Source organism: Pseudomonas sp. Pseusp21, from assembly GCF_059492145.1.
This window is the reverse complement of sequence record NZ_CP168520.1, coordinates 1,423,942-1,480,639: the sequence shown is the minus strand read 5'-3', so window position 1 is coordinate 1,480,639 and position 56,698 is coordinate 1,423,942. Positions and strand designations below refer to the sequence as shown.

The window sequence follows — 56,698 nt, the reverse complement described above, 5'->3', positions numbered from 1 at the left end:
CGGCAAAAGCAACATCCTGCTGATCGGCCCGACAGGCTCCGGTAAAACCCTGCTGGCCGAAACTCTGGCCCGCTTGCTGAACGTTCCGTTCACCATCGCCGACGCAACCACCCTCACCGAGGCGGGTTACGTGGGTGAAGACGTCGAGAACATCATTCAGAAGCTGCTGCAGAAGTGCGATTACGACGTAGAGAAAGCCCAGATGGGTATTGTCTACATCGACGAAATCGACAAGATTTCGCGCAAGTCCGACAACCCGTCGATCACCCGGGACGTTTCCGGTGAAGGCGTGCAGCAGGCCTTGCTCAAACTGATCGAAGGCACGGTCGCTTCCGTTCCGCCGCAAGGTGGCCGCAAGCATCCGCAGCAGGAATTTCTTCAGGTTGATACCCGTAACATTCTGTTCATCTGCGGTGGTGCGTTCTCCGGTCTGGAGAAGGTCATTCAGAACCGTTCCACCAAGGGTGGTATCGGATTCAACGCAGAAGTGCGCAGCAAGGAAGAAGGCAAGAAAGTCGGTGAATCCCTGCGTGAAGTCGAGCCTGACGATCTGGTCAAGTTCGGTCTGATCCCGGAATTCGTCGGTCGTCTGCCGGTTCTTGCGACGCTGGACGAGCTGGATGAGGCTGCTTTGATGCAGATTCTCACCGAGCCGAAAAATGCCCTGACCAAACAGTATGCCAAGCTGTTCGAGATGGAAGGCGTGGATCTGGAATTCCGTTCCGACGCGCTGAAATCGGTCGCCAAGCGTGCCCTGGAGCGTAAAACCGGTGCCCGTGGCCTGCGTTCGATTCTCGAAGGTGTACTGCTCGACACGATGTATGAAATCCCCTCGCAGTCCGAGGTGAGCAAAGTCGTGATCGATGAAAGCGTGATCGAAGGCAAGTCCAAGCCACTGTATATCTACGAAAACAGTGAGCCGGCTGCCAAGGCGGCGCCGGACGCGTAAGCGCCCAGCCTGCCGGAACAAGGAAGGGGCCTTCGGGCCTCTTTTTTTTATGTCGTTTTTTACATCCGCTTTGCGCTTGTTTTTTTTCAAGGCAACCCCCATCTTGGTTTCAAGCTTAATTCCATCTGATTACGGCCATATGGCCGCCGTAGAGGCGAAATCATGAAGACCACCATCGAATTGCCTCTCCTGCCATTGCGTGATGTCGTTGTGTATCCGCACATGGTTATCCCGCTGTTCGTGGGGCGCGAGAAATCCATCGAAGCCCTCGAGGCCGCGATGACGGGTGACAAGCAGATCCTGCTGCTGGCCCAGAGAAACCCGGCTGACGACGATCCCGGTGAAGAAGCTCTCTATCGCGTAGGTACTATCGCCACCGTTCTGCAGCTGCTGAAGCTGCCGGACGGCACCGTCAAGGTTCTGGTCGAAGGCGAGCAGCGTGGCGCTGTCGAGCGCTTCAGCGAAGTCGATGGCCACTGCCGTGCCGAAGTGTCGCTGATCGACGAAGTCGACGCCGCCGAGCGCGAATCCGAAGTGTTTGTGCGCAGCCTGCTGTCGCAGTTCGAACAATATGTGCAGTTGGGCAAAAAAGTCCCGGCTGAAGTCCTGTCGTCTCTCAACAGCATCGACGAGCCTGGCCGCCTGGTAGACACCATGGCTGCGCACATGGCGCTGAAGATCGAGCAGAAGCAGGAGATCCTCGAAATCATCGATTTGTCGGCCCGGGTCGAGCACGTTCTGGCCTTGCTGGACGCCGAGATCGACCTGCTGCAAGTCGAAAAACGCATTCGTGGCCGCGTCAAAAAGCAAATGGAGCGCAGTCAGCGCGAGTACTACCTGAATGAGCAGATGAAGGCCATTCAGAAAGAACTCGGCGACAGCGACGAAGGCCACAACGAAATCGAAGACCTGAAGAAGCGCATCGACGCTGCCGGTCTGCCGAAAGACGCGCTGGCCAAGGCCACTGCCGAGCTGAACAAGCTCAAGCAAATGTCGCCGATGTCCGCTGAAGCCACCGTGGTGCGCTCGTACATCGACTGGCTGGTTCAAGTGCCGTGGAAGGCCCAGAGCAAGGTACGTCTGGACCTGGCCCGTGCCGAAGACATTCTCGACGCCGATCACTACGGCCTCGAAGAGGTCAAGGAACGCATCCTTGAATACCTCGCCGTGCAAAAGCGCGTGAAGAAAATCCGTGGCCCGGTGTTGTGCCTGGTCGGTCCTCCGGGCGTGGGTAAAACCTCGCTGGCCGAGTCGATCGCCCATGCCACCAACCGCAAATTCGTGCGCATGGCCCTCGGTGGCGTGCGTGACGAAGCGGAAATCCGTGGTCACCGTCGGACCTACATCGGTTCGATGCCAGGAAGATTGATTCAAAAGATGACAAAAGTGGGTGTCCGCAACCCGCTGTTCCTGCTCGATGAAATCGACAAAATGGGCAGCGACATGCGTGGCGACCCGGCGTCGGCATTGCTGGAAGTGCTTGATCCGGAGCAGAACCACAACTTCAACGATCACTATCTGGAAGTCGATTACGACCTCTCGGATGTGATGTTCCTGTGCACCTCGAACTCGATGAACATTCCACCGGCGCTGCTGGACCGGATGGAAGTCATCCGTCTGCCGGGCTACACCGAAGACGAGAAGATCAACATTGCGGTCAAGTACCTGTCGCCCAAACAGGTTGCAGCCAACGGCCTGAAGAAGGGCGAGCTGGAATTCGACGAAGAAGCGATCCGCGACATCATCCGTTACTACACCCGCGAAGCCGGTGTGCGTGGCCTCGAGCGGCAGATTGCCAAGGTCTGCCGCAAGGCGGTCAAAGAGCACGCGCTGGAAAAACGCTTCTCGGTAAAAGTGACAGCTGATCTGCTGGAACATTTTCTCGGCGTTCGCAAGTTCCGCTACGGTCTGGCCGAGCAGCAGGATCAGATCGGACAAGTCACCGGCCTGGCCTGGACTCAGGTGGGCGGCGAACTGCTGACCATCGAAGCCGCTGTGGTGCCGGGCAAAGGTCAACTGATCAAGACCGGTTCGCTGGGTGACGTAATGGTCGAATCGATCACTGCGGCCCTGACCGTTGTGCGCAGCCGTGCCAAGAGTCTGGGCATCCCCCTGGACTTCCACGAGAAGCGCGACACCCACATCCACATGCCGGAAGGCGCTACTCCGAAAGACGGCCCGAGCGCTGGTGTAGGCATGTGTACCGCACTGGTGTCGGCTTTGACGGGTATTCCTGTGCGCGCCGATGTCGCCATGACCGGCGAGATCACCCTGCGTGGTCAAGTTCTCGCCATTGGCGGTCTGAAGGAAAAACTGCTGGCCGCTCACCGTGGCGGAATCAAGACAGTGATTATTCCGGAAGAGAACGTGCGTGATCTGAAGGAGATTCCTGACAATATCAAGCAGGATCTGCAGATCAAACCGGTTAAATGGATTGACGAAGTCCTGCAAATTGCGCTGCAATACGCGCCGGAGCCCTTGCCGGATGTGGCTCCGGAGATAGTTGCCAAGGACGAAAAACGTGAGTCTGACTCTAAGGAAAGAATTAGCACGCATTAATACGCTTTTGCCTGGGGGGCTTCCTTGACAGCTTTTTAGAGCCCTTGTTATAAAGCGGCTCTTAAGTGTCTGTAGGCCATTCAGCACTCGTTTTTGCTTTCACCAAAAAACTTAGAATCATACTCAAATAGATATAAGGGGACTTAGAGTGAACAAGTCGGAACTGATTGATGCTATCGCTGCATCCGCTGATATCCCGAAAGCTGCTGCTGGCCGTGCGCTGGACGCTGTAATCGAATCCGTCACTGGCGCTCTCAAGGCTGGCGACTCCGTTGTTCTGGTTGGTTTCGGTACTTTCTCCGTGACTGATCGTCCAGCTCGCATCGGTCGTAACCCACAGACCGGCAAGACTCTGGAAATCGCGGCAGCCAAAAAACCAGGTTTCAAAGCCGGTAAAGCCCTGAAAGAAGCCGTCAACTAAGTTTGATTCAGGTTTTTACCCATCCGGGTCGGGGTTATGCCTGACTTGGCAGCGGAGCGGTAGAGCAGGCGGTTGGAATAGCTGCCTGTCACACCGGGATCGAGGGTTCGAGCCCTGTCCGCTCCGCCAGTTACGAGAAGGCGCATCCTCGGATGCGCCTTTCTTCTATCCGGATTCTACCCACGCTCCACGGTTGCCTAATTTTGAAGTTCAACCGTTTCTGGGGGACGCATGCTGCAGAATATCAGGGACAATTCACAAGGCTGGATTGCCAAGACCATTATCGGGGTCATCGTTGCACTGATGGCTCTGACCGGTTTCGACGCCATTTTCCAGGCCACGACTCACAAGAATGAGGCGGCCAAGGTCAACGGTGAAGAAATCAGCCAGAACGAGCTGAGCCAGGCGGTGGATATGCAACGCCGTCAGCTGATGCAACAACTGGGCAAGAACTTCGACGCTTCCTTGCTGGACGAAAAAATGCTGCGCGAATCGGCCCTCAAGGGTCTGATCGATCGCAAGCTGCTGCTGCAAGGCGCAGAACAATCGAAATTCGCTTTCTCCGAAGCGGCCCTGGACCAAGTGATCCTGCAGACGCCTGAATTCCAGGTCGACGGCAAGTTCAGCTCCGACCGTTTCGATCAGGTGATCCGTCAACTGGGCTACAGCCGCATGCAGTTCCGCCAGATGCTGGCTCAGGAAATGCTGATCGGCCAACTGCGCGCCGGTGTGGCGGGCAGCGGTTTCGTGACCGATGCTCAGGTGCTGGCCTTCGCCCGTCTGGAAAAACAGACCCGCGACTTCGCCACGCTGAACATCAAGGCTGACCCTTCGGCCGTGAAGCTGACCGATGACGAGGTCAAGGCTTACTACGACGAGCACGCCAAGGAGTTCATGACCCCGGATCAAGTGGTCATCGATTACCTGGAGTTGAAGAAGGCTTCGTTCTTCGATCAGGTCGCCGTCAAGGACGAAGACCTGCAGGCGGCGTATCAGAAAGAGATCGCCAACCTGTCGGAACAGCGTCGTGCGGCGCACATTTTGATCGAAGTCAACGACAAAACCACCGAAGCCCAGGCCAAGGCGAAGATCGAAGAAGTCCAGGCGCGTCTGGCCAAGGGCGAGAAATTCGAAGCGCTGGCCAAGGAGTTCTCGCAGGATCCGGGTTCGGCCAACAACGGCGGTGACCTCGGTTATGCCGGTCCTGGCGTTTACGATCCAGCCTTTGAGAAAGCCCTGTATTCGCTGAACAAGGATCAGGTTTCCGAGCCGGTTCGCACCGACTTCGGTTTCCATCTGATCAAGCTGCTGGGTGTCGAGGCGCCTGAAGTGCCGACTCTGGCCAGCCTGAAAGACAAGCTGACTCGCGAGCTGAAAACCCAGCAAGTCGAGCAGCGTTTCGTCGAGGCGACCAAGCAACTGGAAGACTCTTCGTTCGAAGCATCCGACCTGGCCCAGCCGGCGCAGGATCTGAAGCTGACCGTGCACACCTCCAAGCCGTTCGGCCGTGAAGGTGGCGAAGGCGTTGCAGCCAACCGTGCCGTGGTGACTGCCGCGTTCAGCACCGAGGTGCTGGAAGAGGGTGCCAACAGCACCGCCATCGAGCTGGATCCGGAAACCGTGATCGTGCTGCGCGCCAAGGAGCACCTCAAGCCGACTCAATTGCCGCTGGAAAGCGTGGCCGCTGCCATTCGCACCCAGTTGACCAAAGAGCACGCCAGCGCGGCTGCCAAAACCAAGGCGGAGCAACTGATCGCCAGTCTGCGTGATGGCAAGACCCCTCTGGACAAAGCGGTGGACGGTCAGAGCTGGAAAGTCACTGAAGCGGCGAACCGCGCTCAGGAAGGCGTTGATCCAGCGGTGCTGCAAGCGTTGTTCCGCATGCCGAAACCGGCCGCCAAGGACAAGCCGACCTTCACCAGCGTGACGCTGGCGGACGGTAGCCTGACCATCGTGCGCCTTAATGGCGTGAACGAAGCGGCGGCTCCGACCGATGAAGAGAAAGCGCAATATCGTCGCTTCCTCGCCTCGCGTGTGGGTCAGCAGGACTTCGCGGCGTATCGCAAGCAGCTGGAAGCCGAAGCCGACATCAAGCGTTTCTGATGCCTGGCTGAGCCGCAAGACCCGAGCCCCGGATGAAAATCCGGGGCTTTTTTGTGCGCGTTATCCGGCGTTCGGGAAACCATGGCTTCGGGCATTGACGGTCGCATAAAGGGTCAGCAGCAACAGACCCGCGACAATCCATGGGTAACTTCCGACGCCCAGGTTGTTCAGCAGCAGGCCTCCGACAAGTCCGCCACCGGCAATGCCGACATTCCACAGCGTCACCAGCATTGATTGCGCGGTGTCGGCAGCCTCCCTGGCGGTTTTCGCCAGGGCCGTCTGCAACAGCGAGGGCATCGCGCCGAATGCCAGCCCCCAGACGGCGGTGGCGGTGTAGACCACGCCCGGCCATTCGCGCCACAAGCCCAGTGCGATCGCCGACAGCAGAAACAACAAGCCGCTGACCAATACCAGCTGACGCAGCCAGCGATCAATCAGGCTGCCGACGATCCATAGGCTCAGTACCGACGCCAAGCCAAACACCAACAACACTCGGTCGATTTCTCCGCCAAGCCCCGAAGGCTGCAGAAAGGGTGCGATATAGGTATACAACAGGTTGTGCGCGACGACGTAGGACAGGGTCACGAACAGCACGGATCGCACGCCCGGCAAGGTAAACACCTGACGCAGTGGCAGGCGTTTACCGGCGCGCTCACCGGCAAAGTCCGGCACTTGCCAGCGCACCCAGATCACCAGCAGCACGGTCAGCCCGGTCATGATCGCGAAGCTCAGGCGCCAGCCGACTGCCGTACCCAGCAGCGTCCCGGCCGGAATGCCCAGCGACAGCGCAAGCGGCGCCCCGAGCATGGCCACCGTAATCGCCCGGCCTTGTAAGTGGGGTGCCACCATCCGACTCGCGTACCCCGCCAGCAAAGCCCACAGCAGCCCGGCGAACACGCCTGCGATCAAACGTGCAATCAGTGTCAGCCAGTACAGCTCCGACAGCGCGGTGATGCTGTTGGCGATGGCAAACCCACCAATGGCCGCCAGCAGCAGCGGGCGTCGACGCCACCCTCGGGTGGCAATGGTGAGCGGAATCGCCGCCAGCATCGAACCGATCGCGTACAGCGTGACCAGTTGCCCGATCAGTGCCTGAGAAACATCGAGCCCTGCGCTCATCTGCGGCAGCAGGCCGGCAGGCATCGCCTCGGTCAACACGGTGATGAACCCGGCGGTGGCCAGTGCGAGCAGTGCGCCCAGCGGTAATCGTTCTGCGGGTTCGACGGTGCCGGCGAGCGTGGAGGAAGTGAGTGGCGCATCGTTCATGGGCGGGTTTCCATTTTGCCAAAGGAGACGAAGGCCATAGGGTAGGGCGCTGCACATTCGGGAAAAACAGGTTAGGGTTCCGAACATCTCGGACAAGAATGTCGTGAATCAGGGAGGGATGAATGGACAGCCTGGGCAGTATTTCAGTGTTTGTGCAGGTGGCGGAAACCCGCAGCTTTACCGAGGCCGGCCGCCTGCAGGGCGTGTCTTCGTCGGCGGTCGGCAAAAGCATTGCCCGACTGGAGGCACGACTCAATGTGCGGTTGTTTCACCGCACCACTCGCAGCATCACGCTGACCAGTGAAGGCGCGCTGTTTCTTGAACGTTGCCGCAAGATCCTCGCCGAAGTGGAGGCGGCGGAATTTGAACTGTGCGATGCCGCAGCGGCGCCTCACGGCAAGTTGCGGGTCAGCCTGCCCCAGGTGCATGACCTGGTGATGCCGGTCATGAACGGGTTCATGGCGCTGTACCCGCAGATCGAACTGGATCTGGACCTGACCGATCGCATGGTCGATGTGGTTGAAGAGGGCTTCGATGCGGTGATCCGAACGGGTAAGCCTCGGGACTCGCGACTGATGGCACGACCGTTGGGCGAGTTTCATATGGTGTTGGTGGCCAGTCCTGCTTACCTGCGCGAACGCGGCGAACCGCACACCCCGGCCGATCTGGCGGAGCACGCTTGCCTGCGCCATACGTTTCACGCCACCGGCAAACTGGAGCCCTGGCCGCTCAAACGCGAGGAGGGCGCTCCCGAGCCGACCTTGCCGACACGCCTGGTGAGTACGTCGATCGAAGCCGTGCGGCATGCAGCGCTGGCGGGCATGGGCATCGCTTGTCTGCCGGACTTCATGATCCTTGAGGCGCAGCAGCAGGGTCGCCTGCAGCGCGTGCTGGATGAGCATCTGGAGCACGTCGGACAGTTCTGGGTGCTGTGGCCGTCGAGCCGGCATGCAACCGCCAAGTTGCGGGTGTTCATCGATCATTTATCGGCGCGACTTTTTCCTGCCACTGAAGGTCGATAGAGTTGTAACTGTTTTAAGACACTAATCCATACGCCGCGGGGCAGCGATCTGTTGCACAATACGCCCCGGACCGTTTTCCCTCAGGATGTTTAATGTTGAATTCTATTCCCGTGCGTTTCATCGGGTTGGCGTTGTTGCTGACCGCCGCTGCCGGCTGCTCCAAGGACAAGCCTATCTACGAGCATGAGAATTTCGACGACTCTGGCACCTTTTCGCGCAATTATCCGGTGACCGACACCGCCAGTTGCGAAGCGGCCCGCCGAGCGTTGCTCAGCCAGGGCTACATCATTACCAGCAATGACCCGAAACTGGTCAGTGGGCACAAGAGCTTCCAGCAGACCGGTGAAACCCACCTGGAGATCAGCTTCAACGTGGTATGCGCCGATGATGGTAGCGCCGGCCATCACGCCACCGTGTTCGCCAACGCCCTGCAGGACCGCTACGCGCTGAAGAAGACCAACAACTCGGCCAGCCTCGGGGTTGGCGTGTTGGGCTCGGTCTCGATGCCGATCGGCTCGTCTGACGATTCGATGGTCAAGGTGGCCAGCGAAACCGTGTCGTCGCAGAAGTTCTACGAGCGTTTCTTCACGCTGGTCGAGCTGTTCCTGCCGGCTGACGCGAAGAAGGCCGCGCACATCACCGAAAAACCGAAGACCGACCTGGGTGTGCCGGAGGCTAAAGCGGCACCGGCTCCGTTGGCTCCAGCCCCAGCGGCTGAACCGGCCCCAGCACCGGCCGCCGAGCCCGCTGCAGCACCGACGCCAGCGCCTGCAGAAGCGACCCCTGCCAGTTCCGAGCCGGTAGCGCCGCCAGCGGAAGCGGCGCCGATTACCCCGGCACCGGTTACCGAGCCTGCGCCCGCCACGGAAACCATCACGCCACCGGCCAATCCGACGGATATACCGCCGCCCTCCGAGCCGATCCCGGCCATGCCTGCCTCCGGGCAGTGAACTTCACGCCACGCCTCCGACCCCTGTCGGACGCGTGGCGTTTTGTTGTCTCCCTTGAGCTTCTTCCTGCAAGCCCCGTCGAAAAATTTCCCGCGATAAATTCCTGACCGCCTGCTACGTTTATTTCATGAAGGCCGTGTTTCATTTTTCCTTCACACGGGCACTTTATGCTCGAGGCACTGGTCATTTGTTCCAGGCCATTTCAAGCAAGTAGTAGGGGGATTACGCAATGGATGACTATCAAGAAGAACTGCTTGAATTCCAGGCCTTTGAGCTGGATTCACCAGAGCCTGCGGAAGACGCCACCGAGCTGTAAGGCGTCAGCCTGTCTTGCGGTGACTGCGGCGAAATTCGCCCGGTGTCTGGCCGTTCCAGCGCTTGAAGGCGCGCTGGAAAGCTTCGGCCGAGGCAAAGCCCAGCAGGTAGGCAATTTCACCGAATGCCAGTTCGGTGTCGCGGATGTAGGTCATTGCCAGATCACGGCGGGTGTCATTGAGGATCGCGCGAAACTGCGTGCCTTCCTCGGCCAGTTTGCGCCGTAACGTCCAGGTCGGCAGCTTCAGGCGTGCTGCCACTTCTTCCAGGTCGGGTTCCCGGCCACCATTGAGCAACGGCCCGAGCAATTGCGTGATGCGTTCGCGCAGGCTGCGGGTGCGGGTCAATTGCTCCAGTTCCCGTTCACACAAACCGAGCAAATGTTTCCAGGTGCTGGGGCAATGCTCCGGGTTGCGTTGGGCCAGGCTGGTGAGGCTCAGGCGCAGTTGATTGTGTTCAGCGCCGAACTGGATCGGGCATTCGCCGAGCACCGCATAGGCGTCGCGATAATCCGGGCTGTCGAATTCGATCTCGATCCGTTCGGCGCGCATGGGCTCGGGGCTGACGCTCGACAGCTGATGCAGCCAGCCGGCAATGATCGAATCCACCACAAAGCGGTTGTAGGCGTTGTACGGGCTGATCGAGTAGAAGCGCAGCCACGCACCGCTGGCGTCCTCGTGGAAACTCGACTGGCCACGATAGTTGGAGCCGTACAACGGTTCGAAGCGAGTCAGGCAGCGAGCGGCTTCGCGCACCGTCGGCGCCTGCGCGGCGGTCACACCGGCCAGCCCGGCCTGACTCAGGCGACTGAGCCGGCCCATGCGCAAACCCAATGCCGGATCGCCGGTCAGCTGAATCGCGCCATGCCCCAGGCGCATGTAGCGCGGGATCGACAGGCGGGCGCCGGCTTCGGCCAGCCGTGCGGCATCCAGGCCGTACTGTTCGAGCAATGGCAGCGGATCGACGTCATGGCTGCGCACAGCATCGGCCAGGCTGTGGACGAAGCCCACCGACAGATCCCCGAGGCGCATCGGCAGCGGTTTCACGGGTTACAACCAGAGGTTCAGCAGGCGCGCGCCGCGGGCTTCGCTGTCGGCGAATTGCTGGCCGTTGCTGCTGAGGAAACTTTGCCCGGAACTCGGCTTGTCCCAGAACTGCCCGCGCAGGAACACACTCATACCGGCCAGCGCCTTGCTGGCCGACGGTTGCGCGGTCAGGGTCAGTTGATGCCAGGCCTGGCCTTCACTGACGTCTCCCGGTTTAAGGCTGACCGAGTCCGGCACGCTCAAGCCCTTGTAACCCTTCCACGGTTGATCCCACACGCCATGACCGACGACGAACGCGGGCACCGCGATCAGCTGCGCGCCTTGCTCGTCGAGTTTGCGGTAGTTGTCCGGATACCAACTGTCGCTGCCGATCAACACGCCGAGGCGTCCGGCCGGGGTGTCGATCACATTGATCCGGGAAGCTGCGCGAGTGCCGGATGGTTCGTCCTGATCGAAGATCGGGCGCATCTGCCGCTGTGGCTGACCGAGCGGGGCGCCATCGCGACCGAAGACCACCGTGCTGTTGTACAGCGCGCCACTGCCGGCCTTGAGTCGGCCGTTGGTGATATTCGGTTCAGGCAGCACGATCGAGCCGGCCACCAGAGTGACGTGGAATTCCTTGGCCAGGCCACCGAACAGTGCCTGATAGTCCTTGGCCATGTCCCGGGACTTCATGCGCAGGTGCGCGTCATCCAGACGGCTGCTGCCCTTGGCGGTGAGCCAGGCGCGAGCAAACTGCACCGGGTTGCTCGCCGCCAGCCAGTTCATTGCTTCGGCGAGGGTGGCGGCCTGGTACAGCTCGTCTTTTTCGCCGCTGATCATCAGCCAGGTGCCGACATGCTCCGGCAGGATGACCACGGTTTTTTCATTCAACAGGCCTTGATCCTGCGCCTGCTGCAAATAGGCGGCGAGCTTGCGGTGCAGGCGTTCGGGGCTTTGGTAGTCGGTGGGGAACAGCTCGGGCTGGATGCCCAGCAGGTTGCCGCGATCGGCTGGGGTGCCCTGATCGACCGCGAGTTTGATCCGCAGGTCCGACAGGTAATGACCGGCCGGACGGTCAGCCGCCCACATGGCGTAGAAGGTGAGCGCGGCGATGAGCGCCATGGAAAAAGTCAGGTACAGAAGTTTGCGCATGAAATCCAACAGCAACCGGGTACAGGGTGTGCGGACAGGGTAGGGCGCCAGCCCCGGCTTGCCAAGGGGCGCTGCGCATTTGGATCAATAACTTGTCAGTTACGGTCATTGAGTGACAGCGATGCGACTCCTAATCTGTCGAGCATGACTGACGGGGGACGCAGAGCTCCCGCATTTTCCGTGATTGCTTGCTGTGGAGTTAACGATGACCGCCACTCAATACCCGCACCTGTTGGCCCCGCTGGACCTGGGATTCACCACGTTGCGCAACCGCACCCTGATGGGTTCGATGCACACCGGCCTTGAAGAGAAGCCGGGTGGTTTCGAACGCATGGCGGCGTATTTCGCCGAGCGTGCCCGTGGCGGTGTCGGCCTGATGGTGACCGGCGGTATCGGTCCGAACGACGAGGGCGGTGTGTATTCCGGCGCGGCCAAGCTGACCACCGAGGAAGAAGCGCTCAAGCACCGCATCGTCACCCGTGCCGTGCATGATGCGGGCGGCAAGATCTGCATGCAGATCCTCCACGCCGGCCGTTATGCCTACAGCCCGAAACAGGTCGCACCGAGCGCGATCCAGGCGCCGATCAACCCGTTCAAGCCCAAAGAGCTGGACGAGGAAGGCATCGAGAAACAGATCCGCGATTTCGTCACCTGCTCGGTTCTGGCCCAGACCGCCGAGTACGATGGCGTGGAAATCATGGGCTCGGAAGGTTATTTCATTAACCAGTTCCTCGCCGCCCACACCAACCACCGCACCGACCGTTGGGGCGGCAGCTACGAAAACCGCATGCGCCTGCCGGTGGAAATCGTACGCCGCGTACGTGAAGCGGTCGGCCCGAACTTCATCATCATCTTCCGTCTGTCGATGCTCGATCTGGTGGAAGGCGGTAGCACATGGGAAGAAATCGTCACCCTGGCCAAAGCCATCGAGCAGGCCGGTGCGACCCTCATCAACACCGGCATCGGCTGGCACGAAGCGCGGATTCCGACCATCGCCACCAAAGTGCCGCGTGCGGCGTTCAGCAAGGTCACGGCCAAGCTGCGTGGCTCGGTGAAAATTCCGCTGATCACCACCAACCGCATCAACACCCCGGAAATTGCCGAGCAGATCCTTGCTGAAGGCGATGCCGACATGGTCTCGATGGCGCGGCCGTTCCTCGCCGACCCGGACTTCGTCAACAAGGCCGCCGAAGGTCGCGCCGACGAAATCAACACCTGCATCGGTTGCAACCAGGCCTGCCTCGATCACACCTTCGGCGGCAAGCTCACCAGTTGCCTGGTCAACCCGCGTGCCTGCCACGAGACCGAACTCAACTACCTGCCGGTCAAGCAGATCAAGAAGATCGCCGTGGTCGGTGCCGGTCCTGCCGGTCTGTCCGCCGCCACCGTGGCCGCCGAGCGCGGGCATCAGGTGACGCTGTTCGATTCGGCCAGCGAAATCGGTGGCCAGTTCAACGTCGCCAAACGTGTGCCGGGCAAGGAAGAGTTTTACGAAACCCTGCGTTACTTCAAACGTAAACTGCAGACCACCAACGTCGAGGTGTGCCTGAACACCCGCGTTGACGTGGCGAAACTGGTCGAGGGCGGTTACGACGAAGTCATTCTGGCGACCGGCATTGCGCCGCGTCTTCCGGCGATTCCGGGTGTCGACAACGCTAAAGTGCTGAGCTACCTGGATGTGCTGCTCGAGCGCAAACCGGTCGGCAAGCGTGTGGCGGTGATCGGTGCCGGCGGTATCGGTTTCGACGTGTCGGAATTCCTCGTCCACGAAGGGGTGGCCACCAGTCAGGATCGCGCCGCGTTCTGGAAAGAGTGGGGCATCGACATGCATCTGGAAGCCCGTGGTGGCGTGGCCGGGATCAAGGCTGCACCGCACGCACCGGCGCGCGACGTGTTCCTGCTGCAACGCAAGAAATCCAAGGTCGGCGACGGTCTGGGCAAGACCACCGGCTGGATTCACCGCACCGGTCTGAAGAACAAGCAGGTGCAGATGCTCAACAGCGTCGAATACCTGAAAATCGACGACGAAGGCCTGCACATCCGCATCGGCGAAACCGGCGAGCCGCAAGTGCTGCCGGTGGACAACATCGTCATCTGCGCCGGCCAGGATCCGCTGCGCGAGCTGCACGACGGTTTGGTCGAAGCCGGGCAGAACGTGCACCTGATCGGCGGCGCCGATGTGGCGGCCGAGCTGGATGCCAAACGTGCGATCAATCAGGGCTCGCGTCTGGCCGCCGAGCTCTGATCCACCCTAGAATGCCGGCTCTTTGCACAGAGCCGGCCTTCATGTTTCTGCCTCCCACCGACTGGCTACCTCAAGCCCCCCTCGATCCCTTTCATCTGGACTGGCTCACCGCCGCCGGCATTGAAGTCGCGGTCCTGCGCCTGGACCGTATCGATCCGCTGATCAGCGGCAACAAGTGGTTCAAACTTGTCGAACATCTCAACGCCGCCGACCGTGCGGGTGCCGAAGGCATCATCAGCCTGGGCGGTGCGCACTCCAATCATTTGCATGCACTGGCGGCTGCGGGCAAACGCCTGGGATTCACAACCGTCGGGTTATTGCGCGGGCATCCGCAGGACACGCCGACGGTCAGGGATCTGCAGGATTTCGGCATGCAACTGCACTGGCTTGGTTACGGCGGCTATCGGGCGCGACACGAGCCGGGGTTCTGGCAGCCGTGGCAGGCGCAATATCCGACGCTGCATCCGGTGCCCGAAGGGGGCGGCGGTTTGCCGGGGGCGCTGGGGTGCGAGGCGCTGAAGGATCAGGTCAGTGAACAACTCGGCAAACTTGGCTGGGACGACTACCACGGTTGGTGGCTGGCCTGCGGCACGGGCACCACGCTCGCGGGATTGGTGTTGGCCGAGGCCGGACAACATGCGGTGTACGGCGCAATGGCCGTGCCCGACGATCACGGGGCCGCAACCAATGTCGAGGCAATTGTCGGTGAGATGGGAGGCTACGAGCTGATCGACGCCAGCCGTGGCGGTTTCGCCAAAGTCGATCCGGCGCTGCTTGAATTCATCGCGCAAACCGAACAGGCCAGCGGCATTCCCCTCGAACCGCTGTACACCGGCAAGGCCTTGCTGGCGCTCAAACAACAGATCGAGGCGGGCCGCTTTGCCCGGGGTTCGCGCTTGATCTTCGTCCACACCGGCGGCTTGCAGGGCCGGCGCGGATTCGACGGTTAACCCTGGCTGCGCTTGGGCATCATCCGCAGCAACGTGTTATCGCGCACCACGTAATGGTGATAGATCCCCGCCAGCGCATGCAGACCGATCAGCCAGTAGCCGATGGTGCTGATCAGCACATGCCAGTGCTCGACCTCTTTGGCGAACACCTTGTCTTCACTCACCAGCAACGGCAGGTCGAAACCGTAGAACATCACCTGATGACCTTCGGCGCTGGTGATCAGCCAGCCGAGGATCGGCATGCTGATCATGAACAGGTACAAGGCCCAGTGCATCAAGCGTGCGAGGGCGGTTTGCCACTGTGGCGAAGCCGGGAAGATTTTCGGCGCAGGGCCCAGGCTGCGGGCGAACAGGCGAAACCAGACCAGCACGAACACGGTCAGCCCGAGCATGTAATGCACTTCGCGGATCAGCGTGCGACCGCCACTGCCCTTGGGAAACAGCCCGCGCAATTCCATGCTGGCGTACACCAGCACCAACAGCACCAGCATCAGCCAGTGCAACAGGATCGACACGGTGCTGTAACGGGATTCGGAATTTGTCCACGGCATACGGCGTTCCTCACGGTTCAGGGCTCAAGCGTGCCGTTCTGCGACGGCATGCCTTAACTGTAATCCCCTTTGGCGCGTTTGCCCGAGGCTAAAAAGCTTTCACTGAGCTGAGTCAGCGATTTGACTGAAAACGCCCATGAAAAAACGCCAGTGTCGGGCAGACACTGGCGTTTTTTTTGCCGCGATGGATGCAATCAGCTGCTTTGCGGCATCTCGCCGTTGGCCAGGCGCTTGTTGATGTCGGCGATCACTTCCGGCAGATCGCTGATGGTGTCGATCATGTAGTGCGGGCGCGAGCCGTCGAACAGCGCGTGAATGCGCTTGCGCTCGCTGGCCAGCGCGTCGCTGCCCAGTGCGCGATAGCCTTCGTAATCCAGGCCCAGCGCGTTGCCGGAGCAGATCAGCGCCACGGTCCACATCCCGGCGCGACGGCCTTCGAGAATCCCCGGCACGGTGTCGTCGATCTTGACGCAGGCGGCGACATCGTCGATGCCCAGTGCAATCACGTTGGCCAGCGCTTGCGCAGGCCATGGGCGACCGTTGGGCACTTCGTCGGTGGCGACGACGTGGTCGGCGATGTAGCCGTTTGTGGCGGCCAGTGCCACGACCTTGTCCATCACTTGCTTCGGATAGCCCGAGCAGGAGCCGATCTTGATCCCTTGTTGACGCAGGTTGGCGATGGTCTCCAGCGCACCGGGAATCAGCGCCGAGTGCTCGGCGATTTTCTCGATCTGCAGCGGCATGAAGCGGTTGTAGATCGCGGTCACGTCGTCGTCGGTCGGGGTGCGACCGAACACCTTGCGATAGCGCTCGGCAACCTGCGGCTGATCGCACAGGGTGCGGATGTGATCCCACTTGCCCATGCCCATCGGGCCACGGGCCTCTTCGATGGAGACCTGGACGTCGAACTCGGCGAAGGCTTCGACGAAGATCTGGGTCGGAGCGAAAGAACCGAAGTCGACCACGGTGCCGGCCCAGTCGAGGATGGCGGCTTGCAGCTGGGTTGGGTTGTTGTAGTTCATGTTGGTCAGAATCCTGTGTGGGCGATGCAATTCAAATAAGGGAGCGGGCCGGGTGAATCAGATGTCGAGCACTTCCATCTCGCACAGCACTTCACCCACCGCCGCGACGGCTTCGCGCATCTGCGCCGGGGTGACGTGGCCGATGCAGCCGACGCGGAAGGTTTCGACCTGGGTCAGCTTGCCGGGGTAGAGGATGTAACCCTTGGCTTTGACCCGTTCGTAGAAGTCCTTGAACTGGTAGCGCGGATCTTTCGGTGCGTGGAAGGTCGCGATGATCGGCGCCTGAATCGCAGCAGGCAGGAAACTGCGCAAGCCGAGTTTGCCCATCTCTTCCATCAATGCCTGGCAGTTGGCGGCGTAACGCGCATGCCGTGCCGGCAGGCCGCCTTCTTCGTTGTATTGCAGCAGCGCTTCGTGCAGCGCCGCGACTACGTGGGTTGGCGGGGTGAACCGCCACTGGCCGGTCTTCTTCATGTAGCTGTGCTGGTCGAACAGGTCCATCGCCAGCGAATGCGAATTGCCAGCGGCTGCGGCCAAAGATTCCTTGCGGGCAAACACGAAGCCCATGCCCGGCACGCCTTCCAGGCATTTGCCGGAGGCGGCGATCAGCGCATCGAACGGGATTTTTTGTGCATCCACCGGTAAGGCGCCGAAGGAACTCATGGCGTCGATGATCAGGCGTTTGCCGTGTTGTTCGACGACCTGAGCGATTTCCGGCAGCGGATTGAGAATACCGGTGCTGGTTTCGCAGTGGATCAGCGCGACGTGGGTAATCTCGCCGTCGGCGCGCAGCAGGCGGTCGACGTCGGCGGCGGTGGTCGGTTCGTCTTCAGCGGTTTCAAAGGTGCTGAACGAGCGGCCGAGCACTTCGCAGATTTTCGCCAGACGCTTGCCGTAGGCGCCGTTGATCAGCACCAGCACCTTGCCGTCGCGGGGGACGAGGGTGCCGATCGCAGCTTCGACGGCGAAGGTGCCGCTGCCCTGCAACGGTACGCAGTGGTGGCTGTCGGCGCCGTTGAGGATCGCCAGCAGTTGCTCGCACAGGCTGGCGGTCAATTGGTTGAAGCGGTCATCCCATGAACCCCAGTCGACCATCATCGCCTGGCGGGTGCGGGCCGAGGTGGTCAACGGGCCGGGAGTGAGCAGGATGGGTGCGGCAGTACTCATTCGTGTGTCCTCGCGATAGCGCTGTGGGATGAAGCTACGGGGCCTACGTTGCAATTCGCCGGATCATCAATCAAATTGTTTGTTGTTATGCCAGTCATCAGTGAGGGTTATTCATGAACCTGTTCCAGCTCCGCGCCTTCGACGCCGTGGCCCGGGAAGGCAGCTTCACCCGTGCCGCCGCGCGGTTGTTCATCAGCCAGCCGGCGGTCACCGGACACATCAAGGCGCTGGAGGAGCATTATCAAATCACCCTGTTACGACGCACCGCGCGCCGGGTCGAGCTGACCGAGGAGGGCACCAAACTGGCGGCAATCACCCGGGCGATGTTCGGCATGGCCGAAGAGGCGCAGGCGCTGCTGGAAGCCAATCGGCAGTTGCTGACCGGACGCCTTGAGGTGGCGGCGGACGGCCCGCACATGGTCATGCCGATGCTTGCCAGCCTGCGGGCGCACTATCCGGGGATCACGGTGAATCTACGGTTGGGCAACGCTCAGGAAACGTTGGCGGCGTTGTTGTCCGAGCATGCCGATGTGGCTGTGCTGACCGAAGTCGAACCGCGCAAAGGGCTGCATCTGCAAGCGTTGAGTGAATCGCGAATCTGCGCGCTGGTGCCGGCGGGACATCCGTGGGCGGCTCGCAGCGGTGAGGTCAGGCTCAAGGAGCTGGATCAGGTGATCATGGTCTTGCGCGAGCCGAGTTCGATTACCCGGCGCACGTTTGATCAGGCCTGTGCCCAGGCATCGGTCAGCCCACGGGTGTTGCTGGAACTGGACAGCCGCGAGGCGGTGACAGAGGCGGTGGCGGCTGAGTTGGGGGTAGGGGTGGTGTCATCGGTGGAGGTCAGTCATGACCCCCGTGTCGTCGCGATTCCCATTGCCGGAGAAGGGCTGGTAAACCGGCACATGATCGGCTGCGTGGAGCGGCGGCGGGAGTTGCGGTTGATTCAGGCGTTTTTCGGGTTGGCTCCCACCTGATACCCACGAGATCGTTCCCACGCTCTGCGTGGGAATGCCTCAAGGGACGCTCCGCGTTCCAGCTCTCGAATGGGACGCGGAGCGTCCCGGGCTGCATTCCCACGCGGACGGTTCGAAGCCTCGACGTGGGAACGATCGACGCCTCGACGTGGGAACGATCTACACCAGGCTTTCGCGAACCATCTCGAGAAACGTCGCCACCACCCGCCGCGAACTCTGCTCGCGCAGGCACACCAGTGTCTCGGTCAACCGCCGGGTGCAATCGGTGATCGGCAGCGCGCAAACCCGTGAGTCCGCACCAAACTCCGCCGCCGACACCACCCCCACGCCAATCCCCACCACCACCGCCTCTCGCGCCGCTTCCCGGCCCTCGACCTGAATCGCCGGGCGGATGCGGAAGCCGGCGCGGGCCATTTCTTCTTCCAGGGTCTGGCGGGTCACCGAGCCGTGTTCGCGCAGCACCAGCGGCGTGTCGTCCAGATCTTCCAGGCAGATCGATTCACGCTCGGCCCACGGATGATGGCGCGAGACGAACGCCACCATCGGGTCGTTGCGCAGCGGCACACACAGCAGGCGTTCATCGCTGACATCGCGACCCAGCAACGCCAGATCGGCCTGATAGTTGAACAGTCGGAACAGCGATTCATCGGTGTTACCGGTCTCGATCTTTACGCTGATCCCCGGGTAGCGTTCGCAGAACCGGGCGATCTGCGGCAACACATGCACCGGCGCATCCACCGCCAGAATCAGGCTGCCGGTCCGCAAGGCCTGAGACTCCTGCAACAACTCCTGAGCTTCGGCCTCGACCACAAACAGACGCTGGGTGATCGCCAGCAAGCGTTCGCCCAAATCGGTCAGGCGCACCGAGCGTTTGTTGCGATGGAACAGCAACACACCGAAGCGTTCTTCCAGCTTGCGCACCTGGTCGGAAATCGCCGGCTGCGTCAGATAAAGCCGCTCGGCGGCCTTGGTGAAGCTTCCGTGCACGGCCACGGCGTGAAAGGCTTTGAGCTGTGCGTGTGAAACCGACATGTTCTGACTCCAGTAACAAGCTGAGCTTATGTGTGAAATACGATAAATCGATTTTATTTATTAAACAGTAATTGCTTTGATCGGCTCACGCCAACGCTGACTGCCCGGTCGGGCAGCGATGCTGGCCATGAGCCTGTGCGTGCAAAACCAGGACTCATCTGACCGGTGTCGCCAAAGGGACGAGGTGATATCGCAGTGCTCAACAATAAAAACACAGGCGTTTACTCATCGATTCTGCCGGCACACTCACACCCTGAGGTCAGAACCACAATGAACAAGCACATCGGCACCCTTGCGCGTTGGCGCATGCAGATCTTCGCTGTCACCTGGCTCGCTTACGCCGCGTTCTATTTCACCCGCAAAGCCTTTTCGGTGGCCAAACTGGGCATCGCCGAAGACCCAAGCTTCACCCTCGACAAAATGGCCATGGCCAACCTCGACGCGATTTACCTCGCGGCCTATGCCATCGGCCAGTTCACCTGGGGCATGCTCGCCGACCGCTTCGGTCCTCGGGTTGTTGTCCTGGGCGGTTTGCTGATTTCCGCTGCGGCGGCGCTGGTGATGGGCAGTTTCGCGACGCTGCCGATCTTCGCCACTTGCATGCTGATTCAGGGGCTGGCGCAGTCCACCGGCTGGTCGGGGTTGTGCAAGAACCTCGGCAGTTTCTTCCCTTCCGAACAACGCGGGCGCGTGCTCGGGTTGTGGAGTTCCTGTTATGCATTTGGCGGTCTGGTGGCCTCGCCGTTCGCCGGTTGGTGGGCGTACACGCTGATCGGTTCGTGGCACGCGGCGTTCATTTCCAGCGCGGCGGTGGTCGCGGTGGTGGCGGTTTTGTTCTTTATCTTCCAGCGCGACAAACCGGAAGACGTCGGCCTGCCCGCCGTGGAGCCGGAGCCGGTGATCAGCACCGAAGAAGCCGAGGCCAACAGCAAACTCAGCGTCTGGGAGCCGCTCAAGGAAATCCTCCGTAACCGCACGGTGCTGGTGCTGGGTCTGGCGTATTTCCTGCTGAAACCGGCGCGTTACGCGATTCTGCTGTGGGGCCCGGTGATCGTGTTCGAACAGATGCCCTCGGTCGGCAAGGTCGGTGCGGCGATCATTCCAACGGCATTTGAACTGGCGGGCCTGCTGGGTCCGATCATGATCGGCCTGGCCTCGGACAAACTGTTCGGCGCCCGCCGCATGCCGGCCTGCGTGTTGAGTCTGCTGGCGCTGACCGTGACCCTCGCGCTGTTCATGGGCGCCTTGCACACCGGCAGCGTGATGCTGGTGGTCGCATTGTTGTTCGTGATGGGCCTGACCCTGTACGGCCCGGACTCGATGATCAGCGGCGCGGCCGCCATCGATTTCGGCAAGGCCAGGGCCGGCGCCACGGCGGCCGGATTCGTCAACGGCTGCGGCTCGGTCGGTGCGGTGCTCGGTGGTTTGCTGCCGGGTTACTTCGACTCGGTGACGGTGTTCATCGTGTTCGCCGGTTGCGCGCTGTTTTCGGCGCTGGTGCTGATTCCGCACTGGAACAGCCGCCCGGTCGGCGTCATGGAACCACGTGCCTACGTGCCCAACCGCGCCCTGACGATCAAACCCCTGCGTAACTGAAAACCCTCGCCTCGCGGCCTGCTGCGGCACTCGCGGCAGGCTGTACCGTGGCCGACTGACTGGAGAATTTTCATGAGACCGTTTTGGCTGGAGCAGGCTTTGCAGCTCGACACGTCCGAACCATGCCCGCCGCTGCAAGGCGAGGTGCGCACCGACGTGTGTATCGTCGGCGGCGGTTACACCGGGTTGTGGACGGCGATCATGCTCAAGCAGCAGAACCCCGAGCTCGATGTGTTGCTGATCGAAGCCGACATTTGCGGCGCCGGCGCCAGTGGGCGCAACGGCGGTTGTGCGCTGTCGTGGTCGGCGAAGTACTTCACTCTGGAACGACTGTTCGGCGTCGAGGAGGCGGTGCGGCTGGTCAAGGAATCCGAGCGCAGCATCCACGCCATCGGCGAGTTCTGCGAGCAGTACGGCGTGGATGCCGATTACCGCCTCGACGGCACGCTTTACACCGCCACCAACCGCGCGCAATGCGGCTCGACCGATGCGGTGATTGCGGCGCTGGAGCGCAATGGCATCAACTCGTTTACCCAGCGGCCGGTCGCCGATGTTCAGCGCATGGCCGGTTCGGAAAAGCACCTGGAGGGCTGGTTCTCGCCGGCCGCCGCCAGCGTGCAGCCGGGCAAGCTGGTGCGCGGCTTGCGGCGGGTGGCATTGCATCTGGGCGTGCGGATTCATGAAGGCACGGCGATGACCGGGCTGGAAGAGGGCCGTCCGGCGCGCGTTCACACGGCGAACGGCCGGGTGACCGCCGACCGTGTGGTATTGGCGATGAACGCGTGGATGGCCCGTGCGTTCCCGCAGTTCGAGCGCAGTGTGGCGATCGTCTCCAGCGACATGTTGATCACCGAACCGCGTCCGGATCTGTTGCAGGAAATCGGTTTGACCAGCGGCGTGACCGTGCTCGATTCGCGGATTTTCGTGCACTACTACCACAACACCCCGGACGGCCGGATCATGCTCGGCAAGGGCGGCAATACCTTCGCTTACGGCGGGCGGATGTTGCCGGTGTTCGACCAGCCCTCGCCCTATACCGGGTTGCTCAAGCGCAGCCTCGACGACTTCTTCCCGGCCTTTGCCGATGTGAAAGTCGACGCAACCTGGAACGGCCCCTCGGATCGCTCGGTCACCGGCCTGCCGTTCTTCGGCCGGATGAGTTCCAGCGGGAATGTGTTCTACGGTTTCGGTTATTCCGGCAGCGGTGTCGGGCCGTGCCACATGGGCGGGCAGATTCTCGCCTCGCTGGTGCAGGGCCTCGACAACCCGTGGACGCGTTCGCCACTGGTCAACGGGCCGCTGGGTTACTTTCCGCCGGAGCCGATCCGCTACCTCGGCTCGCTGATGGTGCGCAACGCCATTCGCCGCAAGGAGCGCGCCGAGGATCACGGTCGGCGGCCCCGGCATCTTGATGTGCGTCTGGCGAAATTCGCGGCGGCGGCGGGCAAGGCCGACAAGGCTTGAGCGTCAGCGCGGTGGGGCGGAGCGGTTGAGCAGCCAGTCGAGCAAGAGGTCGTCGTCGGGCTCGGCTTCCGTGGGCTGCGACGCTCGGGGGCGGCAGGCGTCGAGGCAGAGGATCGGTCGGTCGGGATCGCTGTCGAGAAAACTGACCCAGACTTCGCTGCCGGCGCAGGGAAGATTTTCCCGAGGTACGCAGGCGTCGGCATGGGGCATGACCAACGGCAGCCACAACCCTTCGCTTGCGCCGTCAGGTGAATGTTCCGGCCATAACCGGACGGCCATGCGTCCCTGATCGTCCACCTGCGCCGGTTGCCCCGGTGCACCAAGCAATTGCGCCGGGTGATACCCCGGAATGCGCGGACGCGGTTGTTTCGGCGGCGGGCGAAACGGGGTCGACCAGGGCAGCGCCGAGAAGTCGTTGTGATACCGGCGAACCGTGGGTACCGGATCGAGAATCGAAGGTTGCTGGCCCTGATGACGCAATTCGGTGATCAGCCACTGCTCGTTGAAGGCGTTCACCGGGTGCTCCGTGACTTGCAACAGGCGTCCGCTGAGCAGGCGCAGACAATCGCTGCGACCCTGAATCGAGCGCGACCGGCAGCGTTGGCGCTCGAGTAGACGGCGACTGCGCTGGGTGGCGTGACGTTGCGCAGTTGGCAGAGACTCCTGTGGGGCGACGGCACTGCCCAGCGTGTGATTGGCGGCCTCCTGACCCTTGATCGGTTGCCCTCGCTCTCGTACGCCGGCAGGCATCGGAGGCAATATCGCCTCATGCCGCTGGGACAGGCTGCTGAGGCCGCTGGTTGGCGCATCGAGTTGGGTGTTGAAAGGAATCGCCGTCAGTTGCTGTGGCAGGCTCAGGCTGTCATCGGCGAACACCACCACATGGCCGTCCGGCTGATGTTCGAAGTGGTAGTGAATGCCTTCCTCTTCGCAAAGCCGTTGCAACAGGGCCAAATCGGTTTCGTCGTACTGAATGCAGAACGGACGCGGCGGATAGTGGCCGACGGTCATCTCGATCCGGTAGCTGTGGGCAGGCAGGTGATGTTCGCTGAGCAGTTGCTCAAGGATGGCCGGCACGCTCAGTTGCGTGAAGACCCGGCGTACGGGATGTTGCTCCAGCGTTTGCAGATGCGGCATCAGCACCAGTTGGTAGGCGATCCGGTGCGTTGCGCGATGTTCGCAGCTGGCACTTTGAATGATGCCGTGAACTCCGTGGTCGTCGTCCAGATGCAGAAACGCCGTCTGATGCAGCAACGTGCCGGGTGACCAGGCGGGCGCCAGGCCCATGACCTCGATCTCGAACCGATAGGGCTGATTCAACGCTTCATGACCGCTGAAGCGCAGGACCGGCAGGCTAATTCCGCCTTCGGCCAGGGTCAGCGAAAACGGACTTTCCTTGTCATTGAGCATGTGGGTCGGGCTCTGTCAGGCAATACGGGCGAAAGAGGGTACGAAAACGCGACGTTGATTGGACGTGGCAAACCGGTTTTTCAGAATCGCCCTACAAGGCGCGTAGAAGATGTCGATCCGCAGCGGATTTTTTGGTCGATTGCCGACTTTAGGCCGTATAAACTTGCCGCCATGCGTCGGCCAATAGATGTCTCGGCGCCACAGATCAAGAGAGTGAGTAATGGGCGCACAGTGGAAGGTTAAACACAAAGAAGCGGCAGCCAATGCCAAGGGCAAGATCTTCGGCAAACTGGTGAAGGAAATCACCATTGCTGCGCGTAACGGTGCCGATACCGCCACCAACGCACACCTGCGTCTGGTGGTCGAACAGGCCAAGAAAGCCTCGATGCCCAAGGAAACCCTGGACCGCGCCATCAAGAAGGGCGCAGGCCTGCTGGGCGAAACCGTTCAGTACCATCGCGTGACCTACGAAGGCTTCGCGCCGCATCAGGTGCCGCTGATTGTCGAGTGCGTCACCGACAACATCAACCGCACCGTGGCGGAAATCCGCGTGGCGTTCCGCAAGGGTCAACTGGGTGCTTCCGGTTCCGTTGCCTGGGACTTCAACCATGTCGGCATGATCGAAGCGTCGCCGGACACCCCGGACGCCGATCCGGAAATGGCCGCGATCGAAGCCGGCGCGCAGGATTTCGAAGCGGGCGAAGAGGGTGCGACCCTGTTCCTGACCGACCCGACCGACCTCGATGCCGTGCAGAAAGCCCTGCCGGAACAAGGCTTCACCGTGCTGTCGGCCAAACTCGGCTACCAGCCGAAGAACCCGGTCAGCGGTCTGAGCGACGAGCAGATGGCTGAAGTCGAGGCGTTCCTCGAAGGCCTGGACAACCATGACGACGTGCAGGACATGTTCGTCGGTCTGGCCGGCTGACAACCCAAAAAATCGCAGCCCTCGGGCTGCGATTTTTTTCAGGCGTGCTGTAACGCCTGGCTGATCTCGCCGAACCCCGGCCGCGCCAGCACGTCCGGCTGACAGCACTGCTGTTCCAGGGCCTCCAGCGCCTGACGTTGTTCATCACTCAACCCCGAGTCGATGCGCGCCAGCAGTTCCCCCAGCAGAATCCCGAATGCCCGCACTTCGAGGCGTTGCAGCGCACGGGTTTCAGGCGTGTCCGCCGTGGCATGGAATGACGCCGCGCCAAAATCCCCCAGCAGACAATCGCCCTGATCGTTCAACAGAATGTTGTGTCCGTAGAGATCGCCATGGGTGATGCCGTGACGGTGCAGATGCCCGGCGACCGAGGCAATGCCCCGGGCAATACGCAGGGCGACGTCGGCACTGAAACGGCAATCATCGGCATACACATCCCGTGAACAGGACGCCAGGCTCGGCAGTCCGGCCAGGTTGCGGTAACTCGAATCGATCAGTTGCATCACCAGGCCTTGCTGACCATCGGGATGCTGGTCGATGCGGCCTTCGACGCGGATCAGGTTCGGGTGCAGCCCGGCGGTGATGCACGCGTTCATTTCATGCAGCGGCGAGCCGTCGCTGGTCATCTCACCCTTGTACAACTTGACCGCCACGGGCGTGGCCGGCTGATTCACAGGCTGCCACTGCGCCCGGTAAATCACCCCGGAAGCGCCTTCGCCCAGCCGTTGCTCCAGCTGCAGCGCCGACCAGTCGATCAGGGGCGCGTTGTTGAGCGCGTCGGCATCGGCTTCGGTTTCCAGCGGATTGCCGGCGTAGGCCAGCCAGGTCAGGCTCGGCAAGGTCAGCAGCCATTGCGGCAGCTCGGTCAACTGGTTGGCGGCAATACGGATCAGTTCCAGCCGATGGCACTGGCTCAGTGACGGCGGCAGCGTGCGCAGGCGATTGCCGGCGAGCATGAGCTTTTGCAACAGCGGACGCTCGCCCAGTTCCGTGGGCAGGGTTTCGATGGCGTTGTCGGTCAGGATCAGCCAGCGCAACTGCGGCGGCAGCGCCGCGCCGGGCACCTGAGTGATCCGGTTGGCCTTGAATCCGACCATCGATAGCGTCTGGCATTGGCCCAGGCACGCCGGCAATTGCTTGAACTGATTGTCCGAGCAGAACAGCACGCGCAGGCGCGTCAGACGGTACAGGTCATCCGGCAGACTGCTCAGGGCATTGCCGCTGAGGTTGAGCACTTCCAGCGTGTCGGCCAGGTTGAAAATCTCCGGTGGAAATTCGCTCAAGCCTTCAGCCAGATCCAGCCGGGTGATGCCCGACAGTTCGCCGGCGCGCAGTTGTGCAAGGGTGTGCATGAAAAGGATCGCTATCTGGAAGGCGCCCGAGCGCCGGAAATGGGCGGCATGATAACGGCAAATCAGCCCGGTTCGTGCACTTCGCGCAATTGCCCGAGCCGGCTGCGGGTGCGGGCCAGATCGATCGCCTGGCCGCCGAGGCTTTCACGCAACGGGAGTTGGCCGAGCAGGGTCAGGTGTTTGTCCTGGTCGTAGAGCACGTCGATCAGGTTGATGAAGCGCTGCTGGGCGGCGATCGAACACTCGCCCAACTCCGGCAGCTCATCGATGATCCAGTGGTCGAAGCGCCGGCACAGTTCCAGATAATCCATCACGGCGGTGGGCTGTTCGCAGAGGTCGTTGAAGGTAAACCCGACACGCCGGTCTTTGCACAGTCGCGCCTGCAAATGGCGGCTGCCGACTGCCAATGGCAACGGCGTGGTGCCGAGTGGCGGCAGCTTCAAAGCCTGGCGCTGCGCCGGGGTGGCCGGCCAGACGTAATAGCCTTGGGTGAACACCTGATGCGCATGCCGACGCACCTGGCTGCGGTAATCGTGCGGGCCGCCGACTTCCATGACCTGCATGCGCGCATTGATCAGGTCGATCACCGGTTTGAACCGCGCGTGGTACAGCGGGTTGGGCAGCAAGCCTTCGGGCGGGTAGTTGGAGGTCACCAGCAACAGGATCCCGCGCTTGAACAGCGCCTTGAACAAGCGGGAGATGAGCATCGCATCGCCGATGTCATGCACATGAAATTCATCGAAACACAGCACCCGACAATCCATCAGCAGCGCATCGAGGGTAACGGCCAGGGCATCGTCGCAGTCACGATGCTCGAACATGCCTTGGTGCAACTGGGCGAAGAACCCATGGAAGTGCAGACGGCGCTTTTGCGCGATCGGCAACGCCTCGAAGAATCCGTCCAGCAGCCAGCTCTTGCCGCGCCCGACCGCACCGTGCAGATACAGGCTGGGCGGGGTTTGCGCAGGGGTGCCGAACAACAGGCCGGCCTGCTGCGCCATGCAGTCGATGACCCGCTGCTGGCTGTGGCTGAGGGTGTAGCCCTGGCCGTGGGCCTTTTGCCGGAAGTAGTCGCGGACCGATTGCGCGCTGGCAGCGCACTGGCCCGCAGCGGTACTGGAGCGTTTGCCGAAGAAGCGGCGCAAGGCTGGCCAGCGATGGGTCAGACGCGAACGTTCGGGCGGTCGGGCGGGCACTGCAGTCACTCCGTCATCATCGGGCCGGCTCCCCGCGAGCGCGGCGGCGTAGTGTAACCAGACGGGTAGTTTTGCTTCCACTGCGCTTTATCGTTTTTCCAGACAGTAATCTGCGGTGTGTACAGGTTTTTTCAACATTATGAATCGACCTGTTGCCAACCTTTCGAAACAATTCCCGGCGGGTGACTGGATCCAATCGACTGGCGCAATCGGTGTCCGTTGCTAACCTGAAACACTGTAACGGCAGATACGCCGTCGCGATCAGGGAGCGGGCGGTGAAAGCAGGGATGGTCTGGGCATTGCTGGGCGGGCTCGCGGCACCGGTCCACGCCGCCGATCTTCAGGTCGAGGTGCGGGTCGATGTGCAGCGCGGTTGCCAGTTGGTTGGCCAGCAACGTGAAGCCGGTATCGAACAACTGGGCGTACTCGACTTCGGCACCACGGCGCGGCTCGGCGACCGGGACGGGCCACTCGGAGCGGCGCTGACGAATTCGCGCCTGCCGCGTCTGGAATGCAACCCGGACACCCCGTACCAGTTGCGTGTCGATGGCGGCCTGCACGGTGGCGTCGGTGAGGTGCGCTATATGGTGGGGGAGGCCGGCAGCAAGCCGATTCCTTATCGCCTGTATCAGGACGCTGCGCGGCGGGTGCCGCTGGTGGTGGATGTGCCGGTCAGTGGCCGGGTGCCGGACAGCGGCACGGTGGACTTGCCGCTATACGGGCGGATCGAACGGATGGCAGAAGTGCCACGGGTCAGCCGGTATTCGGATCTGGTGAAGGTGACGGTCACTTGGTGATCGCGGCGTTTTTTCAGCCATCCGCTGGATCCGGGTGGCGCAGGGAAGGGCGTTCAGTGATGAGCGCAATGGTCGAGTGATCCTGAAGGAGTAGGCGCTCAATGATGGACAGACACGGGCGGGTCATCGCCATAGCCACGCTGCTGATGCTCACCGAGGTCGCGCCAGCGGCAGTCAGTGGGCAGATCGTCGCGCGGCTGACGTTGATCGCCGGCTGCGAAGTGACCAACGCCTCAAGCCCCGCCAGCCCGGTGGATGGGCTGGGCTCTCTCGATTTCGGCCAGCAGGGCCCGACCTGGAACGCACCGATCAAGGCCAGCCTCAGCGAAGCGGGCAGCGGCCAGCTCAACGTCGCCTGCAATCCTTCGGTGACCGGCTTCACCGTGACCATCGACGGCGGCACCCATGGCGACGGCACCACACGCCGCCTGAGCAACGGGCGCCAGACACTCCCCTATCAGCTGTTTCTCGATGCCTCCGGCAGCCAGAGCTACAGCATCGGTCAACAACACAATTTCGCTGTCACCAGCGGCGCACAGATACCCATTCCGGTATTTGGTTCGGTGGTGGCGAACACCCGTGCGGTACCGGCCGGTGTCTATACCGACACCCTGACGGTGACGCTCGACTGGTAACCCCGTAGAGGACGGACACCATGCGTACGATTGCATCAAGGATAGGTTTGTCGTTGCTCGGCCTGACGCTCGCTTCCAGCGTCAATGCCGCCACCACAGTCACCGGCCAGATCACTTCCAGCCTGACCCTGATCAGCAGTTGCCAGGTCAACGGTTCCGGCGGTTCTACCGGGCTGAACTTCGGTGCGTTGAACTTCGGCACCGCCAACAGCCTGTTCACCACGGCCACCGGGCAGGTGCTGGGCGGCGGGGGTGGGGCGCTGTCGATCCTGTGCTCGGCCGGCACCACGCCGACGGTCAAGGTCCGGGCCGGCGCCCATGACGGGCTCTCGCCGGGTGGCACTCGCGCGTTGTATGACGGAGTGGCCAATTACGTGCCGTATGACCTGTACACCGACGCCGGGCACTCGCAATTGCTGGCCATCGACGGGGTGATCAATCTCGCCGCCAGCACCGGTGTGGCGCAGACCGTGAACATCTACGGTCAGGCGGTGGGCAAGGCCGGGCTCCCGGCGGGCACCTACACCGACACGATTTCCGTTGAACTGACGTTCTAGCGCCATGGGCCGGCATGGCTGTGCTTCGCTGCTCCTGCTGTGTGCGGGCAGCTTGCCGCTGCCGTTGGCGGCGGTGACCAGTCATAGTTTTCAGGTCAGTGCCACGGTGACACCGGGCTGTCTGGTGGTGGGGGGCGTATCGAATTATGGCGGGCTGAATTTCGGTTCGCGCTCGGCGCTGGCCACCGGCACGGTACAGGTCGCGTTGACCGGTGGCGTGACGCTGCAATGTACGCCGGGGGTGGCGCTGAACATGACGGTCGATGGCGGCCAGTACAACAGCGGCGGGCGACGCATGCAGATCAGCGGAGGCAGCGCGAAGGTGGCGTATGCGCTGTTTCGCGATGCGGCGTACAGCCAGAGCCTGGGCATCGGCCAGAGCGTGGCGGTGGCCTACAGCGATGCGAACAACATCAGTCTGCCGATCTACGGGCAGGTGCAATTGCCGGGCAATCAACCCGGGGGGACATACAGCGATGTGTTGCAGGTGCAGCTGTCGTGGTGATGTGAAATGACAAGGAGCAGGTTTATGGGGTTTTTCACGTCACGCTATTCGTTCGCGTGTTGCGCCGTGCTGGCGCTGGTCATGTTCGGGACGCTCAAGGCCCAGGCCGCCAGTTCGGTGCTGATCTGGCCGATCGATCCGGTGTTGGAGGCCGATCAGCAGGCCAGTGCGCTGTGGCTGGAAAATCGCGGCACGGAAACCGCCAACCTGCAGATCCGCGTGTTTGGCTGGAGCCAGAGCGGTTTCGAAGAGCAATACCGCAATCAACGCGAGGTGATCGGCAGTCCGCCGGTGGCGAAGATCGAGCCGGGTCAGAAGCAACTGGTGCGCCTGACCCGTACCAAGGACGTGCCGCCAGGCCAGGAGCTGGCGTACCGGATCATCATCGATGAAATCCCCTCGGCCCAGCCGCCCGTCGCCGAAGACGGCAAGACCGCTGCGGCGATCCGCTTCCAGATGCGCTACTCGGTACCGCTGTTCGCCTATGGCGCGGGTTTGTGGAGCAAGGAGGACAGCGCCCGCCAGCGTGATCCCAAGGGCATCGGCCTGCCGCAATTGAGCTGGCGCACGGTGGCGGTGGAGGGCCGTCCTTATGTGGAAGTGCGCAATCAGGGCGCGGTTCATGCGCGGCTGACCGATGTCGCCATCAAGCAGGGTGGCCAAAGCAAACCGTTGGCCGAGGGTCTGCTCGGTTACGTATTGCCCGGCGCGGTGATGCGCTGGCCGGCACCGGGGCCGGTGGCGGGAGAGCTGGCGGGACGTATCAATGGCGCGGCCAAGGTGCAGAGCATTCCGCCGGCGCGATAGCCGTAGTGAGCCATGTCGAAGTGTTCAGGCTTCGGCGCCAGCGGTTTCAGGAGGAATCAGTCCATTGACGGACGTAACACGCTAATGAGTCCGGGATGGGCTCGCCGTATTCAGCGTCCGTTGTGGCTCATGACCGGCGCGTGGTGCCTGATGTTCATTCATCCATCCGGGGCCGGTGAACTGCCGCCGCCTCCCAGCGGCATGGAGGCCGTGAGTGATGCACAGTTGTTTCTGGAACTGGTGGTCAACCAGATGAATACCGGTCGGGTGGTGGCGGTGGAGCAGCGCGGCGGGCGCCTGTTCCTGCCAGCCAGCGTATTGCGCGAAACAGGCATGAAGCTGCCGGAAGATTCCGCTGCCGAAGTCGATCTCGACGGCCTGCCGGGCCTGCACAGCGATTACGACAGCGTCAGCCAGCGCTTGCTGCTCGACGTGCCGCCGGACTGGCTGCCGGAGCAGTTCATCGGCAACCGCGAAGTCTATCCGCGCACCCCGGCGCTGAGCAGTTTCGGCGCGTTGTTCAACTATGACCTTTACCTCAATGACACCGACGACGCCGGCACTTACCTGGCGGCGTGGAACGAGGTGCGGGTGTTCGACAGTTGGGGCACGTTGTCGAACACCGGACAATATCGCCGTACGTTGTCGGGGGATGCGGTCAGCACGCTGGACAACGGCTATCTGCGTTACGACACCACCTGGCGCTACTCCGATGATGAACGGATGCTGACCTACGAGGCCGGGGACGTGGTCAGCGGCGCCTTGCCCTGGAGCAGTTCGGTGCGGCTGGGCGGCGTGCAGTTCTCACGGGATTTTGCGGTGCGTCCGGATCTGGTGACCTATCCGCTGCCGCAGTTCGCCGGGGAAGCGGCGGTGCCGTCCTCGGTGGATCTGTTCATCAACGGCTACAAGTCCAGCAGCACCGACCTGCAGCCGGGCCCGTACACCCTGACCAACATTCCGTTCATCAACGGCGCTGGCGAAGCGGTGGTGGTGACTACCGATGCGCTGGGCCGGCAGGTGTCGACCACGGTGCCGTTCTACGTCACCAGCAGCCTGTTGCAAAAGGGTCTGAGCGATTTTTCGGTGGCCGCCGGTACGTTGCGCCGGGATTACGGCCTGAAGGATTTCAGCTACGGTCCGGGCGTGACTTCGGGCAGTCTGCGCTACGGCGTCAGCGACACCTTTACCCTGGAGAGTCACGCCGAAGCGGCGGATACCCTGACCCTAGGGGGACTGGGTGGCAACCTGCGGCTGGGCAATTTCGGGGTTCTCAACAGTGCGATCAGCCAGAGTCGTTTCGACGGTGACGGCGGGCAGCAGCTGAGCCTCGGTTATCAATACAGCGGCCAGCGCTACAGCTTTTCCTATCAGCGTCTGCAACGCCGTGACCGCTATGCCGACCTGACGGTCGTGGACAGTCCCTACACCACACTCAGCCGGCGCAGTGAACAGGCGACCCTGAGCCTCAACCTCGAGCGCTGGGGCAGTCTCGGCGTCGGGTATTTCGATATTCGTGCGGCGGACGAAACCCGTACGCGGCTGCTCAACCTGAGCTGGAGCAAACCGCTGTGGCGCAACAGCAGTTTCTACCTGTCGGCCAACCGCGAAATCGGTGACAGCAACTGGGCGGTGCAGGCGCAACTGGTGATTCCGTTCGACCTGCGCGGCAGCCTGGCCATCAGCAGCGAACGCAGCAAGACCGGGCAGACGCAGCAGCGGGTCAACTACAGCCGCGCTGTGCCGTCCGAGGGCGGAGTGGGCTTCAATCTCGGCTACGCCAAGGGCGACGGCGCCGATTACCGCCAGGCCGATGTGACCTGGCGCCTGCAATCGGTGCAACTGCAGGCCGGCGTCTACGGGACGTCCGACGCCGAAACCCGTTGGGCCGATGCCAGCGGCTCGCTGGTGTGGATGGATGATCAAGTGTTCGCCGCCAACCGCATCGACGATGCGTTCGTGGTGGTCAGCACCGACGGCTACGCGGACATTCCGGTGCGTTACGAGAACCAGCAGGTCGGCCAGACCGACCGCAACGGCCACTTGCTGGTGCCGTGGAGCAGCGCCTATTACCGCGGCAAATACGAAATCGATCCGCTGAACCTGCCGGCCAACGTGCGCAGCCCGAATGTCGAGCAACGTGTAGCGGTGCGCCGGGGCAGCGGCTATCTGCTGGAGTTTCCGCTGAGCCGGGTGATCGCCGCGAGCATCGTGCTGGTGGATGCGCAGCAGAAGGAGTTGCCGCTGGGCAGTGGCGTGCTGCACGAACAGAGCGGCACGCGAACGGTGGTCGGCTGGGACGGGCTGGTCTATCTGGAAAATCTCCAGGCACAGAATTCGCTGCGGGTGACCCTCGCGGATGGCAAGACCTGCCAGGCGCAATTCAGTGTCGATCTGCAGCAGAACGAAGTGCCGCTGATCGGCCCGTTGGTGTGCCAATGATCCGGGCGCGGTTTGTTTTGTGGCTGCTGTTGCTGTTGCCGGGACTGGCGCAGGCGTTGTGTTCGGTGGTCACCACCACACCGGCCGGGTTCGGGAACATCAGTTCGATCGCCGTGCGCACCACCTCGCAACCCAGTTCTACCCTGAACGGAGGCTTGAGTTGCACCGGTTCGCTGCTGTCGCTGTTGACCAACAATGATCATTTCTGGGCCACCGTCACCTCGACCCAGAGCGGTTTGCTCGGGCCCTCCGGCGACGTGATCGGTTACACGATCTACGCCAACAACAGCACCAGTTACCCGCTGACCCGAGGCACCGCCTATGACTTCGCCCGCAACGGCATCATCGACGCCCTCGGTTTGCTCAGCGGTACGGTGCCGAAAACCGTTCCGCTCTACTTCGGCACCACCATCGGCAGCAACGTGGCGGCCGGGGTGTATACCGAGACCCTGAGCATTTTCTGGAACTGGAATTATTGTTCGGGCATCGGTGTCGGCGGGCTTTGCCTGGGCCGCGACATCAACAGCGGTACCACGACACTGACGGTCAACCTGACGGTGTCCAACGATTGCACCATCACCGCGCCGAACATCGCTTTCGGCAGCGCGCCGGTGGTCAGTGCGTTCACCCAGGTTACGGGGCAAACCATCAACCTCGCCTGCACCAAGGGCAGTGCCTATACCGTAGGGCTGAATGACGGGCAGAATGCGCTGAGCGTCGGCGGACGACGGCGGATGATTTCCGGCAGCAACTATCTGGCCTACGACATTTTCAAGAGTGCCGGGACCACCCGTTGGGGCAGTGTCGGCGCGGCTCGTCGGGCCAGCAGCGATGCCGAGGTCAATCCCGGCAACGGCCTGGGCACCGGTAGCCAGATCTTCAATTACAACGCGAAAATCTACACCGACCAGACCACGCCGCCCGCCGGAACCTACCTGGACAATGTGGTGCTGGATGTCGGGTTCTGAACCGGCTAGAAGCTCAGCGATTGCTTGAGCATTTTCGCCGCCGGGGTATCGGTCGGGCTGACCATCGCGTAGTTGTAGCCCTTGCCGGACCAGTACTCGGCCTGCAGATCCCCGTCCTGGCGGCTACCCCGGGGCAGGAAGGTATTCTTCGGTCCCGGTGGACGCACATAGAAACTGACCTTGTGCCCGCTCTGGTCTTCATACATCACCATCGCCGCCGGGCCTTCATCGGTGCTCAGCAGACGACCGCTGACCGGTGCAAAACCGGCCGACGTCAGGTCCGGCAGGCGATTGGCCTGAGTGAAATAACGGTCGAGCCAGCGCTGGATGTCACCGTCGCCATCGACCTTGTAGTCCGCCGGCAGAAGCCCTTGCTGGGCGATCAAACGATACGCCTGCAAGGCATCCGTCATCGGCGCCGGAGGATGAAACACGGTCATGTCCCGGGCCTTCCAGCCACCGACACCGCCGAGGCTGACGGCAATCAGCAACACCGCCGCGCTGGCCCACTGGCGGCGCGATTGGCGTTTGAGGCGCTGACGGATCAGCGCCGGATCAAGGTCGGGATTGGCCGGCTGTTGCAAGGCGCCGCCGAGGGCGGCACGCAGGTGCTGGGCGTCCTGTTGCCAGGCGCGAACCTGCGCCGCTTCGTCCGGGTGACTGGCGAGCCAGGTTTCCAGCACATGCCGGTCGGCCTCGCTGAGCTGGTGGTCGACGTAGGCGTGCAGGTCACGTTCGTTGGGGGGCAGACTGATCATTTGAGTATCCGCAAGGAAGGGCTGCTGATTTCCCCGTCGCTGAGCTGGCGCAGGGCCTGGCGAGCACGGGACAGGCGCGACATCACGGTGCCGGTGGGGACGTCGAGAATCTCGGCGACCTCCTTATAAGTCAGGCCTTCGACCGACACCATCAGCAGCAGCGCGCGCTGTTCGGTGGGCAGTCGGTCAAAGGCCTGCAAGGTCGATTGGGCAATCACGGTGCGTTCCACCGAGGGCTCGGCGTCATCGCGGCCGGTGAAGAATTCGAGCATCCGCGCATACCGCCGCGAACGCCGATGCGCATCGAGAAACTGCCGGTACAGGATCGAAAACAGCCAGGCGCGCAGATCGCCGTCGGCGCGTTTGTCGCCCCAACCCGACAGCGCGCGCTCCAGACTGGCCTGTACCAGGTCGTCGGCGCTGCTGCTGTTGCGTGTCAGCGACACGGCAAAACGCCGCAATCTGGGGATTATTTCTCGCAGTTGTTCGTCGAATTCGCTCATGAAGTTCTGCTAGTCGCTACGCTGTGGACTAGGAAGACGCCCGGCATTGGAGGTTATTCCACGTTCTGAAAAATAAATACCGGGCCGTGGAATAAATCCCGATGGCGTGCGTCTTGCTGATTCTTCCTACTTGTGGCCGATGGCCCTGGAGTGCTTCATGGTTGATCGCAGTTCATCGCCCGGCGGGCCACAACGCCCGCCACTGAGTGCCGCGAGCCTGGTGTTGCGTCTTGGCGGAATCGCCGTGGTAGTCGCAGCCCTGGCCGGGGCGTTTGCCTACGTTCATGGTTCATTTGACCCACAACGCCTGACGCCAAAAGCGCTGGTCGATGTGCTGGAAAAGAACAACGGCGTGCATCCGGGCTTTCGCCGCAATCACGCCAAAGGTGTGTGCGTGATCGGACATTTCGAGAGCAGCGGCGAGGCTCGCTCGTATTCTGTCGCGCAAGTGTTCAACGAGCCGCGCACTCCGGTGGTCGGGCGCTTTGCGTTGCCGGCCGGCAGTCCGTATGCGCCGGACAGCGCCGTACCGATCCGCAGCCTGGCGCTGCGTTTCACTCAGGCCAACGGCCAGCAGTGGCGCACCGGGATGAACAGCATGCCGGTGTTCCCGGTTGGCACGCCCGAGGCGTTCTATCAGTTGCAGCAGGCGCAATCGCCGGATCCCGCCACAGGCAAGCCGGATCCGACCAAGGTGCCGGCATTTTTTGCCGCACACCCGGAGGCCGTGCCGTTTCTGACCTGGATAAAAACCGCCAAACCCTCGGCCAGTTACGCGACGGAAACCTACAACAGCGTCAACGCGTTCTATCTGGTGGATGCCAGCGGCAAGAAGCAGGCGGTGCGCTGGAGCATGACGCCTCTGGCCCAGGACGCTGCCGGTGCGACCGCGCCTGAAGGTAGCGATTTCCTTGAAAAAGACCTGGTGCAGCGCCTGGCGGAAGGGCCGTTGCGCTTTCAGTTGAACATCACCTTGGCCAACGCCGACGATCCGGTGAACGATGCGAGCAAGACCTGGCCCGCCGGCCGCAAGATGTTGAACGCCGGCACCCTGGTGCTGGAAAAGACCCAGCCGCAGCTCAGCGGCGAATGCCGTGACATCAACTACGATCCGCTGGTGCTGCCGGCCGGCATTCAGGGTTCCGACGATCCGCTGCTGGCCGCGCGCTCGGCCGGTTACGCCGATTCCTACCTGCGTCGCACCAGCGAAGTCAGCCAACTGCCCACCGGCAAAAAGGAGGCTCGCCCATGAGCACGCAACCGACTCATTTCAATCCGCTGGCGCGGTTGCTGCACTGGTTGATGGCGTTGATGATCATCGCGATGTTGTTCATCGGCGCCGGTATGGTGACCTCGGTGTCGGCGCGGCATGAATGGTTGATCAACCTGCATAAACCGTTGGGCATCGCGATACTCGCTTTGGTGATCGTGCGCATTCTGGTGCGACTGGGCACTCGTCAGCCGCCGCTGCCGGCGGATCTACCGGGCTGGCAGGTGATGGCGGCCAAGGCCTCTCATCTGTTGCTGTACGCGCTGATGCTGGTATTGCCGCTGCTCGGCTGGGCGATGATCAGCGCGGCGGGGGATCCGGTGATGCTCGGCGCGTCCCTGCAATTGCCGTCGATCGTGCCGGCGGACGCGCAGGTGTTCGCGTTGCTGCGCAAGGCTCACGGGTATCTGGCGTATCTGCTGTTCCTGACCGTGCTGCTGCACCTGGCGGCGGCGCTGTTCCATGGCTGGGTGCGCCGCGACGAGGTGCTCGACAGCATGCTGCGGGGACGCAATCGCGGTTGATCGTGTGTCAGTCCGACGTGGCGAGGGCGCAAGCCGCCTCGCCACGTTTCCGGGTGGCCAGCGTTCGCCACCAGTACAGCAACGCGACCATGTTGATTGCGGCACCCAGCCAGCAGACGCCCGGCCATCCTGCCCAGGCGTACATGGCCGTCGAGGCGATTGAGCCCAAAGCGCTGCCAATTGAATAAAACAGCATGTAGCCGGCGGTCAGTCGGCTCTGCGCCTCCGGGCGGACGATGTAGATCATGCTCTGGCTGGTGACGTGCACGGCCTGCAAGCCCAGATCCAGGGTGATGACGCCAAGCAGCAGCGCCCACAACGAAGACTGGGTCAGTGCGATCGGCAGCCACGAGCCCAGCATCAGCAGCAGCGACAGACCGCTGACCCATTGCCCCCATCCTCGATCCGCCAGATGTCCGGCTCTGGCGGCGGCGAGTGCACCCGCCGCGCCGGCGAGTCCGAACAATCCGATCTCCCTGTGGGAAAGCGACAGCGGCGGGGCGGCCAGCGGCAACACCATCGGCGTCCACAGCACCATGGCGCTGGCGAAGGTGAGCAGGGCGAGGATTGCTCGTTGGCGCAACACCGGTTCCTCACGAAAGAGGCTGAACACTGAGGCGATCAATGCCACGTAACGTGTGGTCGGCCGTGCGTCTTCATCTTTGGGCAACACCCGAAACAGCAGCGCGGCCATCACCAGCGTCAACCCCGCCGACAGCAGATAGATCGAGCGCCAGCCGGCCAGATCAGCCATGCCGCCGGCCACCGTGCGCGCCAGCAGAATGCCGACGACGATGCCGCTGGTGATCACGCCCACAACCTTTCCCCGTTGTGCCGGGACGGCCAGAGTCGCGGCGTAGGCGACCAGCACCTGGGTGACCACGGCCAGCAGGCCGGTCAAAGTGACGCCGATCAGCAGCCAGGCGCTGTTCGAGGCCAAGGCGATCATCAGCAGGGCCGCGGCGGACAACAGTGTTTGCATGACGATCAGCCGGCGGCGGTTGAGCAGGTCGCCGAGGGGTACGAGCAATAACAGCCCGAAGCCGTAGCCGACCTGGGTCAAGGTCATGACGATGCCGATGCTGCCCGGCGAGATCTCGAAGGCTTCGGCCATCGCATCCAGCAGCGGCTGGGCGTAATACACGTTGCCCACCGCGAGGCCGCAAGCGATGGCGAAAAGCAGTACGACACCTTTATCGAGTGTTGCAGTTTTCATGTCCCGGGTCCTTTCAGGTTTCAAGTTGAAACTTGAATGACGGTAAGTAATCCGGTTTTTATTTGCAACCTGATTGAGTAAAAGTCGGCGCAAAAAAAAGATCGCAGACAGGCTGCGATCTTTCGTGAAGCGAAAATCCGAGGGGATTAGCGCAGGGTGTCGACCATGTCCGCGATGGTGGTCAGCACGTCCTTGCCCAGTTGCTTCGAGCGCTTGCCCGACCAACCGGTGAGCGGGTTCGGCGCGTCATCGTGATCCTTGAACGGCATTTCCAGGGTCAGTGACAGGCAGTCGAACTTCTGGCCGACGCTGTTGCAGGCCAGAGTCATGTTGGCCTGACCCGGTTCGTCGCGGGTGTAGCCGTACTTGGTCTGGAAGTCTTTGGTGGTGTGTTTCAGGTGGCTGCGAAAATGCTCTTCGAGCTTCTCCAGGCGCGGGGTGTAACCCGGGTTGCCTTCGCAACCGGCAGTGAACACGTGGGGGATTTCTTCGTCACCGTGTACGTCGAGGAACAGATCGACGCCGTACTTTTCCATTTGCTGTTGTACGAAAAGTACTTCGGGGCTGACTTCCTGACTGGCGTTCTGCCAGGCGCGGTTCAGGTCCTGGCCCATGGCGTTGGTGCGCAGGTGACCGTGGAAGGCACCGTCCGGGTTCATGTTCGGCACCAGGTACAGATCGGCGCTGGCCAGCAGTTTGTTCAGCACTGGATCGTCATGATGTTCCAGGCGTTCGATCACGCCTTCCATGAACCACTCGGCCATGTGCTCGCCGGGGTGTTGCTGGGCGATGATCCAGATCTTGCGGCGACCTTCGGCGCCAGTGCCTTTGCGCAGCAGCTGAATGTCGCGGCCTTCGACGCTTTTTCCGGTGGCCAGCAGTTCGGTGCCGGCCTTGGTCAGCGCCTGCTCGATCAGCCAGTCATGACGGCCACGGCTGTAGGGCTCGAAGTAGGCGAACCAGGCGTGGGTCTGCTCGGCTTCGAGGCAGAAGCGCAGGCTGTCGCCTTCGAATTGGGTCGGAATGCGGAACCAGTTGACGTGATCGTAAGAGGCGACCGCCTGATAGCCGGTCCAGGCCTTGTTGTAGGAGGACTGACTGGCGTTGACCAGTCGGAACCAGTGTTCCTGATGAACGTGCAGGCCGCTGGCCTTGAAGTGGAACCACTGGAAATGGCCGCTGCGGGTATCTGGCCGAATTGCCAGAACCGGGTTGAGCGGGTTGCTGATGTCGATGACTTGGATGTTGCCGCTGTCGAAGTTGGCGCTGATGTCGAACGAAGATTTGGCCACGGTCATAATCGGTTCCTGAATATGATTTTTATGGCGGCTACTTTACACGCAAGACAGGGGTGAAACCGAGGGAAATTGCGGGTTGCGGCGGGGGGCGTCTTCCGTGACGCGGATGCAGCTTAGTGGCTATGCGATTGATTCTCAAGTGCTAATTGGCATTACTTTGCCCCAATGCGGCCGGGGTTCGCTTGCCAGGCAATATTCTTTTGATATTATCCGCGCCATCGAATTTGCGGCACCCAAAGACTTCATTAGCCTGAAGCCACAAGCCAGAAAACTGGCAAAAAAAAGACCCGGCAAAAAGCCGGGTCAAAAACCGTGATTAGCCTGATGAGGAGATAGTCCAGAAGACCGACCTAAGGTCTCTGGTCCATCGACTGATCTCGCGACCAGCTGCTTGCAATAATAATCATTATCATTTGCAAGTCAAATGTTTTTATCTGCGCGATTGGAAAGTTCTTTCCTGTCCGTCCGCACTCCCGTCTTCAGCGAACCGCGCCATCGAGCGAGTGATCGACCATCGCTCGTGCCATGTCCACCATGTGCACGACCGAAAACGCCAGATCCCGATTGACGCCCTGTAAGCCATCCGCAGCCTTGAACGCCGTGGCTGCTGCGCATCGCAGCAGGTCGGAGGCGTGGACCAGGGATTCTTCGCCATTCAGGTTGCTGTTCACGCCGAAGAAGCGTTCCTCTGCATCCGGTTCTGACACAGCTGGTTTCAAGTAATAGTCCAACGCCCGTTGCGCAGCGGCACACCCTTGCGGGGAGGTGAAGGTGGTATCCATTTGCAGGTCGGGCAGGTCTTTGCTGGTGATATTCATGGTGAAAGGTCACTCCTTGGTCGATTCAAATCCGTGACCCAAGAATAGTACTATCAGTATTTGTGACCAGAATTTAAATACTACAATATGTGTTTTGCCGGCCGCAGGCGTCCACGTATGGTGCCGCACATGGATAAATGGATTGAGTTGGTCAAGGCCAAAATGAGTGAACTCAACGTCACTCAAGTCGAACTCGGCGAGCGCGTCGGCATGTCTCAGGGCGGTATCGGCCATTGGCTGAACAAGCGCCGCGAGCCCGGCATCACGCAGATGAACCGCGTGCTGAAAGCGCTGGGCATGGAGTATCTCGAGGTCGCGGTGGTGATTCGTGAACCGCAGATCGATGCGGACGACGAAATGCCCCTGGCGCAGAAGTACAACCCTTACTTTCGCTATCCGGTCAGCGAGTGGAATGCGCCGGTCGAGGCCCGCGAGAGCCAGCCAGCGTATTCGAGTGCCAAGGACAAGCGACGTTTCGAACTGACGGATTACCACGCCCGTGGCCCGGCGTTCTGGCTGACGGTGACGGGTAACGCGATGACCGCGCCCACCGGGCAGAGCATCGGCGAAGGGATGATGATCCTGGTGGATCCGGCGCTGGAAGCCGAGCCCGGAAAACTGGTGATCGCCCAGTGGCCGGACAGCGACGAGGCGATTTTCCGCAAGCTGATCGAAGAGGGCGGCCAGCGTTACCTGGTGCCGCTCAATCCGACCTGGCCGAAAGCCTTGTTGACCGACGAGTGCCGAATCATCGGTGTCGTGGTTCAGGCAACGGCCAAATACTAGTCAGATCGATCCTCGCCAGGCGTAGGATCGATCCACCTTTCAAGCTTCCTCCAACTCGACCAGCGCGCTGCCTTCGCTGACCATTTCGCCTTCCTGGCAATACAGCGCCTTGATCACCCCGGCATGGGGCGCGCGGATGCTGTGCTCCATCTTCATCGCCTCGAGCACCACCAATTGCGCACCGGCTTCAACCGCTTGCCCGGCCTCCACCAGCACCCGCACGATGCTGCCGTTCATCGGCGCCGTCAGACCGCCCTGATGGCTGTGGCTGGCGTCGACAGCGCTGATCGGGTCATACGTTTCAACGCGTCGCAACTCGCCGTCCCATTGCAGAAACAGCACCTCTTCACGACGAATCGCCCGCAGCTGCCGACGCAGCCCGTCGTGCTCGAGTATCAGTTGCTCGCCGATCAGTTTTGCACTGCCGCCAGCACCGAGCGTCAACGCCCGGTCCTGCCCCTCGCAACTCAAATGCAGAGTGATTTCCCGTGGCAACCCAGCGCGCAAACCGCTGGGAAGCGCCCAAGGCGAAGCCGGATCATCCGCCCGAGCCATCCCCGGCAGGCTCTGTGCAAAAGCCTGCGCCGCCGCCTCCCAGAACTCATCGCTCAGCGCAGCAGGCGCTGGCAGCAACTGTTCCTGATAGCGCGGAATAAACCCGGTATCCAGCTCGGCCGCCGCGAACGCCGGATGACCGATGATCCGCCGCAGGAAGTTGATGTTGGTCTTCAACCCGCCAATCGCGAACTCATCGAGCATGCTCAGCAGCCGCAAACGCGCCTGTTCACGATCCTCGCCCCAGGCAATCAGCTTGCCGAGCATCGGGTCATAGAACGGCGAAATCTCGTCGCCTTCCTCAACGCCGCTGTCCACACGGCGCCCCGGCCCTGCGGCGGATTCGCGATACAGATCCAGACGCCCGGTTGCCGGCAGGAAGTCATTCGACGGATCTTCCGCATACAACCGAACCTCAATCGCATGCCCGTTGAGCGGCACCTGATCCTGGGTGATCGGCAGTGCTTCGCCGCGAGCAACGCGAATCTGCCAGGCCACCAGATCGAGCCCGGTGATGGCTTCGGTGACCGGGTGTTCGACCTGCAGCCGCGTGTTCATCTCCATGAAGAAGAACTCGCCGCGAGCATCCAGCAAAAACTCCACTGTGCCAGCGCCGACGTAACCGATGGCCTGCGCCGAACGCACAGCCGCTTCGCCCATCGCACGGCGCAGCTCCGGACTCAGCCCCGGTGCCGGCGCCTCTTCGACGACCTTCTGGTGCCGGCGCTGGATCGAGCAGTCGCGCTCATTCAAATACAGGCAGTTGCCATGCTGATCGGCGAACACCTGAATTTCTACGTGCCGCGGCTTGAGCAGATATTTCTCCACCAGCATCCGCGAGTCGCCGAACGACGACTGCGCTTCACGCTGTGCGGAGGCCAGCGCTTCAGCCAGTTGACTGACGTCCTCGACGACCTTCATGCCTTTACCGCCACCGCCAGCGGTGGCCTTGAGCAGCACCGGATAGCCGATGCGCTCGCAAGCATCGCGGAAGGTGTCCAGATCCTGAGCTTCGCCGTGATAACCCGGCACCAGCGGCACGCCAGCCGTTTCCATCAGGGCCTTGGCGGCGGACTTGCTGCCCATGGCGTCGATGGCCGAGGCGGGCGGGCCGATGAAAATCAGGCCGGCCGCTTCGATGGCGCGGGCAAACCCGGCGTTCTCCGACAGAAAGCCATAACCCGGATGAATCGCCTGAGCGCCGCTGGCCTTGGCCGCTGCGATCAGTTTGTCGATTTGCAGGTAGCTGTCAGCCGCTTTGCTGCCGCCAAGATCAACGCGGATGTCCGCTTCACGGCTGTGTCGCGCTTCGCGGTCGGTGGAGCTGTGCACAGCAACGGTGGTCAGGCCCAGGGCCTTGGCGGTACGCATGACCCGGCAAGCGATTTCGCCACGGTTGGCCACCAGCAGGGTGGTGAGAACAGGTGCGCTCATCAACGCGGCTCCTTGGTGGTGGTTGCGGCTTGCCAGCTCGGCGCACGTTTCTGCAGAAAGGCTCGTAGACCTTCCTGGCCTTCCGGGCTGACACGGATGCGCGCGATGGCGTTTTCGGTGTAGCGGCGCAGGGCCGGCGTCAGCGCGCCGTTGCCGACCTCACGCAGCAGATCCTTGCTGGCGCGCATGGCGGCGGGGCTGTTGAGCAGGAGGTTGTCGATCCATTGTTCGACTTTCTGTTCAAGCTCGGTTGCCGGATAGCTTTCGGACAGCAATCCAATCTCACGCGCCCGTTGGCCGCCAAAACGCTCGGCCGTCAGCGCATAACGCCGCGCCGCGCGCTCGCCGATGGCTTGCACCACAAACGGACTGATCACCGCCGGCGCCAGGCCAATGCGCACTTCCGACAGGCAGAACTGCGCGTCATCGGCGCCAATCGCCATATCGCAGCAACTGATCAGACCCAGCGCGCCGCCGAACGCCGCGCCTTGCACCACGGCCACGGTCGGGATTTTCAGTTTGGCGAGGTTGTACATCAGCTCCGCCAGTTCCCGGGCGTCGTCGAGGTTGGTGTGGTAATCGAGTTCGGCCGATTGCTGCATCCAGGCCAGATCCGCGCCGGCGCTGAAGTGTTTGCCGCGTCCGCGCACCAGCAGGAAACGCAGGCTGGCGTCGCTGGCGACCTTGTCCAAAGCCAGGATCAGTTCGCGGATCATCTCGGCGTTGAACGCGTTGTTCTTTTCTTCGCGGCTCAGCCAAAGGGTCGCGAATCCCCGTGGATCGCTGTGCAATTCGAGGGTGTTGAAGTCGCTCATGAGGTTCTCCCGATCACATCCGGAACACGCCGAAGCGGCTCGGTTCGATAGGCGCGTTCAACGACGCGGACAAGGCCAGGGCCAGTACATCGCGGGTCTGCGCCGGGTCGATGACGCCGTCGTCCCACAGTCGTGCGCTGGAGTAGTAGGGGTGACCCTGCTCTTCGTACTGGTCGAGAATCGGTTGCTTGATCTCGCTTTCCTGTTCCGCACTGAAGGCCTGACCGCTGCGTTCGGCCTGCTCGCGCTTGACCTGAACCAGCACGCCGGCTGCCTGTTCGGCACCCATCACGCCGATCCGCGCGTTCGGCCACATCCACAGGAAACGCGGATCGTAGGCCCGCCCGCACATGCCGTAGTTACCGGCACCGAAGCTGCCGCCGATGATCACGGTGAATTTCGGCACCTTGGCGCACGCCACGGCGGTCACCAGTTTGGCGCCGTGCTTGGCGATGCCGCCGGCCTCGTATTTCTGGCCAACCATGAAGCCTGTGATGTTCTGCAGGAACAGCAGCGGAATCCCGCGCTGGCAGGCCAGTTCGATGAAGTGCGCGCCTTTCTGCGCGGCTTCGGCGAACAGGATGCCGTTGTTGGCGAGGATCGCGATCGGGTAGCCGTGCAGATGGGCGAAGCCGCACACCAGCGTCGTCCCGAACAGCGCTTTGAATTCATCGAACACCGAACCGTCTACCAGTCGCGCAATCACTTCGCGCACATCGAACGGCTGCTTGGCGTCCGCCGAAACCACGCCGTACAACTCGTCGCTGGCGTACAGCGGCGCAATCGGCGTGCGCTGCTGCACTTCGCCGAGCTTGCGCCAGTTGAGGTTGGCGACGCTGCGGCGGGCGAGGGCGAGGGCGTGCTCATCGCTTTCTGCGTAATGGTCGGCGACCCCGGAAGTCTTGCAGTGCACATCGGCCCCGCCGAGGTCTTCGGCGCTGACCACTTCACCGGTCGCGGCTTTCACCAGCGGTGGGCCGGCGAGGAAAATCGTCGCCTGATTGCGCACCATGATCGCTTCGTCGGCCATCGCCGGCACATAGGCGCCGCCGGCGGTGCAGGAGCCCATGACCACGGCAATCTGCGGAATGCCCATGGCGCTCATGTTGGCCTGGTTGAAGAAGATCCGCCCGAAGTGTTCGCGATCCGGGAACACTTCGTCCTGACGCGGCAGGTTGGCGCCGCCCGAGTCCACCAGATAAATGCACGGCAAGCGGTTTTGCTGGGCGATGGTCTGGGCGCGCAGGTGTTTCTTTACGGTCAGCGGGTAGTACGAACCACCTTTCACCGTCGCGTCGTTGGCGACGATCATGCATTCGACGCCTTCCACGCGACCGATCCCGGCAATCACGCCAGCGGCCGGCACATCTTCGCCATAAACGGCGTGAGCGGCCAACTGGCTGATTTCCAGAAACGGCGAGCCCGGATCGAGCAAGCGGTTGATCCGCTCACGCGGCAGCAGTTTGCCGCGCGAGGTGTGACGTTCCTGAGCTTTCGCGCCGCCGCCCTGGGCCACTTGGGCAAGGAGGGTGTGCAGGGCGTCGACCTGTTCGAGCATCGCCGCGCTGTTGGCGGCGAACTCCGCTGAACGGGGGTTGAGCTGGGTATGCAGGATAGCCATGGACAGCTCCGTTTTAGCGGGTTTCGTTGAACAGTTCGCGACCGATCAGCATGCGACGGATCTCACTGGTGCCGGCGCCGATTTCGTACAGCTTGGCGTCACGCAGCAGACGACCGGCCGGGAATTCGTTGATGTAACCGTTACCGCCGAGAATCTGGATCGCATCAAGGGCCATTTGCGTGGCGCGTTCGGCGGTGTAGAGGATCACGCCGGCGGCGTCCTTGCGCGTGGTTTCGTTGCGCTCGCAGGCCTGGGCCACGGCGTAAAGGTACGCGCGGCTGGCGTTGAGCTGGGTGTACATGTCGGCAACTTTGCCCTGGATCAGCTGGAATTCGCCGATGCTCTGGCCGAACTGCTTGCGGTCATGGATGTATGGAACGATCAGGTCCATGCACGACTGCATGATCCCGGTCGGGCCGCCGGACAGCACGACGCGTTCGTAATCGAGGCCGCTCATCAGCACTTTCACGCCACCGTTGAGCACGCCGAGGATGTTTTCTTCCGGCACTTCGACGTCATCGAAGAACAGCTCGCAAGTGTTGGAGCCGCGCATGCCGAGCTTGTCGAACTTGTTGCTGCGGCTGAAGCCTTTCCAGTCACGTTCGACGATGAACGCGGTGATGCCGTGCGGGCCTTTTTCCAGGTCGGTCTTGGCGTAGATGACGTAAGTGTTGGCGTCGGGACCGTTGGTGATCCAGGTCTTGCTGCCGTTGAGCACGAAACGGTCGCCGCGTTTATCGGCGCGCAGTTTCATCGAGACCACGTCGGAACCGGCGTTCGGCTCGCTCATCGCCAGAGCGCCGACGTGTTCGCCGCTGATCAGCTTCGGCAGGTATTTGGCTTTCTGTTCGTGGTTGCCGTTGCGGTTGATCTGGTTCACGCAGAGGTTGGAGTGGGCGCCGTAGGACAACGCCACCGAAGCCGATCCACGGCTGATTTCTTCCATCGCCACCACGTGCGCCAGGTAACCCAGACCAGCGCCACCGTACTCTTCCGGCACGGTGATGCCGAGCAGGCCCATGTCACCGAACTTGCGCCACAGATCGGCCGGGAACAGGTTGTCGCTGTCGATCTGCGCGGCACGCGGGGCGATCTCCTTGGCGACAAAGGACTGAACCTGATCGCGCAACATGTCGATGGTTTCGCCGAGGGCAAAGTTCAGGGATGGGTAGCTCATGGGTCACCTTTTGGCTTTTTTGTAGGGTGGGGAGAAGGGCGTTTCAGTTCTCACCTTTACGTTAACGTAAGCCTGTGACGAATGGCTGTCAATCGCCCTTTACGTTAACGTCAACTTAGGCGAGAGTAGAGCCAGTTCTGAATGGTCGGAGCTGCCGTGGCTCCGTTCCAACACCCACTAATAAAGACAATAGGGGTCGTCATGGATCAACCCAGTGCAAACCCGCAGCGCAGCTATACCCGTGGTTCCCAGGACAAAGCCTTGCTGGCGATGACCATCGGGCAGAAGTTCGACGAGACCGTCGCGCAGTACCCGGACGGCGAGGCGTTGGTGGTGCGTCATCAGCAGCTGCGTTACACCTGGCGGCAACTGGCCGATGCGGTAGACGTGCATGCCAGAGCGCTGCTGGCGTTGGGTTTGCAGACCGGTGACCGGCTCGGCATCTGGGCACCGAATTGCGCGCAGTGGTGTATCACGCAGTTCGCCACCGCGAAGATCGGCGTGATCCTGGTCAACATCAACCCGGCCTACCGCAGCTCCGAACTCGAATACGTGCTCAAGCAATCCGGTTGCCAATGGCTGGTCTGCGCGGGGGCATTCAAGAGCTCCAACTATCACGGCATGTTGCAAGGCTTGCTGCCGGAACTGGCCGAGCAATCCATCGGCGAACTGCGCAGCGAGCGCCTGCCGGAGCTGCGCGGCTTGATCAGCCTCGATCCGCAGCCGCCTTCGGGTTTTCTTCCGTGGTCGCAACTGGCAGATCTGGCCGCCAGTGTCTCGCCAGCACAATTGCATGAACGCAGCGACAGTCTGCACTTCGATCAACCGGTCAACATCCAGTACACCTCCGGCACCACCGGTTTCCCCAAGGGCGCGACCCTCAGTCACTACAACATCCTCAACAACGGTTACATGGTCGGCGAAAGCCTCGGCCTGACTGCCGCTGATCGGCTGGTGATTCCGGTGCCGCTGTATCACTGCTTCGGCATGGTCATGGGCAACCTGGGCTGCATCACCCACGGCAGCACGATGATCTATCCCAACGATGCCTTCGATCCGCTGCTGACCCTGAGCACGGTCGCCGAAGAAAAGGCCACCGCACTGTACGGCGTGCCGACCATGTTCATCGCCATGCTCGATCAACCGCAACGCGCCGAGTTCGACCTGTCGACCCTGCGCACCGGGATCATGGCTGGCGCCACCTGCCCAATCGAAGTGATGCGCCGGGTCATCAACGAAATGCACATGAGCGAAGTGCAGATCGCCTACGGCATGACCGAAACCAGCCCCGTGTCCCTGCAGACCGGCCCGTCGGACGAACTGGAACTGCGCGTCACCACCGTCGGCCGCACCCAGCCGCAACTCGAAAGCAAAATCATCGACGAGGCCGGCAATCCGGTGCCGCGCGGCACCATCGGCGAACTGTGCACCCGTGGCTACAGCGTGATGCTCGGCTACTGGAACAACCCGCAGGCCACCGCCGAAGCCATCGACGCGGCAGGCTGGATGCACACCGGCGACCTGGCGAGCATGAACGACGAGGGTTACGTGTGCATCGCCGGGCGTAACAAGGACATGATCATCCGTGGCGGTGAGAACATTTATCCGCGCGAACTGGAAGAATTCTTCTTCACCCATCCAGCGGTGGCGGATGTGCAGGTGATCGGCATTCCCTGCTCGCGTTACGGCGAAGAAATCGTCGCCTGGATCAAATTCCATCCCGGCCACAGCGCCACCGAACAAGAACTGCAAGCGTGGTGCAAGGAGCGCATCGCTCACTTCAAGACACCGCGTTACTTCAAGTTTGTGGAGGAGTTTCCGATGACGGTGACGGGCAAGATCCAGAAATTCCGGATGCGCGAGATCAGTATCGAGGAGTTACGTAGCAACGAGGGCTGACGATTAGAGCTTTCGAAGCCAGGGCGCGGACCCTGGCTTCGAAAGCGGCGTTTATTGCTTTACCTCTACATTTTCCAACGCCTGATTAACCGCTAACTCGCCCAACATCACCACTTGCGCAATGCCCAAAAGGGTCTTGCGGTTCGGCCCTTCCAGCAGGCCGGCAAAGTCACCGAGCATGACCGTGGCTGACGCGAGGGATTCGCATGCATTGGCCAGCAAGGATTCCGTGTCCGTTTGCGGGTTGACCATGAACATGTCGTTTGGAGTGTAAGGCGTGGCCATGATCCGGGCTGCCGGTGTCAGGTAATAGTCGAGGGCGCGTTCGGCCGCGTCGTGGAGTTTTCTTGAATCGGGAAATTCGTACGGGGACACCGGATCTTCTAACGGTGGAATGACGGTCTTGGACATCAGCTGGAACTCCGGAAAGAGTCGCTTGAGGATTTTTATAGACGACTGCCAGGCAGTGAGGGGACAGGCCCCTCACCGGGGCGGCAACTACCGCGCGACGTGATGGTTATCCAGCACGCGATTGACCAGCAGCTCACTCAGCATGATGACCTGCTGCAGTATCTGCATCGCCTTGCGCTGCGACGGATCGACGGTATTGCCGAGATCCCGGGCCATGTCACTGGCCGATGACAGCGTTTCGCACGCTTCGACCAGCAGCGTTTCGTCATCCACCGTCGGATTGACCAGATAGATCTTGCCGGGCTTGCGCGATGGCTTGGACGTCTTCTGCGCCCCAGGATCGAGGTAATGATTGATCGCCCGCTCGGTGGCCGTTTTTATGTTTTCGGCTTCGAGTGCGGCGTCGTAGGGGATTGAATCGGTTTCTGGCGGGTTTGGTGTGGCTTTGAACATACGTGCAACTCCTATCGCAGATCTCAAGGAGCCATCACCCACGCTACCAAACGATGGGTGGCGGCCATACGCGGGTTGGTAGACCGGCTGCAATAGGAACCCGGCGCTCACGAATGAGCCCCACGCATGACCACCATAAAACAGAGCCCCAAAAAGGGACTGCATACGGTGTTGCCATACAGCTATTACAGACGGGCTACCAAACCCGATCACTGTTTTTCAGTGACAGGGAAACGATATAGCCCACCCCATAGCCGCGTAAGCCGGCGGATTCTGGCGTACGCGTAGGCAACGACGCAAGGTGTTGTAGCCCTTATGGCGTAACGGTTCGTGTAATTTAAACGGGCATGCGGCGTCGTGTTTACACACAGCGAAAGCCGTGAATCCTCTGTGTTTTTGTAGGGATTACTTGTATGCGGGGGCTGGATATTGAGGCACAAGATCAATTGCCTCACTGAGATCTTGCCGAGTGAGCGCTTGTAGGAAGGTGGAGATGGGGGAGGGAGATCCGTCGCGGACAATTTCAGAACGCCAGACAGCACAAAGGGGAGCCGAAGCTCCCCTTTAATTTTGTCGTCGCGTGCTCTTTTTTATTATTGAGGGGCGGTCTGTTGTTGTTTTTGGCAACCGTGGCCCTTTACCGCTGTTTTTGGCGACCCCCATCCGGGGTCAAGAGCAAACGTATTTTTTTGAGCGCTGATCTGCTTTCTCGTCTAGCGATCCAACCGATTCGGGAGCTACCTGAAGGTAGTTTTATTGTTCTCTGCCCGGTTGCGGGTCATTCCGAGGAATACCCTGAAAAGCACACCTTCTCCAAAAAAATCTGTTAGCTGCGTCTCTGCCGTGTTGTTTTTGTTATGTCAGAGTCGGTACGTCTTATTTTTATTGGTTTGCTGCTTTTTATTCTTGTTATGCCATAGAGATAGCAGAAGCCGTGCCAACTTTTAAAAACCCTTGTAAATCAATGGTTTGAGATTTTTGAAGGATTTTTCCTTCAGGCAAAACCAGACAATTTGTTTCCGTGTTACTCGCTTGTGCCCACGTTTCGCGCTCGGCGGTAACACCATCCCCTCACTGTGCGCTGCGAGCCTTGGCCACGCGCGAACCGGTCGGGCGGCCCAGCACGGCACTGATCTGCTGGCCGGCGGCTATCAAGGCGTCGAGGTCGATGCCGGTCTCGATGCCCAGGCCGTTGAGCAGGTACACCACGTCTTCGGTGGCGACGTTGCCGCTGGCGCCTTTGGCGTACGGGCAGCCGCCGAGGCCGGCGATCGAGCTGTCGAACACCGCGATGCCTTCCAGCAGACTGGCGTAGATATTGGCCATGGCCTGGCCGTAGGTATCGTGGAAGTGGCCGGCGAGTTTTTCTCGCGGTACCTGTTTCGAGACCACTTCGAACAGCCGGCGGGTCGCGCCAGCGGTGCCGGTGCCGATGGTGTCGCCCAGCGACACTTCATAGCAGCCCATCGCGTACAGCTCGCGGGCCACCATCGCCACTTGTTCCGGCGCGACCTCGCCTTCATAAGGGCAGCCCAGCACGCAGGACACGTAACCGCGCACGGTAACGCCGTGCTGTTTCGCCGATTCCATGATCGGCGCGAACCGCGCCAAGCTTTCGCTGATCGAGCAATTGATGTTGCGCTGCGAAAACGCTTCGGACGCGGCGGCAAACACGGCGACTTCCTTGACCCCGGCGGCCAGCGCATCCTCAAAACCGCGCAGGTTCGGCGCCAGTGCGCCGTAGGTCACGCCGGGCTTGCGCTGGATCTGCGCGAATACATCAGCGGAACCGGCCATCTGCGGCACCCACTTGGGCGAGACGAAACTGCCGACTTCTATATAGCCGAGGCCGGCGGCGCTCAGCGCGTCGACCAGTTGCACCTTGTCGGCGACGCTGATGGGCTGGGCTTCGTTCTGCAGGCCGTCACGGGGGCCGACTTCGATCAGGCGTACTTGGGAGGGGAGGGACATGGCGTTGACCTGCTCTTTGAATTCCTGCGGAACCTTTGTGGGAGCGGGCTTGCTCGCGAAAGCGGAGTGTCAGCCGACAAATCTGTTTCTGAAACACCGCTTTCGCGAGCAAGCCCGCTCCCACATTGGGATTTATTTAGGTTACTGAACGGATTGCTGACTCTTGAGCGTCTGCTCCAGCGCCTGCACGCAGCGTTCTTCGGCGGTGTCGAGCTCCAGCTTCATCTGTTCGATGTCCAGCAACTGCTGCTCGAGCTGTTCCCGGCGCTCGCTGATTTTCGCCAGCATGCTGTTGAGTTGTTTGGTGTTACCGCTGGAGGGGTCGTAGAGCTCGATCAGCTCGCGGCACTCGGCCAGGGAGAAACCGATGCGCTTGCCCCGCAGGATCAGTTTCAGGCTGACCTTGTCGCGCGGCGAATAGATGCGTTCCTGGCCTCGGCGCTCGGGGCTGAGCAGGCCTTGTTCTTCATAGAAGCGGATCGCCCGGGTGGTGATGTCCAGCTCGCGGGCGAGGTCGGAAATGCTGTAGGTCTGGCTGCTCATGAAAGCGCTCGAAGGAGGGTCTTGGCGCTAAGCTAATGGCAGGTTGACGTTTACGTCAAGTAGCGGGCGCCTGCAGCTTGTCGAGCTTCTTCTCGTGCGCTGTCACTTGCTGGCACAACTCGATCATCTGCTCGCGCATCCAGCGGTTGGCCGGGTCCTGATCGGTGCTTTCGTGCCAGTACAAATGGGTTTCCACCGGCGGTACATCGTTGACCGGCAGATTGAACGCATGCAGGTCATGGCGGCGGGCGAAACGCTCCGGCACGGTCATGACCATGTCGGTCTGCTGCAACACCTGGGACGCCATCAGGTAATGCTGCGAGCGCAGGGCAATCTTGCGCTGAATGCCCATTTTGCCCAGCGCCAGATCGACATGGCCCAGGCCACTGCGGCGGCTGGAAATATGAATGTGGGTCAGGGACAGGTAATCGTCGAGGGTGAATTTTTCCTTGGTCGCCAGCGGATGGCCCTTGCGCATGGCGCAGACGTAACGGTCTTCCATCAGCTTGACGTGGCGTACTTGCGGGTCGGTGTTGAGCGGCGCATCCACGGCAAAGTCGAGACGCCCGGCCGCCAGTTCCTTGGTGGTTTCCCGGCGCTTGGACAGGAAACTTTCGATGATCACCGTCGGCGCCAGACGACGCAGGCGCTGGAACAGTGGCGGCAGAATCACCGCTTCGGTCAGGTCGGTCATGCTGATGCGATAGGTCTTGACCGCTTGCGAGGGGTTGAAGATGCGGCTTTCCTGAACCGAAACCCGTAACAGCGACAGCGCGTTGCGCACCGGGCCAATGATGTTCTGCGCCATGGGCGTCGGCACCATGCCCTGGGCCGTACGTACGAAGAGCGGGTCGTTGAAGGTCTCGCGCAACCGCGCCAAGGCGTTGGACACCGCCGGCTGGGTAATGCCGACAATCTGCCCGGCGCGGGTCAGGTTGGCTTCGGTGTAGATCGCGTCGAAGACGATGAAAAGGTTGAGGTCGACCTTGCTCAGATTCATTACGCGGCTCTCTTGTTATAGGTGCTTGTTATAGGTGAATGGCGCGGGTCAGGGCGGCCAGGAAAATCAACCAATCATATATCGGTGATGAATGTTTATACACGCCGAGAATAGGCTAGGTAAATTATCAGCGCTGTTCTAGCATCGATTGCATGACTTAAACAACCTGCCGAAAAAAGGTAATTGCTCATGGATTTCGCTTATTCGCCCAAGGTGCAAGAACTGCGTGAGCGCGTGACCGCGTTCATGGACACTTACGTTTACCCGGCCGAAGCCGTGTTCGAGCGTCAGGTTGCCGAAGGCGATCGCTGGCAGCCGACGGCGATCATGGAAGAACTCAAGGCCAAGGCAAAGGCCGAGGGGCTATGGAATTTGTTTCTGCCTGAGTCGGAACTGGGCGCTGGCCTGACCAACCTTGAATACGCGCCATTGGCGGAAATCATGGGCCGTTCGCTGCTCGGTCCCGAGCCGTTCAACTGCTCCGCCCCCGACACCGGCAACATGGAAGTGCTGGTGCGTTACGCCAACGAAGAACAGAAGCAGCGCTGGCTCGAACCGCTGCTGCGCGGCGAGATCCGCTCGGCGTTCGCCATGACCGAACCGGACGTTGCGTCCTCCGACGCCACCAACATGGCCGCCCGTGCCGTGCGTGATGGCGACGAGTGGGTGATCAATGGCAAGAAATGGTGGACCTCCGGCGCCTGCGATCCGCGCTGCAAGATCCTGATTTTCATGGGCCTGAGTAACCCCGACGCCCCGCGTCACGCTCAGCACTCGATGATCCTGGTACCCGTCGACACTCCCGGCGTGAAGATCCTCCGTCCGCTGCCGGTGTTCGGTTACGACGACGCGCCCCACGGCCACGCCGAAGTGCTGTTCGACAACGTGCGGGTGCCGTACGAAAACGTCCTGCTCGGTGAAGGACGCGGCTTCGAAATCGCACAAGGTCGCCTTGGCCCAGGCCGGATTCACCACTGCATGCGTTCGATCGGCATGGCCGAGCGCGCACTGGAACTGATGTGCAAGCGCTCGGTGAGCCGCACTGCGTTCGGCAAACCGCTGGCACGTCTGGGTGGTAACGTCGACAAGATCGCCGACTCGCGGATGGAAATCGACATGGCACGCCTGCTGACCCTGAAAGCGGCGTACATGATGGACACCGTGGGTAACAAGGTCGCCAAGAGCGAGATCGCGCAGATCAAGGTCGTCGCGCCGAACGTCGCATTGCGGGTGATCGACCGGGCGATTCAGATTCATGGCGGGGCCGGGGTGTCGAACGACTTCCCGTTGGCCTACATGTACGCCATGCAACGTACCCTGCGCCTGGCCGACGGCCCGGACGAGGTGCACCGCGCGGCGATCGGCAAGTTCGAGATCGGCAAGTATGTGCCGAAGGAAATGCTGCGTAGCGAGCGCTGATTACAGACATTCCGCGTCAGTCCTGATCGTTCCCACGCTCTGCGTGGTAACGCAGCCATGGACGCTCTGCGTCCACTGTGACGCGGAGCGTCACGGTATGCATTCCCACGCAGAGCGTGGGAACGATCAGTGGTTCGACGCTCAGTAAACCCAAACCTCAACCCGCCGATTCTTGATCCGGCCTTCATCCCCATTGTTGGTCGCCACCGGCATCAGCGCGCCAAACCCGCGCACCTCGCGCAACACCACGCCGTTTTTCACCAACTCCCGGCGTACCGCCATCGCCCGCAGCTTCGACAGCAAATCCGCCCGCGCCGGGTCGTCCTTGGCGTCGCCGAATCCCACCAGTGTTACCGCGCGGTCGGTCTTGTCGTGGTGCTTTATATAGTCGAACACCCGGGCCAGATCCTGACGGGCCTTGTTGTCGAGGCTGGCGCTGCCTTCTTCGAAACGGAAGTTCACGGTCAGACGCTGGGCGTGGCGGCTGAGGGATTGATAACCCTCGGGCATCAGCGCATTCGGCGTGACGGCGATGGCCTGCACGGTCTGGGCAATAAAACCGTTGGCCGCGACAATCGCCTGGCCCCGACGGCTTTGCGCAAACTCCACCAAGGCCTTCGCCCAGGGATTGTTGCTGTCGGGTGGCAGATAGAAGAACAACCGTCGCGACAGCGGATAGTCTTCGGTGGCGATCAGGCTGGCGAGTGGCAGCATCGCCTGGGATTGCCCGTCGACAATCGCCACGGCCTTGGCCTGACGCACATAGGGCAGGCCGATGAAACCGATGGCCTGAGGATCGGCACTGACCGCGTCGGACAATTGTTCGCTGGATTCAAACCGTTTCGCGGCATTGCTCAGGGATTTCCCGCGACGGCTGAGAACAAGTTCCTTGAAGGTGTCGTAGGTGCCGGACTGATCATCCCGCGCATATAAATGAATCGTCCCACCCTTGCTGCCGACGTCTTCCCACGTCTTCGCCTCGCCACTGAAGATCCGCGCCAGTTGTTCGGTGTTCAATTGATTCAGCGGATTGTCGGGATGAAGGATGATCGCCAGGCCATCGATGGCAATGACTTGCTCGGCGTCGGGACTTTTCAGATCGCCCCGGGCTTGCAGGTTCAGCAGTTCGCTGTCCTTGATCGGGCGCGAAGAGGCGGCCAGATCGGCGCTGGCGTTCTTGAGTGCAGTGAAACCGGTGCTCGAGCCGTGGGCAGCGATTTCCACCACGACCCTCTGGCCCTGGGCCGTCAGGCCGACGACCCGTTGTTCGTTGGCGGTGTCCGGGGTTTCGCTGTGGACTTTCAACAGCCCCTGATCTTGCAACAGGCCTTCCACCAGCGCCGGGCCGAGCGCCGCGCCAATGGTGTTGGAACCCTGGATGCGCAATACCGGGCCGTTCTCGGGAATGGGCAACGCCGCAAACCCAACCTGCAGCCAGGCGCTCAGGAGAAAGACGAACAGAACACGCAGGGTCATGCCGGCACCGATTGCAGCCAAGGGGATTGCCGGGGAGATTAAGTCAGGGAGGTTGCTGAAAGATGACAGGACAGAAGATCACCACCGCTGGCTGTGATCTTCTGCTTTCAAGCGAATCAGCTCAATTCCAGCCAGATCGGCGCATGGTCCGAAGGCTTTTCCATCCCGCGCAGTTCATAGTCGACGCCGGCGGCTTTCACCCGTGGCAGCAAACCGTGGGACGCCAGAATCACATCGATGCGCAGGCCCCGTTTCGGCTCGTCTTCAAACCCGCGGCTGCGGTAGTCGAACCAGCTGAACGTGTCGGTCACGTCCGGGTTCAGGTGACGGAAACTGTCGGTCAGGCCCCAGTTTTTCAGGCGGGCCATCCACTCGCGCTCTTCCGGCAGGA

The 56,698-nt window shown here is 61.5% G+C and carries 51 protein-coding genes (2 of these 51 running past the window's edge); 25 read left to right on the top strand and 26 right to left on the bottom strand.

Going from position 1 to position 56,698, the window contains the following annotated elements; all coding sequences use genetic code 11:
* The 4 genes from clpX to ACEN93_RS06555 all read left to right on the top strand — a co-directional run.
* Positions 1-949, top strand: partial view of an ATP-dependent Clp protease ATP-binding subunit ClpX gene (gene clpX / locus ACEN93_RS06570; protein ID WP_007951558.1) — the 3' portion only. The gene continues 335 nt to the left of window position 1, outside the view; only the last 949 of its 1,284 coding nucleotides appear in the window; its start codon lies off the left edge, out of view; it ends in the stop codon at positions 947-949.
* A 162-nt stretch (positions 950-1,111) separates the two neighbouring features.
* Positions 1,112-3,508, top strand: coding sequence for an endopeptidase La (gene lon / locus ACEN93_RS06565; RefSeq protein ID WP_039767614.1), 2,397 nt, complete (start codon positions 1,112-1,114; stop codon positions 3,506-3,508).
* Positions 3,509-3,656: 148 nt separating this feature from the next.
* Positions 3,657-3,929 (top strand): HU family DNA-binding protein, encoded by a 273-nt coding sequence (locus tag ACEN93_RS06560; protein WP_002552737.1) that lies wholly within the window; start codon positions 3,657-3,659, stop codon positions 3,927-3,929.
* A 231-nt stretch (positions 3,930-4,160) separates the two neighbouring features.
* The gene (locus tag ACEN93_RS06555; RefSeq protein WP_495611207.1) at positions 4,161-6,032 is read left to right on the top strand and encodes a SurA N-terminal domain-containing protein; all 1,872 of its coding nucleotides are present in this window, start codon (positions 4,161-4,163) and stop codon (positions 6,030-6,032) included.
* A 60-nt stretch (positions 6,033-6,092) separates the two neighbouring features.
* Here ACEN93_RS06555 and ACEN93_RS06550 read toward each other — a convergent pair whose 3' ends face one another.
* Positions 6,093-7,298, bottom strand: coding sequence for an MFS transporter (locus ACEN93_RS06550; protein WP_495611206.1), 1,206 nt, complete (start codon positions 7,296-7,298; stop codon positions 6,093-6,095).
* Between the two features lie 122 nt (positions 7,299-7,420).
* Here ACEN93_RS06550 and ACEN93_RS06545 point away from each other — a divergent pair, with 122 nt between their 5' ends.
* Positions 7,421-8,320 carry a LysR family transcriptional regulator gene (locus ACEN93_RS06545; protein ID WP_495611205.1) on the top strand — a complete coding sequence of 300 codons (900 nt, stop codon included), beginning with the start codon at positions 7,421-7,423 and terminating at the stop codon, positions 8,318-8,320.
* Between the two features lie 92 nt (positions 8,321-8,412).
* Positions 8,413-9,270, top strand: coding sequence for a DUF2242 domain-containing protein (locus ACEN93_RS06540; RefSeq protein ID WP_039767568.1), 858 nt, complete (start codon positions 8,413-8,415; stop codon positions 9,268-9,270).
* Positions 9,271-9,590: 320 nt separating this feature from the next.
* Here ACEN93_RS06540 and ACEN93_RS06535 read toward each other — a convergent pair whose 3' ends face one another.
* On the bottom strand, positions 9,591-10,631 hold the full coding sequence (locus ACEN93_RS06535) for an AraC family transcriptional regulator (protein ID WP_039767566.1): 1,041 nt from the start codon (positions 10,629-10,631) through the stop codon (positions 9,591-9,593).
* A gap of 3 nt (positions 10,632-10,634) precedes the next feature.
* A complete protein-coding gene (locus tag ACEN93_RS06530; RefSeq protein ID WP_039767693.1) occupies positions 10,635-11,765 on the bottom strand; it encodes a nitrilase-related carbon-nitrogen hydrolase in 1,131 nt (376 codons plus the stop codon).
* Positions 11,766-11,970: 205 nt separating this feature from the next.
* On the opposite strand from ACEN93_RS06530, the gene ACEN93_RS06525 reads away from it, so the two are divergent.
* Positions 11,971-14,010: an NADPH-dependent 2,4-dienoyl-CoA reductase gene (locus tag ACEN93_RS06525; protein WP_103386202.1), complete on the top strand. Its 2,040-nt coding sequence runs from the start codon at positions 11,971-11,973 to the stop codon at positions 14,008-14,010.
* Between the two features lie 41 nt (positions 14,011-14,051).
* Entirely contained in the window at positions 14,052-14,960 is a 909-nt protein-coding gene (locus tag ACEN93_RS06520; protein ID WP_103386201.1) for a 1-aminocyclopropane-1-carboxylate deaminase/D-cysteine desulfhydrase, read from the top strand.
* Here the strand turns inward: ACEN93_RS06520 and ACEN93_RS06515 are convergent.
* The 3 genes from ACEN93_RS06515 to ACEN93_RS06505 form a co-directional block, all read right to left on the bottom strand.
* Entirely contained in the window at positions 14,957-15,511 is a 555-nt protein-coding gene (locus tag ACEN93_RS06515; protein WP_039767559.1) for a cytochrome b, read from the bottom strand. The genes ACEN93_RS06520 and ACEN93_RS06515 overlap by 4 nt on opposite strands.
* 194 nt (positions 15,512-15,705) lie before the next feature.
* A complete protein-coding gene (phnX, locus tag ACEN93_RS06510; protein ID WP_074689041.1) occupies positions 15,706-16,533 on the bottom strand; it encodes a phosphonoacetaldehyde hydrolase in 828 nt (275 codons plus the stop codon).
* A gap of 57 nt (positions 16,534-16,590) precedes the next feature.
* Positions 16,591-17,700 carry a 2-aminoethylphosphonate--pyruvate transaminase gene (locus ACEN93_RS06505; protein WP_495611204.1) on the bottom strand — a complete coding sequence of 370 codons (1,110 nt, stop codon included), beginning with the start codon at positions 17,698-17,700 and terminating at the stop codon, positions 16,591-16,593.
* Positions 17,701-17,813: 113 nt separating this feature from the next.
* Between ACEN93_RS06505 and ACEN93_RS06500 the strand changes: the two genes are divergently transcribed.
* Positions 17,814-18,674: a LysR substrate-binding domain-containing protein gene (locus ACEN93_RS06500; RefSeq protein ID WP_163975876.1), complete on the top strand. Its 861-nt coding sequence runs from the start codon at positions 17,814-17,816 to the stop codon at positions 18,672-18,674.
* A 159-nt stretch (positions 18,675-18,833) separates the two neighbouring features.
* Here ACEN93_RS06500 and ACEN93_RS06495 read toward each other — a convergent pair whose 3' ends face one another.
* Positions 18,834-19,706 carry a LysR family transcriptional regulator gene (locus tag ACEN93_RS06495; RefSeq protein WP_134333874.1) on the bottom strand — a complete coding sequence of 291 codons (873 nt, stop codon included), beginning with the start codon at positions 19,704-19,706 and terminating at the stop codon, positions 18,834-18,836.
* Positions 19,707-19,976: 270 nt separating this feature from the next.
* Between ACEN93_RS06495 and ACEN93_RS06490 the strand changes: the two genes are divergently transcribed.
* Both ACEN93_RS06490 and ACEN93_RS06485 read left to right on the top strand, forming a co-directional pair.
* Positions 19,977-21,302, top strand: coding sequence for an MFS transporter (locus ACEN93_RS06490; protein WP_414882711.1), 1,326 nt, complete (start codon positions 19,977-19,979; stop codon positions 21,300-21,302).
* Positions 21,303-21,368: 66 nt separating this feature from the next.
* Positions 21,369-22,766 carry an FAD-dependent oxidoreductase gene (locus ACEN93_RS06485; protein ID WP_495611546.1) on the top strand — a complete coding sequence of 466 codons (1,398 nt, stop codon included), beginning with the start codon at positions 21,369-21,371 and terminating at the stop codon, positions 22,764-22,766.
* Positions 22,767-22,769: 3 nt separating this feature from the next.
* Here the strand turns inward: ACEN93_RS06485 and ACEN93_RS06480 are convergent, their stop codons facing one another.
* Positions 22,770-24,176 (bottom strand): type VI secretion system Vgr family protein, encoded by a 1,407-nt coding sequence (locus ACEN93_RS06480; RefSeq protein ID WP_074689030.1) that lies wholly within the window; start codon positions 24,174-24,176, stop codon positions 22,770-22,772.
* 220 nt (positions 24,177-24,396) lie between these two features.
* Between ACEN93_RS06480 and ACEN93_RS06475 the strand changes: the two genes are divergently transcribed.
* A complete protein-coding gene (locus ACEN93_RS06475) occupies positions 24,397-25,101 on the top strand; it encodes a YebC/PmpR family DNA-binding transcriptional regulator (protein ID WP_011335021.1) in 705 nt (234 codons plus the stop codon).
* 38 nt (positions 25,102-25,139) lie between these two features.
* Here ACEN93_RS06475 and ACEN93_RS06470 read toward each other — a convergent pair whose 3' ends face one another.
* Both ACEN93_RS06470 and zapE read right to left on the bottom strand, forming a co-directional pair.
* On the bottom strand, positions 25,140-26,453 hold the full coding sequence (locus tag ACEN93_RS06470) for a leucine-rich repeat-containing protein kinase family protein (protein ID WP_495611203.1): 1,314 nt from the start codon (positions 26,451-26,453) through the stop codon (positions 25,140-25,142).
* 62 nt (positions 26,454-26,515) lie between these two features.
* Positions 26,516-27,649, bottom strand: coding sequence for a cell division protein ZapE (gene zapE / locus ACEN93_RS06465; protein WP_495611202.1), 1,134 nt, complete (start codon positions 27,647-27,649; stop codon positions 26,516-26,518).
* A 287-nt stretch (positions 27,650-27,936) separates the two neighbouring features.
* Here zapE and ACEN93_RS06460 point away from each other — a divergent pair, with 287 nt between their 5' ends.
* From ACEN93_RS06460 to ACEN93_RS06430, 7 genes are all read left to right on the top strand, one after another.
* Complete coding sequence (locus ACEN93_RS06460; RefSeq protein WP_039767541.1) at positions 27,937-28,446, top strand: Csu type fimbrial protein; 510 nt, start codon at positions 27,937-27,939, stop codon at positions 28,444-28,446.
* A 101-nt stretch (positions 28,447-28,547) separates the two neighbouring features.
* The gene (locus tag ACEN93_RS06455; protein WP_134333876.1) at positions 28,548-29,081 is read left to right on the top strand and encodes a Csu type fimbrial protein; all 534 of its coding nucleotides are present in this window, start codon (positions 28,548-28,550) and stop codon (positions 29,079-29,081) included.
* 20 nt (positions 29,082-29,101) lie between these two features.
* Positions 29,102-29,638 carry a Csu type fimbrial protein gene (locus ACEN93_RS06450; RefSeq protein WP_039767536.1) on the top strand — a complete coding sequence of 179 codons (537 nt, stop codon included), beginning with the start codon at positions 29,102-29,104 and terminating at the stop codon, positions 29,636-29,638.
* A 4-nt stretch (positions 29,639-29,642) separates the two neighbouring features.
* Positions 29,643-30,143 carry a Csu type fimbrial protein gene (locus tag ACEN93_RS06445; protein ID WP_039767535.1) on the top strand — a complete coding sequence of 167 codons (501 nt, stop codon included), beginning with the start codon at positions 29,643-29,645 and terminating at the stop codon, positions 30,141-30,143.
* 24 nt (positions 30,144-30,167) lie between these two features.
* Positions 30,168-30,950: a fimbrial biogenesis chaperone gene (locus ACEN93_RS06440; RefSeq protein WP_039767533.1), complete on the top strand. Its 783-nt coding sequence runs from the start codon at positions 30,168-30,170 to the stop codon at positions 30,948-30,950.
* A gap of 84 nt (positions 30,951-31,034) precedes the next feature.
* Complete coding sequence (locus ACEN93_RS06435; protein WP_495611201.1) at positions 31,035-33,392, top strand: fimbria/pilus outer membrane usher protein; 2,358 nt, start codon at positions 31,035-31,037, stop codon at positions 33,390-33,392.
* Positions 33,389-34,360 (top strand): Csu type fimbrial protein, encoded by a 972-nt coding sequence (locus ACEN93_RS06430; protein ID WP_085667511.1) that lies wholly within the window; start codon positions 33,389-33,391, stop codon positions 34,358-34,360. Before ACEN93_RS06435 ends, ACEN93_RS06430 begins: the two co-directional genes overlap by 4 nt.
* A 5-nt stretch (positions 34,361-34,365) precedes the next feature.
* Here ACEN93_RS06430 and ACEN93_RS06425 read toward each other — a convergent pair whose 3' ends face one another.
* Both ACEN93_RS06425 and ACEN93_RS06420 read right to left on the bottom strand, forming a co-directional pair.
* On the bottom strand, positions 34,366-35,118 hold the full coding sequence (locus ACEN93_RS06425) for an anti-sigma factor family protein (RefSeq protein WP_495611200.1): 753 nt from the start codon (positions 35,116-35,118) through the stop codon (positions 34,366-34,368).
* On the bottom strand, positions 35,115-35,621 hold the full coding sequence (locus ACEN93_RS06420) for an RNA polymerase sigma factor (RefSeq protein ID WP_085667513.1): 507 nt from the start codon (positions 35,619-35,621) through the stop codon (positions 35,115-35,117). The genes ACEN93_RS06425 and ACEN93_RS06420 overlap by 4 nt, the downstream gene beginning before the upstream one ends.
* 157 nt (positions 35,622-35,778) lie before the next feature.
* Between ACEN93_RS06420 and ACEN93_RS06415 the strand changes: the two genes are divergently transcribed.
* Together ACEN93_RS06415 and ACEN93_RS06410 are read left to right on the top strand one after the other, a co-directional pair.
* On the top strand, positions 35,779-36,873 hold the full coding sequence (locus ACEN93_RS06415; RefSeq protein WP_074689016.1) for a catalase family peroxidase: 1,095 nt from the start codon (positions 35,779-35,781) through the stop codon (positions 36,871-36,873).
* Complete coding sequence (locus ACEN93_RS06410; protein ID WP_085612696.1) at positions 36,870-37,415, top strand: cytochrome b; 546 nt, start codon at positions 36,870-36,872, stop codon at positions 37,413-37,415. Before ACEN93_RS06415 ends, ACEN93_RS06410 begins: the two co-directional genes overlap by 4 nt.
* A 7-nt stretch (positions 37,416-37,422) precedes the next feature.
* On the opposite strand, the gene ACEN93_RS06405 is transcribed toward ACEN93_RS06410, so the two are convergent.
* Together ACEN93_RS06405 and ACEN93_RS06400 are read right to left on the bottom strand one after the other, a co-directional pair.
* Positions 37,423-38,631 carry an MFS transporter gene (locus tag ACEN93_RS06405; RefSeq protein WP_085667514.1) on the bottom strand — a complete coding sequence of 403 codons (1,209 nt, stop codon included), beginning with the start codon at positions 38,629-38,631 and terminating at the stop codon, positions 37,423-37,425.
* 146 nt (positions 38,632-38,777) lie between these two features.
* A complete protein-coding gene (locus ACEN93_RS06400) occupies positions 38,778-39,929 on the bottom strand; it encodes a M14 family metallopeptidase (protein WP_221614372.1) in 1,152 nt (383 codons plus the stop codon).
* A gap of 97 nt (positions 39,930-40,026) precedes the next feature.
* On the opposite strand from ACEN93_RS06400, the gene ACEN93_RS06395 reads away from it, so the two are divergent.
* A complete protein-coding gene (locus ACEN93_RS06395) occupies positions 40,027-40,245 on the top strand; it encodes a hypothetical protein (RefSeq protein ID WP_134333879.1) in 219 nt (72 codons plus the stop codon).
* A gap of 163 nt (positions 40,246-40,408) precedes the next feature.
* Here the strand turns inward: ACEN93_RS06395 and ACEN93_RS06390 are convergent, their stop codons facing one another.
* Positions 40,409-40,747 carry a DUF6124 family protein gene (locus ACEN93_RS06390; protein WP_495611199.1) on the bottom strand — a complete coding sequence of 113 codons (339 nt, stop codon included), beginning with the start codon at positions 40,745-40,747 and terminating at the stop codon, positions 40,409-40,411.
* A gap of 129 nt (positions 40,748-40,876) precedes the next feature.
* Between ACEN93_RS06390 and ACEN93_RS06385 the strand changes: the two genes are divergently transcribed.
* Entirely contained in the window at positions 40,877-41,533 is a 657-nt protein-coding gene (locus tag ACEN93_RS06385; RefSeq protein ID WP_039767691.1) for a LexA family protein, read from the top strand.
* A 39-nt stretch (positions 41,534-41,572) separates the two neighbouring features.
* On the opposite strand, the gene ACEN93_RS06380 is transcribed toward ACEN93_RS06385, so the two are convergent.
* Genes ACEN93_RS06380 through ACEN93_RS06365 form a run of 4 tightly spaced genes read right to left on the bottom strand, consistent with a single transcriptional unit; the run spans position 41,573 to position 47,135 of the window.
* Positions 41,573-43,522, bottom strand: coding sequence for an acetyl/propionyl/methylcrotonyl-CoA carboxylase subunit alpha (locus ACEN93_RS06380; protein WP_495611198.1), 1,950 nt, complete (start codon positions 43,520-43,522; stop codon positions 41,573-41,575).
* Positions 43,522-44,337 (bottom strand): gamma-carboxygeranoyl-CoA hydratase, encoded by an 816-nt coding sequence (locus tag ACEN93_RS06375; RefSeq protein ID WP_039767512.1) that lies wholly within the window; start codon positions 44,335-44,337, stop codon positions 43,522-43,524. Before ACEN93_RS06375 ends, ACEN93_RS06380 begins: the two co-directional genes overlap by 1 nt.
* 13 nt (positions 44,338-44,350) lie before the next feature.
* Entirely contained in the window at positions 44,351-45,958 is a 1,608-nt protein-coding gene (locus ACEN93_RS06370) for a carboxyl transferase domain-containing protein (RefSeq protein WP_085699053.1), read from the bottom strand.
* A gap of 13 nt (positions 45,959-45,971) precedes the next feature.
* The gene (locus tag ACEN93_RS06365) at positions 45,972-47,135 is read right to left on the bottom strand and encodes an isovaleryl-CoA dehydrogenase (RefSeq protein WP_039767508.1); all 1,164 of its coding nucleotides are present in this window, start codon (positions 47,133-47,135) and stop codon (positions 45,972-45,974) included.
* A gap of 201 nt (positions 47,136-47,336) precedes the next feature.
* Between ACEN93_RS06365 and ACEN93_RS06360 the strand changes: the two genes are divergently transcribed.
* Complete coding sequence (locus ACEN93_RS06360; protein WP_495611197.1) at positions 47,337-49,034, top strand: AMP-binding protein; 1,698 nt, start codon at positions 47,337-47,339, stop codon at positions 49,032-49,034.
* 51 nt (positions 49,035-49,085) lie between these two features.
* On the opposite strand, the gene ACEN93_RS06355 is transcribed toward ACEN93_RS06360, so the two are convergent.
* The 5 genes from ACEN93_RS06355 to ACEN93_RS06335 form a co-directional block, all read right to left on the bottom strand.
* Positions 49,086-49,445 (bottom strand): DUF6124 family protein, encoded by a 360-nt coding sequence (locus tag ACEN93_RS06355; RefSeq protein WP_039767504.1) that lies wholly within the window; start codon positions 49,443-49,445, stop codon positions 49,086-49,088.
* 87 nt (positions 49,446-49,532) lie between these two features.
* The gene (locus ACEN93_RS06350) at positions 49,533-49,898 is read right to left on the bottom strand and encodes a DUF6124 family protein (RefSeq protein ID WP_210709762.1); all 366 of its coding nucleotides are present in this window, start codon (positions 49,896-49,898) and stop codon (positions 49,533-49,535) included.
* A gap of 1,071 nt (positions 49,899-50,969) precedes the next feature.
* Positions 50,970-51,869, bottom strand: coding sequence for a hydroxymethylglutaryl-CoA lyase (locus ACEN93_RS06345; RefSeq protein ID WP_007951509.1), 900 nt, complete (start codon positions 51,867-51,869; stop codon positions 50,970-50,972).
* Positions 51,870-52,010: 141 nt separating this feature from the next.
* Entirely contained in the window at positions 52,011-52,412 is a 402-nt protein-coding gene (locus ACEN93_RS06340) for a MerR family transcriptional regulator (RefSeq protein WP_085690041.1), read from the bottom strand.
* Between the two features lie 55 nt (positions 52,413-52,467).
* On the bottom strand, positions 52,468-53,412 hold the full coding sequence (locus ACEN93_RS06335; protein WP_011334997.1) for a LysR family transcriptional regulator: 945 nt from the start codon (positions 53,410-53,412) through the stop codon (positions 52,468-52,470).
* A gap of 189 nt (positions 53,413-53,601) precedes the next feature.
* On the opposite strand from ACEN93_RS06335, the gene ACEN93_RS06330 reads away from it, so the two are divergent.
* On the top strand, positions 53,602-54,831 hold the full coding sequence (locus tag ACEN93_RS06330) for an acyl-CoA dehydrogenase (RefSeq protein WP_074688994.1): 1,230 nt from the start codon (positions 53,602-53,604) through the stop codon (positions 54,829-54,831).
* A gap of 141 nt (positions 54,832-54,972) precedes the next feature.
* Here ACEN93_RS06330 and ACEN93_RS06325 read toward each other — a convergent pair whose 3' ends face one another.
* Entirely contained in the window at positions 54,973-56,307 is a 1,335-nt protein-coding gene (locus tag ACEN93_RS06325; protein ID WP_414882721.1) for a substrate-binding domain-containing protein, read from the bottom strand.
* Positions 56,308-56,423: 116 nt separating this feature from the next.
* A protein-coding gene (xthA, locus tag ACEN93_RS06320) for an exodeoxyribonuclease III (protein WP_085612688.1) crosses the window boundary here: on the bottom strand, positions 56,424-56,698 show its final stretch. The gene runs 538 nt beyond the window's last position; the window shows 275 of its 813 coding nt (coding positions 539-813); the start codon falls outside the window, past its right edge; the stop codon is at positions 56,424-56,426.

Coding starts and splice junctions, on each gene's coding strand:
- ACEN93_RS06450 (WP_039767536.1), top strand. CDS start 29,102: ATGCGTACGATTGCATCAAGGATAGGTTTGTCGTTGCTCGGCCTGACG.
- ACEN93_RS06540 (WP_039767568.1), top strand. CDS start 8,413: ATGTTGAATTCTATTCCCGTGCGTTTCATCGGGTTGGCGTTGTTGCTG.
- ACEN93_RS06420 (WP_085667513.1), bottom strand. CDS start 35,621: ATGAGCGAATTCGACGAACAACTGCGAGAAATAATCCCCAGATTGCGG.
- ACEN93_RS06425 (WP_495611200.1), bottom strand. CDS start 35,118: ATGATCAGTCTGCCCCCCAACGAACGTGACCTGCACGCCTACGTCGAC.
- ACEN93_RS06380 (WP_495611198.1), bottom strand. CDS start 43,522: ATGAGCGCACCTGTTCTCACCACCCTGCTGGTGGCCAACCGTGGCGAA.
- ACEN93_RS06355 (WP_039767504.1), bottom strand. CDS start 49,445: ATGTCCAAGACCGTCATTCCACCGTTAGAAGATCCGGTGTCCCCGTAC.
- ACEN93_RS06490 (WP_414882711.1), top strand. CDS start 19,977: ATGAACAAGCACATCGGCACCCTTGCGCGTTGGCGCATGCAGATCTTC.
- ACEN93_RS06345 (WP_007951509.1), bottom strand. CDS start 51,869: ATGTCCCTCCCCTCCCAAGTACGCCTGATCGAAGTCGGCCCCCGTGAC.
- ACEN93_RS06375 (WP_039767512.1), bottom strand. CDS start 44,337: ATGAGCGACTTCAACACCCTCGAATTGCACAGCGATCCACGGGGATTC.
- ACEN93_RS06430 (WP_085667511.1), top strand. CDS start 33,389: ATGATCCGGGCGCGGTTTGTTTTGTGGCTGCTGTTGCTGTTGCCGGGA.
- ACEN93_RS06525 (WP_103386202.1), top strand. CDS start 11,971: ATGACCGCCACTCAATACCCGCACCTGTTGGCCCCGCTGGACCTGGGA.
- ACEN93_RS06340 (WP_085690041.1), bottom strand. CDS start 52,412: ATGAGCAGCCAGACCTACAGCATTTCCGACCTCGCCCGCGAGCTGGAC.
- ACEN93_RS06330 (WP_074688994.1), top strand. CDS start 53,602: ATGGATTTCGCTTATTCGCCCAAGGTGCAAGAACTGCGTGAGCGCGTG.
- ACEN93_RS06365 (WP_039767508.1), bottom strand. CDS start 47,135: ATGAGCTACCCATCCCTGAACTTTGCCCTCGGCGAAACCATCGACATG.
- ACEN93_RS06495 (WP_134333874.1), bottom strand. CDS start 19,706: ATGTCGGTTTCACACGCACAGCTCAAAGCCTTTCACGCCGTGGCCGTG.
- ACEN93_RS06360 (WP_495611197.1), top strand. CDS start 47,337: ATGGATCAACCCAGTGCAAACCCGCAGCGCAGCTATACCCGTGGTTCC.
- ACEN93_RS06390 (WP_495611199.1), bottom strand. CDS start 40,747: ATGAATATCACCAGCAAAGACCTGCCCGACCTGCAAATGGATACCACC.
- ACEN93_RS06385 (WP_039767691.1), top strand. CDS start 40,877: ATGGATAAATGGATTGAGTTGGTCAAGGCCAAAATGAGTGAACTCAAC.
- ACEN93_RS06435 (WP_495611201.1), top strand. CDS start 31,035: ATGAGTCCGGGATGGGCTCGCCGTATTCAGCGTCCGTTGTGGCTCATG.
- ACEN93_RS06470 (WP_495611203.1), bottom strand. CDS start 26,453: ATGCACACCCTTGCACAACTGCGCGCCGGCGAACTGTCGGGCATCACC.
- ACEN93_RS06440 (WP_039767533.1), top strand. CDS start 30,168: ATGGGGTTTTTCACGTCACGCTATTCGTTCGCGTGTTGCGCCGTGCTG.
- ACEN93_RS06370 (WP_085699053.1), bottom strand. CDS start 45,958: ATGGCTATCCTGCATACCCAGCTCAACCCCCGTTCAGCGGAGTTCGCC.
- ACEN93_RS06445 (WP_039767535.1), top strand. CDS start 29,643: ATGGGCCGGCATGGCTGTGCTTCGCTGCTCCTGCTGTGTGCGGGCAGC.
- ACEN93_RS06455 (WP_134333876.1), top strand. CDS start 28,548: ATGATGGACAGACACGGGCGGGTCATCGCCATAGCCACGCTGCTGATG.
- lon (WP_039767614.1), top strand. CDS start 1,112: ATGAAGACCACCATCGAATTGCCTCTCCTGCCATTGCGTGATGTCGTT.
- ACEN93_RS06505 (WP_495611204.1), bottom strand. CDS start 17,700: ATGAGTACTGCCGCACCCATCCTGCTCACTCCCGGCCCGTTGACCACC.
- ACEN93_RS06475 (WP_011335021.1), top strand. CDS start 24,397: ATGGGCGCACAGTGGAAGGTTAAACACAAAGAAGCGGCAGCCAATGCC.
- ACEN93_RS06335 (WP_011334997.1), bottom strand. CDS start 53,412: ATGAATCTGAGCAAGGTCGACCTCAACCTTTTCATCGTCTTCGACGCG.
- ACEN93_RS06480 (WP_074689030.1), bottom strand. CDS start 24,176: ATGCTCAATGACAAGGAAAGTCCGTTTTCGCTGACCCTGGCCGAAGGC.
- ACEN93_RS06555 (WP_495611207.1), top strand. CDS start 4,161: ATGCTGCAGAATATCAGGGACAATTCACAAGGCTGGATTGCCAAGACC.
- ACEN93_RS06500 (WP_163975876.1), top strand. CDS start 17,814: ATGAACCTGTTCCAGCTCCGCGCCTTCGACGCCGTGGCCCGGGAAGGC.
- ACEN93_RS06460 (WP_039767541.1), top strand. CDS start 27,937: ATGGTCTGGGCATTGCTGGGCGGGCTCGCGGCACCGGTCCACGCCGCC.
- ACEN93_RS06415 (WP_074689016.1), top strand. CDS start 35,779: ATGGTTGATCGCAGTTCATCGCCCGGCGGGCCACAACGCCCGCCACTG.
- ACEN93_RS06550 (WP_495611206.1), bottom strand. CDS start 7,298: ATGAACGATGCGCCACTCACTTCCTCCACGCTCGCCGGCACCGTCGAA.
- ACEN93_RS06520 (WP_103386201.1), top strand. CDS start 14,052: ATGTTTCTGCCTCCCACCGACTGGCTACCTCAAGCCCCCCTCGATCCC.
- ACEN93_RS06545 (WP_495611205.1), top strand. CDS start 7,421: ATGGACAGCCTGGGCAGTATTTCAGTGTTTGTGCAGGTGGCGGAAACC.
- ACEN93_RS06530 (WP_039767693.1), bottom strand. CDS start 11,765: ATGCGCAAACTTCTGTACCTGACTTTTTCCATGGCGCTCATCGCCGCG.
- ACEN93_RS06515 (WP_039767559.1), bottom strand. CDS start 15,511: ATGCCGTGGACAAATTCCGAATCCCGTTACAGCACCGTGTCGATCCTG.
- phnX (WP_074689041.1), bottom strand. CDS start 16,533: ATGAACTACAACAACCCAACCCAGCTGCAAGCCGCCATCCTCGACTGG.
- ACEN93_RS06405 (WP_085667514.1), bottom strand. CDS start 38,631: ATGAAAACTGCAACACTCGATAAAGGTGTCGTACTGCTTTTCGCCATC.
- ACEN93_RS06410 (WP_085612696.1), top strand. CDS start 36,870: ATGAGCACGCAACCGACTCATTTCAATCCGCTGGCGCGGTTGCTGCAC.
- ACEN93_RS06400 (WP_221614372.1), bottom strand. CDS start 39,929: ATGACCGTGGCCAAATCTTCGTTCGACATCAGCGCCAACTTCGACAGC.
- ACEN93_RS06325 (WP_414882721.1), bottom strand. CDS start 56,307: ATGACCCTGCGTGTTCTGTTCGTCTTTCTCCTGAGCGCCTGGCTGCAG.
- ACEN93_RS06350 (WP_210709762.1), bottom strand. CDS start 49,898: ATGTTCAAAGCCACACCAAACCCGCCAGAAACCGATTCAATCCCCTAC.